The 57,671-nt window shown below is 38.8% G+C and carries 49 protein-coding genes, 2 tRNA genes and 1 riboswitch (2 of these 52 running past the window's edge); of the genes, 13 read left to right on the forward strand and 38 right to left on the reverse strand.

What is annotated here, in order from left to right; genetic code table 11:
- The 15 genes from LQ227_RS06285 to LQ227_RS06355 all read right to left on the reverse strand — a co-directional run.
- On the reverse strand, nt 1-1,259 hold the 5' portion of the coding sequence (locus LQ227_RS06285) for a DUF5977 domain-containing protein (protein ID WP_230145779.1). It extends 2,833 nt beyond the left edge of the window; the window shows 1,259 of its 4,092 coding nt (coding positions 1-1,259); the start codon lies at nt 1,257-1,259; its stop codon lies beyond the left edge, outside the window.
- A gap of 420 nt (nt 1,260-1,679) precedes the next feature.
- Nucleotides 1,680-1,753 (reverse strand) — tRNA-Asn (locus LQ227_RS06290).
- A gap of 313 nt (nt 1,754-2,066) precedes the next feature.
- Nucleotides 2,067-3,632, reverse strand: coding sequence for a SusD/RagB family nutrient-binding outer membrane lipoprotein (locus LQ227_RS06295; RefSeq protein WP_230145778.1), 1,566 nt, complete (start codon nt 3,630-3,632; stop codon nt 2,067-2,069).
- An 18-nt stretch (nt 3,633-3,650) separates the two neighbouring features.
- Nucleotides 3,651-6,878, reverse strand: coding sequence for a SusC/RagA family TonB-linked outer membrane protein (locus LQ227_RS06300; protein ID WP_230148736.1), 3,228 nt, complete (start codon nt 6,876-6,878; stop codon nt 3,651-3,653).
- A 106-nt stretch (nt 6,879-6,984) separates the two neighbouring features.
- Nucleotides 6,985-8,145 (reverse strand): TIGR03364 family FAD-dependent oxidoreductase, encoded by a 1,161-nt coding sequence (locus tag LQ227_RS06305; protein WP_230148739.1) that lies wholly within the window; start codon nt 8,143-8,145, stop codon nt 6,985-6,987.
- Between the two features lie 312 nt (nt 8,146-8,457).
- Entirely contained in the window at nt 8,458-9,777 is a 1,320-nt protein-coding gene (locus LQ227_RS06310; protein WP_230148742.1) for a DUF5690 family protein, read from the reverse strand.
- 154 nt (nt 9,778-9,931) lie between these two features.
- Complete coding sequence (locus LQ227_RS06315; RefSeq protein ID WP_230148744.1) at nt 9,932-10,822, reverse strand: alkaline phosphatase; 891 nt, start codon at nt 10,820-10,822, stop codon at nt 9,932-9,934.
- A gap of 91 nt (nt 10,823-10,913) precedes the next feature.
- Nucleotides 10,914-11,483: a helix-turn-helix domain-containing protein gene (locus tag LQ227_RS06320; RefSeq protein ID WP_230145770.1), complete on the reverse strand. Its 570-nt coding sequence runs from the start codon at nt 11,481-11,483 to the stop codon at nt 10,914-10,916.
- 140 nt (nt 11,484-11,623) lie between these two features.
- Nucleotides 11,624-11,782, reverse strand: coding sequence for a hypothetical protein (locus tag LQ227_RS06325; RefSeq protein ID WP_167346157.1), 159 nt, complete (start codon nt 11,780-11,782; stop codon nt 11,624-11,626).
- Between the two features lie 293 nt (nt 11,783-12,075).
- Nucleotides 12,076-15,327: a TonB-dependent receptor gene (locus tag LQ227_RS06330; RefSeq protein WP_230148746.1), complete on the reverse strand. Its 3,252-nt coding sequence runs from the start codon at nt 15,325-15,327 to the stop codon at nt 12,076-12,078.
- A gap of 337 nt (nt 15,328-15,664) precedes the next feature.
- The gene (locus LQ227_RS06335; RefSeq protein ID WP_230148748.1) at nt 15,665-16,240 is read right to left on the reverse strand and encodes a DUF4256 domain-containing protein; all 576 of its coding nucleotides are present in this window, start codon (nt 16,238-16,240) and stop codon (nt 15,665-15,667) included.
- Nucleotides 16,241-16,809: 569 nt separating this feature from the next.
- A complete protein-coding gene (locus LQ227_RS06340; protein ID WP_230148750.1) occupies nt 16,810-17,394 on the reverse strand; it encodes a YdeI family protein in 585 nt (194 codons plus the stop codon).
- Between the two features lie 55 nt (nt 17,395-17,449).
- Nucleotides 17,450-17,833 carry a DoxX family protein gene (locus LQ227_RS06345; RefSeq protein WP_230148752.1) on the reverse strand — a complete coding sequence of 128 codons (384 nt, stop codon included), beginning with the start codon at nt 17,831-17,833 and terminating at the stop codon, nt 17,450-17,452.
- 6 nt (nt 17,834-17,839) lie between these two features.
- On the reverse strand, nt 17,840-18,307 hold the full coding sequence (locus LQ227_RS06350; RefSeq protein ID WP_230145761.1) for an SRPBCC domain-containing protein: 468 nt from the start codon (nt 18,305-18,307) through the stop codon (nt 17,840-17,842).
- A gap of 6 nt (nt 18,308-18,313) precedes the next feature.
- Nucleotides 18,314-18,637, reverse strand: a complete 324-nt coding sequence (locus tag LQ227_RS06355; RefSeq protein WP_057931288.1) for a helix-turn-helix transcriptional regulator — start codon at nt 18,635-18,637, stop codon at nt 18,314-18,316.
- A 214-nt stretch (nt 18,638-18,851) separates the two neighbouring features.
- Here LQ227_RS06355 and LQ227_RS06360 point away from each other — a divergent pair, with 214 nt between their 5' ends.
- Nucleotides 18,852-19,754: a PhzF family isomerase gene (locus LQ227_RS06360; RefSeq protein ID WP_230145759.1), complete on the forward strand. Its 903-nt coding sequence runs from the start codon at nt 18,852-18,854 to the stop codon at nt 19,752-19,754.
- A gap of 80 nt (nt 19,755-19,834) precedes the next feature.
- Here the strand turns inward: LQ227_RS06360 and LQ227_RS06365 are convergent.
- Nucleotides 19,835-19,911, reverse strand: a tRNA-Asn gene (locus LQ227_RS06365).
- 144 nt (nt 19,912-20,055) lie between these two features.
- On the opposite strand from LQ227_RS06365, the gene LQ227_RS06370 reads away from it, so the two are divergent.
- Nucleotides 20,056-20,976 (forward strand): PfkB family carbohydrate kinase, encoded by a 921-nt coding sequence (locus LQ227_RS06370; protein WP_029280619.1) that lies wholly within the window; start codon nt 20,056-20,058, stop codon nt 20,974-20,976.
- 147 nt (nt 20,977-21,123) lie between these two features.
- Here LQ227_RS06370 and LQ227_RS06375 read toward each other — a convergent pair whose 3' ends face one another.
- From LQ227_RS06375 to LQ227_RS06385, 3 genes are all read right to left on the reverse strand, one after another.
- A complete protein-coding gene (locus LQ227_RS06375) occupies nt 21,124-21,366 on the reverse strand; it encodes a cytochrome b5 domain-containing protein (RefSeq protein WP_230145757.1) in 243 nt (80 codons plus the stop codon).
- A 463-nt stretch (nt 21,367-21,829) separates the two neighbouring features.
- A complete protein-coding gene (locus tag LQ227_RS06380; RefSeq protein ID WP_230145755.1) occupies nt 21,830-22,534 on the reverse strand; it encodes a lycopene cyclase domain-containing protein in 705 nt (234 codons plus the stop codon).
- A 1-nt stretch (nt 22,535) separates the two neighbouring features.
- The gene (locus LQ227_RS06385; RefSeq protein WP_230145753.1) at nt 22,536-23,066 is read right to left on the reverse strand and encodes a hypothetical protein; all 531 of its coding nucleotides are present in this window, start codon (nt 23,064-23,066) and stop codon (nt 22,536-22,538) included.
- A 211-nt stretch (nt 23,067-23,277) separates the two neighbouring features.
- Between LQ227_RS06385 and LQ227_RS06390 the strand changes: the two genes are divergently transcribed.
- Nucleotides 23,278-24,759: an NAD(P)/FAD-dependent oxidoreductase gene (locus tag LQ227_RS06390; protein ID WP_230148754.1), complete on the forward strand. Its 1,482-nt coding sequence runs from the start codon at nt 23,278-23,280 to the stop codon at nt 24,757-24,759.
- 370 nt (nt 24,760-25,129) lie between these two features.
- Here LQ227_RS06390 and LQ227_RS06395 read toward each other — a convergent pair whose 3' ends face one another.
- The 6 genes from LQ227_RS06395 to LQ227_RS06420 form a co-directional block, all read right to left on the reverse strand.
- Nucleotides 25,130-25,660, reverse strand: coding sequence for an RNA polymerase sigma factor (locus LQ227_RS06395; RefSeq protein WP_057931296.1), 531 nt, complete (start codon nt 25,658-25,660; stop codon nt 25,130-25,132).
- A 129-nt stretch (nt 25,661-25,789) separates the two neighbouring features.
- Nucleotides 25,790-26,806, reverse strand: a complete 1,017-nt coding sequence (gene murB, locus LQ227_RS06400; RefSeq protein ID WP_230142011.1) for a UDP-N-acetylmuramate dehydrogenase — start codon at nt 26,804-26,806, stop codon at nt 25,790-25,792.
- A 73-nt stretch (nt 26,807-26,879) separates the two neighbouring features.
- Nucleotides 26,880-28,019: a TlpA disulfide reductase family protein gene (locus tag LQ227_RS06405; protein WP_230148756.1), complete on the reverse strand. Its 1,140-nt coding sequence runs from the start codon at nt 28,017-28,019 to the stop codon at nt 26,880-26,882.
- Nucleotides 28,020-28,063: 44 nt separating this feature from the next.
- Complete coding sequence (locus LQ227_RS06410) at nt 28,064-28,510, reverse strand: hypothetical protein (RefSeq protein ID WP_230148758.1); 447 nt, start codon at nt 28,508-28,510, stop codon at nt 28,064-28,066.
- Nucleotides 28,511-28,582: 72 nt separating this feature from the next.
- On the reverse strand, nt 28,583-29,257 hold the full coding sequence (locus LQ227_RS06415) for a hypothetical protein (RefSeq protein WP_230148760.1): 675 nt from the start codon (nt 29,255-29,257) through the stop codon (nt 28,583-28,585).
- A gap of 55 nt (nt 29,258-29,312) precedes the next feature.
- Nucleotides 29,313-29,756, reverse strand: a complete 444-nt coding sequence (locus LQ227_RS06420; protein WP_371824739.1) for a sterol desaturase family protein — start codon at nt 29,754-29,756, stop codon at nt 29,313-29,315.
- A 167-nt stretch (nt 29,757-29,923) separates the two neighbouring features.
- On the opposite strand from LQ227_RS06420, the gene LQ227_RS06425 reads away from it, so the two are divergent.
- The 4 genes from LQ227_RS06425 (at nt 29,924) to LQ227_RS06440 (ending at nt 36,295) form a co-directional block, all read left to right on the forward strand.
- Entirely contained in the window at nt 29,924-30,535 is a 612-nt protein-coding gene (locus LQ227_RS06425; protein WP_230142018.1) for a TetR/AcrR family transcriptional regulator, read from the forward strand.
- A 90-nt stretch (nt 30,536-30,625) separates the two neighbouring features.
- Nucleotides 30,626-31,966, forward strand: a complete 1,341-nt coding sequence (locus LQ227_RS06430) for a TolC family protein (RefSeq protein ID WP_230148763.1) — start codon at nt 30,626-30,628, stop codon at nt 31,964-31,966.
- Nucleotides 31,967-31,968: 2 nt separating this feature from the next.
- The gene (locus LQ227_RS06435; protein WP_230142020.1) at nt 31,969-33,036 is read left to right on the forward strand and encodes an efflux RND transporter periplasmic adaptor subunit; all 1,068 of its coding nucleotides are present in this window, start codon (nt 31,969-31,971) and stop codon (nt 33,034-33,036) included.
- Between the two features lie 64 nt (nt 33,037-33,100).
- Entirely contained in the window at nt 33,101-36,295 is a 3,195-nt protein-coding gene (locus LQ227_RS06440; RefSeq protein WP_230142021.1) for an efflux RND transporter permease subunit, read from the forward strand.
- Here LQ227_RS06440 and LQ227_RS06445 read toward each other — a convergent pair.
- Nucleotides 36,292-36,579, reverse strand: coding sequence for a hypothetical protein (locus LQ227_RS06445; RefSeq protein WP_230142022.1), 288 nt, complete (start codon nt 36,577-36,579; stop codon nt 36,292-36,294). The genes LQ227_RS06440 and LQ227_RS06445 overlap by 4 nt on opposite strands.
- 78 nt (nt 36,580-36,657) lie before the next feature.
- On the opposite strand from LQ227_RS06445, the gene LQ227_RS06450 reads away from it, so the two are divergent.
- Complete coding sequence (locus LQ227_RS06450; protein ID WP_230148765.1) at nt 36,658-37,461, forward strand: hypothetical protein; 804 nt, start codon at nt 36,658-36,660, stop codon at nt 37,459-37,461.
- A 386-nt stretch (nt 37,462-37,847) separates the two neighbouring features.
- Here the strand turns inward: LQ227_RS06450 and LQ227_RS06455 are convergent, their stop codons facing one another.
- The 6 genes from LQ227_RS06455 to LQ227_RS06480 all read right to left on the reverse strand — a co-directional run bounded on the left by LQ227_RS06455 (nt 37,848) and on the right by LQ227_RS06480 (nt 45,054).
- Nucleotides 37,848-39,053, reverse strand: coding sequence for an MFS transporter (locus tag LQ227_RS06455; protein ID WP_230142025.1), 1,206 nt, complete (start codon nt 39,051-39,053; stop codon nt 37,848-37,850).
- A gap of 110 nt (nt 39,054-39,163) precedes the next feature.
- Nucleotides 39,164-39,817 carry a TenA family protein gene (locus tag LQ227_RS06460; protein ID WP_230142028.1) on the reverse strand — a complete coding sequence of 218 codons (654 nt, stop codon included), beginning with the start codon at nt 39,815-39,817 and terminating at the stop codon, nt 39,164-39,166.
- Nucleotides 39,814-40,632, reverse strand: coding sequence for a bifunctional hydroxymethylpyrimidine kinase/phosphomethylpyrimidine kinase (gene thiD, locus LQ227_RS06465; protein WP_230142031.1), 819 nt, complete (start codon nt 40,630-40,632; stop codon nt 39,814-39,816). Before thiD ends, LQ227_RS06460 begins: the two co-directional genes overlap by 4 nt.
- A gap of 67 nt (nt 40,633-40,699) precedes the next feature.
- Nucleotides 40,700-40,876: riboswitch (TPP riboswitch) on the reverse strand.
- A 169-nt stretch (nt 40,877-41,045) separates the two neighbouring features.
- Nucleotides 41,046-42,593 carry a choice-of-anchor I family protein gene (locus tag LQ227_RS06470; protein WP_230148768.1) on the reverse strand — a complete coding sequence of 516 codons (1,548 nt, stop codon included), beginning with the start codon at nt 42,591-42,593 and terminating at the stop codon, nt 41,046-41,048.
- A gap of 343 nt (nt 42,594-42,936) precedes the next feature.
- Nucleotides 42,937-44,343 (reverse strand): dihydrolipoyl dehydrogenase, encoded by a 1,407-nt coding sequence (gene lpdA / locus LQ227_RS06475; RefSeq protein ID WP_230142035.1) that lies wholly within the window; start codon nt 44,341-44,343, stop codon nt 42,937-42,939.
- Between the two features lie 312 nt (nt 44,344-44,655).
- Nucleotides 44,656-45,054: a hypothetical protein gene (locus LQ227_RS06480; protein WP_230142037.1), complete on the reverse strand. Its 399-nt coding sequence runs from the start codon at nt 45,052-45,054 to the stop codon at nt 44,656-44,658.
- A 146-nt stretch (nt 45,055-45,200) separates the two neighbouring features.
- Here LQ227_RS06480 and LQ227_RS06485 point away from each other — a divergent pair, with 146 nt between their 5' ends.
- Entirely contained in the window at nt 45,201-47,216 is a 2,016-nt protein-coding gene (locus tag LQ227_RS06485) for a sensor histidine kinase (protein WP_230142039.1), read from the forward strand.
- Nucleotides 47,209-47,841 carry a response regulator transcription factor gene (locus LQ227_RS06490; RefSeq protein ID WP_230142042.1) on the forward strand — a complete coding sequence of 211 codons (633 nt, stop codon included), beginning with the start codon at nt 47,209-47,211 and terminating at the stop codon, nt 47,839-47,841. Before LQ227_RS06485 ends, LQ227_RS06490 begins: the two co-directional genes overlap by 8 nt.
- A gap of 98 nt (nt 47,842-47,939) precedes the next feature.
- On the opposite strand, the gene LQ227_RS06495 is transcribed toward LQ227_RS06490, so the two are convergent.
- The 6 genes from LQ227_RS06495 to LQ227_RS06520 form a co-directional block, all read right to left on the reverse strand.
- Nucleotides 47,940-48,296: a VOC family protein gene (locus tag LQ227_RS06495; protein ID WP_230142044.1), complete on the reverse strand. Its 357-nt coding sequence runs from the start codon at nt 48,294-48,296 to the stop codon at nt 47,940-47,942.
- A 62-nt stretch (nt 48,297-48,358) separates the two neighbouring features.
- Nucleotides 48,359-48,910, reverse strand: a complete 552-nt coding sequence (locus LQ227_RS06500; RefSeq protein ID WP_230142047.1) for a Crp/Fnr family transcriptional regulator — start codon at nt 48,908-48,910, stop codon at nt 48,359-48,361.
- Nucleotides 48,911-48,948: 38 nt separating this feature from the next.
- Nucleotides 48,949-49,557 carry a DUF2306 domain-containing protein gene (locus LQ227_RS06505; protein ID WP_230146635.1) on the reverse strand — a complete coding sequence of 203 codons (609 nt, stop codon included), beginning with the start codon at nt 49,555-49,557 and terminating at the stop codon, nt 48,949-48,951.
- A 44-nt stretch (nt 49,558-49,601) separates the two neighbouring features.
- A complete protein-coding gene (locus tag LQ227_RS06510) occupies nt 49,602-50,267 on the reverse strand; it encodes an HAD family phosphatase (protein WP_230142052.1) in 666 nt (221 codons plus the stop codon).
- A 25-nt stretch (nt 50,268-50,292) separates the two neighbouring features.
- Nucleotides 50,293-51,453 (reverse strand): esterase-like activity of phytase family protein, encoded by a 1,161-nt coding sequence (locus tag LQ227_RS06515; protein ID WP_230148771.1) that lies wholly within the window; start codon nt 51,451-51,453, stop codon nt 50,293-50,295.
- A gap of 238 nt (nt 51,454-51,691) precedes the next feature.
- Entirely contained in the window at nt 51,692-52,528 is an 837-nt protein-coding gene (locus tag LQ227_RS06520) for a DUF6515 family protein (protein ID WP_230142057.1), read from the reverse strand.
- 240 nt (nt 52,529-52,768) lie between these two features.
- On the opposite strand from LQ227_RS06520, the gene LQ227_RS06525 reads away from it, so the two are divergent.
- The 3 genes from LQ227_RS06525 to LQ227_RS06535 form a co-directional block, all read left to right on the forward strand.
- A complete protein-coding gene (locus LQ227_RS06525; protein WP_230148773.1) occupies nt 52,769-54,640 on the forward strand; it encodes a CocE/NonD family hydrolase in 1,872 nt (623 codons plus the stop codon).
- Between the two features lie 178 nt (nt 54,641-54,818).
- On the forward strand, nt 54,819-56,684 hold the full coding sequence (locus LQ227_RS06530; RefSeq protein ID WP_230148775.1) for a CocE/NonD family hydrolase: 1,866 nt from the start codon (nt 54,819-54,821) through the stop codon (nt 56,682-56,684).
- 67 nt (nt 56,685-56,751) lie between these two features.
- A protein-coding gene (locus tag LQ227_RS06535) for a M1 family metallopeptidase (RefSeq protein WP_230148777.1) crosses the window boundary here: on the forward strand, nt 56,752-57,671 show its 5' portion. It continues 733 nt past the right edge of the window; only the first 920 of its 1,653 coding nucleotides appear in the window; the start codon lies at nt 56,752-56,754; its stop codon lies off the right edge, out of view.

A 57,671-nucleotide genomic window follows, 5' to 3' on the forward strand; every position in this document is an offset into this window, starting at 1 on the left:
CCTTCTATATTTGATGTCCCATAATTTTTGTTATAATAGCCCCAATAATCTGTCTTGATGGAATTTCTTGCAGGAAGTATGGTTGTTTCATTATAAACAAAATGAAACATTGTGTTCTCTCCACCCGATTTGCCGATTTCCCTGATCTTATCAAGTTTTAAACGCTTAGTCCCACTGCCATCTGTAGAAATGAAATAGCTATAATCAAGCGCTATTTTTTTCTTTAGCTGATCGTTGTATTTCAAAGTAACTTCCGTTAATGCTTTTCCATTTGTTAAATCTTCCCTATTGTGTCCATAATTAAGCGATACCACAGTTTTATTATCAAGGGTCTTTATCTCACTTAGGTATAAGGGGGTTGCGATATTGACATCCACATTTTCATTCCAGAAATTTTCAGCAGGACCATTGTAGGAACAAGGCCCACTAAGTTCGTTTGTCCGCTTGAAGTTAACGTAATAGGTACTGTTTGTTGCGGCGCCTGTAATATAATTAAAAAGTATTACCTGATTATTTACAGTAATAATCTTGCTTATGTACCAGCTTGAAATAAAAGTTTTAGTTGTTGTTTTCGCTTCTCCGTGTGAGGTACTTGAAGTTGTTTCCGTGTTGCTCCCGCCAAAGAAATAGCGGTTTCCATTCTGGTCACTTACGATCCATTCTTCTGCACCACCATTCATTCGCCCATTTGTACTGTTAAAAGGATTATATTCAATTTTAATGCCATTATCAGTAGTTTCAAGGATAGCTTTTCCATAAGGATCCAATCTCATACTTCCAGAAATACCCATGAAAGAAAAATAAAATTTATCTGGCTGTGAATCCCATTCGGCATTGGTGATCTTATTAAAATAATCATCATCCAGAGTACCTGAATTTTTAGTGCCTATATGGTTTGGCCCACAATATCCATTTCCTTCCTCATCTGGTAGGCCTTCCACATATCTCGTAATTACACCTCCAAAGTTTTGGCCCCAGCCAAGACCAACGGATCCGGATACATCCTGAACTTTGAAACCGGCAGTACTATATCTCAATCCAAGATTGAAATTAATTCCCTTCATACCTACTTCCAATAACGATGCGGAATAACTTAACCTACCATTATAGTATCCTAGTGCATATAAGCCATTTTTTGGTAAAAGACTTGCAGCTTCAGGAGATGGAGGCGAGTAATTGTTCATATTCTCAATGATACTCTGTGCTCGTGCCTTAACGAGCAAAAAAGAGAAAAGCAGCAGGAAAAGTAGTTTTTTCATAGAGCGTTTTAATGTTGAGCGTCAGGAGCAAGGTATTAAATACTAAAATTTAATTTCCAACGGAATTTAGATATTCCTAAAGAGACCTTTTTCTGATTAGTTCCGAATATAAAATATTTAAACAAAATTTTAAAATTTCTGGACGGATATACAATATTAGGTGATGAATAGTATTAAATACATGATGAACTAGGGAATATACTTAATAGTTTTTACACAAAGCATGAATTCTTTGGGCTCACCGAGTAAAATCGGAATGAACTTCCCACGCAGCCGTAAACGAAAAAAATCCACAACTTTCGTTGCGGGTTTTGGCTCCTCTGCTGGGCTCCCTTTGTCTGCGCTCAGAATAAACTTCTCGCCGAGCAAGAATATAAAACAAAAAAGCCTTACAACGATGTTGTAAGGCTTTCAAATCTGCTCCCTCTGCTGGGCTCGAACCAGCGACCCTCTGATTAACAGTCAGATGCTCTAACCAGCTGAGCTAAGAAGGAATATTTATTTATTCTGGTTGTGTTTTCATTAATACCGATCAAAATCCTCTGATCTTTTCTTACCCTCTGATTAATCCCGATGCATCGGGACGCTAACCAGCTGAACTAAGAAGGAGTACTGGTCATTTCCTAAAACGAGGCTTATTTACACTTTGCAGTTAAATACCCTTGTTCGTTTTGGGAGTGCAATATTAGCGCTTTTAAACTATTTATGCAAAAATTAATTCAATTATTATTCAAGAAAACGATCCTCCCTTTACGACGGAGGATCGTTTTGCAAATTTCAAACTGAATATCAACAGGTTATCTTCTTCTATTTAACAATCCAAGGTGCAAGGTTAATATCATCTACACCGTTATACTGACGTTGCAATGCTACTTTTAGGTTTTCGCCGTTGGTTGTTCTTTCGATATTGGGGTACTGAAAACGCTTAGGAATCCTGTTGCTGTTACCTACACCAGGACCTAAATCGAAAGTTGGCACAGCTGTTCGGCGGTACTGATAGTAAGCCTCGAAACCCGAATTACGGAAATAAGCTAAGTATTTCTGTGTCAGGATCTGCTTTAAACCATCGGCTGTATTACCGGCATATTTAACCGCAGCCTGCGAATAATAATCGCTTTCGAAAGAGAAATTAACATTAAAATTTTCAAATTCGCCCAGCTTCCCATCCTTTTTCAAAAAGGTGACCACATTAACGCCATCTTTAATACCATAGAAACCAATAGAAGCCTGAATCCCCTTTTTATACCAGCTTTCGGCATCACCAGTAGCCCAACCGCGGTTAATGCCCTCTGCTTTGATAAAACAAAGCTCAGGATAAGCAATAATAAAAGTATTTTCGGCTGTATAACCACTATAGTAGCGATAACGGCCAATTAGCGAATACAATCCCTTCTGTACCTTATCCAACATTACCCCCTGATCTTCCCCAGTAGGTGCACCAATAAAATTGCGGTAATCGGTAATGGCGTAACCATTGGCTTCTGCTATACCCCTTGCCGGCTCAGCTACCATATAAGCCCGGGGATCTTTAAGGGCCGAAAGCGTATTTAAATACGTACCCGCCATATTGTAACGCAGGGCATCATTACCAAAATTATCTTTATTGTTCGGATACTTGTTAAAACTCTCGTTGTACACAAACTGAAGGTTATCGGCCATATTCTCCATAACCGGATATTTGGTCGGGTTGCCCAACACTGTAGCAAATTGTTGTTTTACCTGTAAGTCGGCATCATCCGCTTTTGTGCTCAAATTGATCAAAGTCCGTAATTTAAAGGTATTCACCACCTTTTGCCAGGCTGCAAGGTCATTTTTAAGGTAGATATCGCCTTTTAATTCTTTATTGCTTGCAGTAATTAAAGCCGATAAATCATTGTTCGATTCTTCTAACCAGGTTAACGATAGTTTAAAAATATCTTTTTGGGTATCGTACTTCGGGGTTAAGTTGGCGAAACCTTTTAAGGCGTCAGTCATTGGTAAATCGCCCACTTTCAAACTCATTTTCACAAAATAATACGCTTTAAAGAATTTAGCCAGTGCCAGGTAAGGCTTAGCTACCGCACCGCCTAAACGGTTGGCTTCCTCTTCCATTTTTACCACATTTTTTAAAGTCGTGTAATCTAACGAAGCACCTGTCCAATCGTAGTTATTGGTTGCGTAATAGAAATAGTTGGCGGCAGTGTACTGGTTCCACCTTTCTGAGCCCGAAAAAGGCGCTTCGTACATATCGAACAAAATACTGTTCAATAATAAGTTTGGCGGAACGGTTTCGGCCTGGTTCGGATTTTTAAAATTGTCTTCAAATTCTTTCTTGCACCCGCCGCAAACAGCCACGATAATAAAGAGGAACAGGATTTTATATATTGATTTCATAATATTTATTGCTAAAGGTTAAAAAGTAACATTCAGGTTAAAGCCTATACTTCTTGTAGTTGGTGTTTGCAGTGTAGAGGTACCTTCTCTGCCCGAGTACTGATCTACATCCACATCGTTATAAGTAGAATTGATAAAGTACAGGAGATTACGTCCCACTACCGAAATATTGGCCGATTTGATAAACGTGCGCTCCAATAGTTTTTTAGGCAATTGGTAGCCAAAAGTTACTTCGCGCAATTTGGCATAGGTACGGCTCATCATGGTGTTTTCTTTGGCACCATAAAAAACGCCTAGATAATCCTGCAACAGCTGCGGAGTGGTATTTGGCGCAAAAGTTAGGTCGCCATAATTGGTAATCACCCCCGTAACCGGATCGAAGTTAAGTTTACCGTTATTAGCAATCACAACCCCATCGCCTACCCAGGTGCCTTTGTAAGTTGGATCGTTTACACGCAGGTAATCTTGATATCTGGCTTCGCCCATTTTACCCTGGATGGTTTCGATCTGACGACCGCCCTGGAACGATTTTAACCTCACATAATCTTGCATTACTCCACCCACTTTACCATCTAACTGGAAACTGAATGAGAAATTCTCATACCTGAATTTGTTACCAATGCTCCATACCCAGTTTGGATCGGCGTGCCCAAGCAGCTGGTTAACCGGTAACGAAACCGGTGTTCCACTTGAAGTATGGATCACCTGCCCACTTAGTGTTTTAGCTAAAACAGAACCATAGATATTGTCGATACGGTCGCCGGTTTTAAAGAATTGATCAACCGATGTTTCGCCTGGGGCAAGTTCTTTGTAAATCTGTTTGTAGGTAGACCAGTTGATCATAACATCCCAGCCAAATTTGTCGGTCATGATTGGTGCACCAGATAAACTTAACTCCACTCCACTGTTTTGCGTTTTACGGCCGTTGATGGTATTGGTTTGGTAACCTGTTGCTGCTGAGATATTTTGTCTGATAATTTTCGGTCCATCGATATACCGGAAATATGTAGCTTCAAAACCTAACCGGTTTTTAAGGAACTTCAGATCGATACCACCTTCGTAATTGGTTCTGCTCTGCGCTTTTACCGCGTTCAGATCGATAAGGTTGTTGGTATAATAGGCACCCGTTTGGTTATTGTAGGTAGGCCTGATGCTGTATGGCGAAGAAAGACCATAACCAGGACCACCGTATGACGAAGTATATTCTGCACCATAACCAATTGGATAAGTTTGCAGAGGCGTTGCACCAATAAATTCCTGTGTACCCAAACCTGGGTCCTTAACGTTTGCATACGATGCCCTTACTTTTGCAAATGAAATAAAAGCAGGCATTTTTACATAATCGGAAATTACCGAGCTTAACGAAACCGAAGGATAGAATGCCGAATTGTTGCCCGGAGGAAGTGCAGAGTTTTTATCTACACGGCCAGTGGTATTAATATTCAGGTATTTTTTAAAGCTTAAATCGACCGAGTAAAAAGCACTTAACACCAACATCTGTGAATTGAAATCGAATGCTTTTACCGGGTTTTTAGAATTCGAGAAGTTATATACATTCGGAACATTTAAATAATCGGTTGTGGTAAAGCTCGAGTTGTAACTAAAGTTACGTGCATTACCACCGCCAAAAGCACTGATTTCAAATAAATCGCCAATGTTTTTATTGTACTTTAAAATCAATTGCGTATTATTTTCGAACATGCTACGGCGGTCTTCCCTGTAATCGCCTAAGCCTTCTTCGCGTCCGTATGGGTGAGCAGAAAAAGGCATTTTCTCGGTTCTTAACTGATCGTAGGTAGAGATCTGCGTTTTCAGCAATACATCCAATCCTTTGGTTACATTGTAATTTAAGGAGGCATAACCGTTAATATCGTTCTTTTTATGTCCGCGTAACCACTCGTAAGATAAAAAATAAGGATTGTGGTAACGCTGGTATTCGGCGTAAATAGACTGGATACCTTCTTTGCCTGGCTGCCAGTAGTTTTTCATGTCATCGATATTCCAGTCGGCACCACCCCAAAGGGTCATGTTATAAATCACACTGTTCGGGCCATAGTTTACATCTGGAATATTATCAGAAAACTGGCGGCTATAATTGATGTAGGCTTCGGCCCTTAATTTCGGGCTGATGTTATAAGAACCGCTTACGTTAAAATTATTGATGTTTAACTGTGTGTTCGGTATAATTCCTTTTTGATAATTATTGGAAATAGAAACCCTTAAATTGTACTTATCTGTTGCAGACGATAAGGCAACGTTGTTTGCAGAAAGCAATCCGGTTTGGATAAAACGCTTTAAGTTATCCTTTCCACGGGCTATCCATGGTGTACCCTGGCGCACGCCGTTCACAATCGGGCTATCATATTGAGGAATCAACTGACCGTCGAATTTTGGGCCCCAGATATCATAATCACCATCATTTAAGCCACCACCTTTTCCATCACCAAAAGCATAGGCACTGTGTTCACCTGGCCCGTACTCGTCCTGGCTTTTCGGCAAAGCGATAAACCCTTTGTTAAACTGTGTGCTCGAATTTAGTTCTACAGTAAAACCTTTGTCGCTCAGTTTACCTCTTTTAGTGGTGATTAATAATGCACCATTATAAGCCTGATAACCATAAAGTGCCGCTGCTGCCGGGCCTTTAAGCACGGTATAAGTATCGATATCATCGGGATTGATGTTCCAGGTATCCGAATTGATCGGTACGCCATCTACCACAACTAAATTAACATCGTTACCACGAAGGTAAAGCGACGAACGGCCCAAAAGCTCTGAAGATACACCAACAGTTAAACCAGCAACCTTACCCACCAATCCGTTTACCGGATTAGCTTCTCTGGCTTTTACCAGATCGGCTCCTTTTACTTCCTGAATGGCATAGCCTAGGTTTCTTTTCTCTTTACGGATACCGAGGGCGGTAACCACTACTTCGTTTAAATTTTTCGAGTCTGTTTTTAAAGTTACGGTAAGGTTTGCGCCCGTAACCTGAACTTCCTGCGGAAGAAATCCGATCGAACTAAAAACAAGTGTTTCGCCTATTTTGGCCTCGAGGGTAAAGCGGCCCGATAAATCAGTAGAAGTAGCTTTTTTAGTCCCTTTTACCATTACGCTAACGCCCGGGATCGGCTGTTGCGCATCGTCTTTCACCAGACCAGCTATTTTTGTTTGTGCCCAGGAAAAATAAGGCGTGAGGCACAGTAACAGCAAAGCCACCATGCACATCTTCATCTTGTAGAGATGTTTCATTTATCTATAATTTTTTTTAGGTTTTATAGATGCAATGATAAGATGTGTATGTTAGCCTAATACCAATTTTTAGTTAACAAAACCCCTTATTTTTGTTTAGTATTTGTTAACTAAATATTTTCTTAATGCTTTCTTCGGCATAACCTGCGCTGGCAGTCATTCCTTTACCGCCAATAGCTGTACGGATATGGATGCGATCGTCGAGATCGTAAGCTACAATATGTTTTGTTGCATGCTGCGGATAAAATCCTGCCCAGGTACTTTGCAGTTTGCGCACATCGAAATCCACGATCCGGGCTGCTTCTTCGAGCATGAGCTCATTAATGTGGTGGCTTAAATCGAAACCAAGATCATCGAAATGGTTTACATCGGCATACACATGCGAATCGCCGATAATGATCGTATTATCTGCAGCTTTTTTAAACAGGATATGGATACCCCATTTTTTTAGTTCTTCATAATGCTCAGGCGTTTTAATGCTTTTGAAAGAAGGGCAATAGTGCTCAAAACTCTCGTAACGCCTGGTGGTTAACCCGGTTAAAATATTACCTGTTAAAGCTACTTCTGGCATAGGTATACTGCGCATCATCTGCAGTTTACTTACCACAATGCCGCTCACGCTAAACAGCTCGGGATAAAGCAATTTAAATTCGTAACCGTTACAGATAATGGCTTTCTCTGCCGTAAAAATTTCGGTATTGTTTCCTAAACCTACTTCAACACCAGTGCCTTTGCTTTTGCAGGCGGTAACCGGACTGTTGTATTTAAGTGTGTATTGTGTAAACTTAGTCTGCATATATTCGTGCAGGCGGTGGATCATTTGATCTGGTGCTACACTAATTTCCTGGGGAAAAAAGATGGCTTCTTTGGCATAAGAAGATTTAATAGCAGGATATTTCTTTAAAACCGCTTCCCTACTAAGCAATTCGGTTTCGTAACCGATGGTATTATAATGTGCTTTCAGCTCGTGGATCAAGGTCCGCTCATCGTTATCTGATGCGATGTAAACGCTACCATTTTGCTGCACGGAAATATCAAATTCTTGCTGAATGGATTTGTAAATATCTAAACCAGCCACACCATACTGGAACCATTCGGCTTCCATACCCGACGGTACCACCTGACCAAAATTGCGTACTGTAGCGCCAACCGGAAAATTATCTTTTTCGAGCTGCAGTACCGATTTGCCCGAAAGTAAAGCATGGTAAGCATGGAATGTTCCTAAAATCCCTCCACCAATTACAATAAGATCGAAATGTTTATTCATTGTTTATTTTTTGCTGACATCAGGATGTTTTTAATTCATCCAGCCATCAATGTCAATATTGTTTTTTAATTATTTTTCTTCAACCAACGAAAGATTTCAACAGAAATCGTCATTGGGAGATACGAAGCAATCTTACAACTATCGCCGTTAGCGAGCGCATTAAGATTGCTTCGTCGGCCGAAAAAGCCTTCTCGCAATGACGACTTTTGCGTACACCAACTTCCCCCACTTCGACCATTTAAGAAACATATAAGCTTAAATGACCTTATATTCCTTACATGGTAAAAAATGATATCGCAAAAAAACGCCTTTTCACTTTCCTGCTAAAATTACACGCCCAGCAGCCTGCATCTTTTTATTTGTAAGCAAAGTTTTTCTTCTAAAATAGATCAAAGAAAGCACACTACATACCCCTCCAATTAATGGTATGGCAAACAAACACTGTTTAAAAAAGTGCATCCAGCTGGTACTCGTTTCGCCAAACTCATGAAATAGCAGTATCGAAAAGCTACCTAAGTAGCCTATTGAATCGGCCACATACATAATAAAACCGATGTTGCTCTTGTAATGAAAATTGGCAATCATCCGTTCAAAGAAAATGGCGTTATAAGGAATGTAGGCCATATACAGTCCCATTCCCAGCAAAGCCATCCAGCTAACAGGCCCAATGTAGCCCCTATCGAAAAAGAATGTACTTACGCCAATTAGCAAACAGCCCGAAATAATCATGATGTGGATCACGGTAAAAGCTTTGAGGTTATCTTTGATCAGGATCAAAAGTCCCATCATCACCAATACCACAACCGAAATCAAGGTATCAATCTGCGTGTAGATATGGTTGTTATGAATACCTAAGCCATTCCAGATTTCTACTTCGAAATTATCGCGCATATCGCGGATACAGGTAAGCAACACGTAAATGATAATGGTTAAGATGATACCCGGCAAAAATGTGGTGATAAACTTTCTGCGCTGTTTCGCATCCATTGGCACCCGCTTGGTACGTAACTCCTGATCTTCTTTTGAAGGCGGCGGAATAACCTCCAGGCAAAAAACAAACAGGAACAGCGGAAGCAGAAAAACCAGTCCGGTAAGAAAAGGCATCCAATAATCGCTTACCGAAGCAAACGACATCAGCGTTCGGGCTACCGTTTTAACAAAACCTGAGGCAAATATTAAACTGATCGACATTAACGCACCCATAAATTCGGTTGTTTTTCTTCCTTCCAAATAACTGAATACCAAACCCCAGATCATGCCCAGAGGGAAACCGTTGAGGAAAAGAAATACAATATTGTAGGGAGCAGGCACCAAAGCAAATCCGAGCAGGGCTAGCCAAGAAAAAAGAATCAGAAAAATGATGCTCCTTGCCCGGTTACTTTTCCCCGATTCGGAAATAAAACGGATACCATAAAACTTACTCAAGGTATAACCTACCATTTGTGCAATAACCAACCAAACTTTATAATCGATATGCAGAAATTCCTGGTGCTCAAAAGTAGCAGAGGCAAAAGCTTTACGAAAGGCATACATACTGGTGTAACAACCAAATGCTGCTATACCACCAAGCATTGTAATTAACCAATAAGGCCAATTAAGTGCTTTTTTGCGGGCAAGATGAAGCAAACTCATCCTAATATCTGCTTATGTTGTTTATCATACCGAACACCACTAATTTGATTTTCATATTTACTTAATCCAAAAACAATAGTAAACATTGTTTACTATTAGTAAACAATATAAAGATTATCAAATTGTTAAGTTTTAACCGTGTAGGGTGTGTATCTTATTTCGTAAAAGCTTCTAATACCGGCTTTCCTCTCCAACTTTGCGGTTGTTGCAACCTCATTAACCAGGCCAGTGTTGCAGCCGTATCGTAGGTAATAATCGCGTCTTTTAATTCGTGGTTTTTACGAACCCCAGGACCTGAGATAATCCACGGGATCTGCACTTCATCGAGCGATTTACCCCCATGGCCTTTACCTTTACCACCGTGATCGGCAGTAACCAGAATAACGGTTTCATCAGCTATACCTGCATCGTTAACCGCTTTTACAATTTTACCTATCCGCTGATCTACCAACTCCAGTTGTTTATAATAAGCTGGTGTACGATGACCGATTGAATGCCCCGTACCATCAGGTTCGTCTAAATGCAGGAAGGTAAAATAAGGTTTTTCTTTTTTGATGATAGCAACAGTGGTATCGGTGCAAAAATCATCTTTATCGTTTCCGCTAACGATGATGTTTACTGCTTCTTTTTCAAATAAATAACCAATCCCGCTCCAGCTATACACAATAGCCGTTTTAGCCTGTTTTTTTTGATCTCTGATTACACTAAATATCCCAGGGAACAAACCATAAGATGTTTTGGTGATAGATGGAATTTCGGGCACTTTACTGTCCCATTCGGTATAACCATGTTCGGTTGGCCCAGCGCCCATTAATAAGGAAGCCCAGTTTACAGCGCTGGAAGATGGCAATACACAACGTGCCTGTGTAGTCCATGAGCCATTGGCCATTAATGCTTTAAGATTAGGCATATTCGCTTCGGGCAAAGCGTAGCCGCCAAAACCATCGCAACCAATTAAGATTACGTGTTTAATTTTTTTAGATTGTGCCTGGGCAAATACACATAAACAAAGTAATAGTAAAGTACTTTTCAAAAATCTTTTCATATTCATAGTTTCTATTACCAAACCTAAGATTGGTTTATAAAGATGAAGATAAGTATTTGTTAAGTATTAATAAACTTTGTTTATCAAAATGTTATTCAAAAAAATAAACCACCAGCATTAGCGCCTTGCTATCGCCAATATTGACCGGGGTGTGAGAAAGCCTTCCATCGAAAAGCATAGAATCTCCTTTTTCGAGTATAATTTTCTTTTTCGAAAACTGATATTCTACCTTACCTTCTATCATATATTTAAATTCGAAGGCTTCGGTTTTCACCATTGGGCGATGCGCATTCACCTCGAGCTCGAGCAGTACAAAATCGGCAGTCGAAAACTTAATATTCTTGGTTAAAATACGCGAGTAGTTAAAACCTACTGCCTGTTCTTTTTCGAACTTCTGGTACTGATCTTTTCGCTTCACCAGAACGGGGGCATCTTTTTTATGAAAATTGATATCCTTAAAAAAACTGTTCAGATCTATCTGCAGACTTTTAATAATATCCATTAATACCATTAAAGAAGGGATGGTACGGCTATTTTCGATTTGAGAGATCAGCCCCTTACTTACCTCTGCTTTATTTGCAAGCTCTTGAACGGTAATCCCCAGCTCTTTACGTCTTTCTTTAATTTTAAGGCTAATCTGTAAAAGAATTTCTTCTTGCATATGCTAAAATCGTGTTAATAACGCTAATGTATTATTTTATTCCTACAATCTAAATCAACAATCGCATTAGTTACGGAATTACATTTTTAACATGCTTATAAAAACAATCGCCGCCTTTTTATGGCGGCGATAGCAAAATTTTAACGGTAATGTCCGGGCACCCAATACCGACCGCCATGAGGGCCAATATTATAATGCCCGCGTACCCAGTGTGCTCTTGGTGCACGTGCGCTCACCACGCAAGCACTAAAATTAACCGCCATAACCAATAAGAGCAATGCATTTACAATCCTTTTCATAACCTAACTTTTTAAATTGAAAAATAAATCAAGCTTTATGCTGTGTGTTTTATTTTGACGGAGGAAGGATAGGAAAGGTTTAATTGGATACATCAGAAAGATTTCCAGCGTTTTCGAATGGTTGCCATCTCGACCGAACTATGCGAAGTGTTTCAATGGAACTCCCTCGGAGGAGAGATCTATCTAGACAGATTTCTCTACTGCGGTCGAAATGACGATTTATGGTAAGCCTGCACAAAAAAACGGTCCAACCTTATTTAGGTCAGACCGTTGTATATTAATATTAAAAAAGATTAGAAACTATATCTCAATCCCAATTGCATCTGATAACGTGAGGCAAAGAAATCTTTTGAATAAGAGGTTACATCTTTCTGAGCAAAGGTATATACCGGATATGCGGTTGGTGTACCTGCTGTTGCCACCTTAATACCCACACTCGCCATTGAGTTATAAGTATTAGGAGAAAAATATTGAATTCCCCAATCTTTATTTACCAAATTGGTGAGGTTAATAATATCGTAAGTTAAAGTAAGTACATGTGGATGCTTTCCTTTTGCAACCTGAATATCCTGAGAGAAGCGGAAATCGGCCTGAACATTCCAAGGGGTGCGTGCACCATTACGCTCCGTAAAATCGCCACGACGCGTACTTAAGTATTTATCGTTATTGATATAATCATCAAATGCGGCAGCTTGCGCAATTCCTGCTGCGTTGTTGGCAAAGAACTTTTGTGTTTCGCCTACAGCCGGAATATACATCAAACTTACGGTTTGGCCAGTTCCATTGATCCTGGTATTCACCAAACCTAATGAATAAGGCGAACCTGACTGGCCGCTGAAGAATAGCGAGAAGTTAGATACATATTTACCGTTTTTAGCCCAATCTAACCTGTAATTGATAGTCGAAATAATCCTGTTACGGATATCGAAATTAGAATAAGCCAAGCCTGGATTATTTGGACTAAGAGCCTGGTTTAACTGCCAGTTAGATTCCATTGAATTACGGATACCATTGGCAATATCTTTCGATATTCCGTAGGTATAAGCCACCATCATATCTAAACCGATAGGAAGTGATTTACTCACCTGAGCGGTTAAGCTATATTTATATCCTTTATCAGTATTTGATAATAGGTAGGCATTGGTATATAAAGGATTAATTTTGGCACCTGAATAAATAGGCTGCTGCTTCTGGGTATCATAAGCCATGTAAGTAGGGTTATCTACATAGTTGATCTGCTGAAACTGCACATCTTTAATCACCTGGCTAAAGATTCCCTCCACCGTAAATTTCCACTGGTCGTCTGTTTTATAATCGAAGGCTAAATTACTTCTCCATGCTTTTGGCATTTTAAAGTTGTTATCCACCAAATCTACCTGTGTTGCACCTTTAGCATCTTTAACATTAACACCTTGATTAGCAACATAACCAGCTTCACCATTACCTGTTAAAGCATCTCTGATCGGATCAGTACCCGCTACAGGTGTTACAATTTTGGCAGGATCAGCATTGGCATAAACATACGATTTATCGAAAGCGCCATAGTTTACACCATTGTTGTAATATGCATAACCGATCCATGCAAAAGGAACACGGCTGGTAAATAAGCCGGTACCACCACGCATAACCAAACTTTGGTTACCCAGCACGTCGAAATTAAAGCCAACACGTGGAGAAACCTGGATTTTGTTCAGGAATTTCCCGGTAATTGATGATGGTTGTGTGTAAGTATAGGTTGTACCGTAATTTGCATCAACCGGAGAATTGGTTGTTTTTGGACTTAATGATGGCATATTTGGTAAATCAGTCATATCGAAACGTAAACCCGGCGTCAATTTGAAACGATCGCCAATACGGATCTCGTCCTGACCATAAACGCTGTACATGTTCACATTAAATTCTGCAGTTGGATTCTCAATAATATGATCGCGCGTATTGTCATCGTAGTTATAACTTGTACGTACCCTATTTGGTTTGTTGGCCAGGAAATCGGCGATGCTGCTATAAGCCACACGGCCATTCCATGAGTTTACGAAACCATAGTTGATGTTGTAAAACTCATTGTGCGTACCAAAGGTAAAAGTATGGTTCCCTTTGCTGAAAGTATAGTTATCGGTAAATTCGAAAGTATTCTGCTTCATGTTGAAGATACTTGCCTCACGGTCGGTACCCAAAAACAATGTTCCCCCGTTAGAAGCAATCTCGATCTGCGGCAAAGCCGGATTAGACAGTGGATCGCGGTAATCGTGAACGGTTGAGTAACCAACAATCACGTTATTGGTAGCTGAATTTCCGAAACGGGTTTTCAGATCGGCAACAGTTGAAGTCTGATTATTATTCTGTCCGAAATCGATACCGCCAAACCTGAAGTTAGACTGATCTCTTTCTAAGTTTGTTGCTTTCGAAATGATGGTATTATTTCTGATGGTTAGCTGGGTGCTTTCACTGATGTTCCAATCTAAGCGGTTAAAGAATTTGTTAGACTGAGAATAGATGTTGTAATCGCCAAACGAACCGGCATCTACACCATAAGCTGTTTTCATGCGGTCAGAAATCTGCTGTGCCTCAGTTAAGGTAAGCAATTTCATATCAGACGATCCTGCGCCTAAAATTACCGGATCCTGACGGCGGGTAATCTCTTCATTGGTGAAGAAAAACAATTTATCTTTTATAATCGGGAAACCTACACGGAAACCCGTTTGGTAATCGTGAAAAGCGGAGGGTTCTTTGCTGTTATCGCCGATTTTATTTCTACCGATTAAAGAGGCGTTACGGCCATAACCGTAAACCGATCCAACTACCTCATTAGTACCACCACGCGTAACAGCATTAATACTGCCACCTAAAAAGTTACCCACTTTAACATCGTAAGGAGAAAGTAAAACGGTAACATCCTGAATGGCATCTAACGAAACCGGATTGGTACGTGTACTGCTTCCAGGCATACCCGAGCTTCCACTTTGCCCACCTAATGAAGGACTAAAACCAATGGCATCGTTATTAATTGCACCATCAATAGTCACGTTGTTGTATCTAAAGTTTGTTCCTCCAAAGGTATTATCTTTACTGCCTTGAGGAGTAACCCTTGTTACATCCTGCAGGCTGCGGTTCATGGTTGGCAGTGTTTTGATCTGACCTTCGCCGATACTGGTGCCCGCACCAGATTTTGTTCCGCCTTTTTGGCCTTTAACACTTACTTCGGCCAGTTGATTACCTTGCTCCTGAAGATCAAGATCGAGCCTTACGTCCGAACCCAAGGTTAAATAGATATTCTCTTTTACCACTGGGCTATAACCCACAAAGGTTACGGTAATTTTGTATGGCCCACCTGGGTTCAAGTTGCCAATGCGGTAAAGTCCGTTCTCATTTGACGAACCTTTAGATACAGTACCTGTTGGAACATGCATCATCACAATGGTTGCCCCTGGGATGATACCCTTATTATCCTTAATCTTTCCATTAATACTAGATGTTGTAACCTGTGCCTGAGCAAATGTGACCAAGAGCAGCAGAATACTTACTAGGGATAGTATGCGTGATTTCATTTTCTGTTGTTTTATTTTCATGCAAAACAACAGTCCTAATGTTAATTCAATATTAACAATAAATTAAGTTTAACATTACGTTAACAATATGAAAATCAGAATAATACAATAAGAAAACAATTCCTTAACAACCAAGATTTAAGGCCGGAATATAATGAAGAATAGAAAGCCCAAAGGTGAAAACAAAAGATGAAGATTTAATGAAGTTTTGATTAGTCCGAAGTCCTTAGTGCGGAGTCCAAGGTCGATTAACCGATTCAAACAATTAACCACAGAACAAATTTCTTCTCCCTGCTAACTAATGAACCAGTGACAAATGAACCAATGAACCTATAGTTTACACTTTTAACAAACCACGAAATGCTCTTGCAGCATAATACGATTGTGCACCATTGTGGTAAACAAATACATGATCGTAGCGGCGATCGCCAAAAAGCGCACCACCCAATTCTCTAATCTCTGGAGGAGTTACTATCCAGCTTGATGTTTTGGTATCGAATTTTCCGAGTTGCTGCAAAAAACGGTACTGTTCTTCTGTTAAGAGTTCTACGCCCATCGTTGCAGCCATATCAACAGCATTATTTTCCGGTTGGTGCTCTTTTCTCGATTCCAGCCCTTCCAAATCATAACAAGTACTTCTACGGCCTTTGGGGCTTTCTGCCGAACAATCGTAAAAAATATATTCGCCTGTTTCTTTATCATAATCAACTACATCGGGTTCGCCGCCTGTTATTTCCATTTCGTCAAGCACCCATAGTTTTTCAGGCCTGGCAACTAACCTTTCTTCTACTTTAGCCCATTCAATACTTTTATGGCGGTCCATGTTTTTCTCGAAACGGACTTTTAAAGTATGGAGGAGTTCTTCGGCTTGCACTGCCGACAACTCTTTTTTATTGTTATTTATTTTACTCATATGTTTTATTTTTGCTTAAAATCCCGTATATCTTAAAGTTAAAGCTTTAGGTATAGCCTGATAAATCAATTTATAGTCTATATAATTAAAAAAGATTATCCTTCGACTACGCTCAGGATGACATCTTTTTTTTGAAAACCATATCCTTTAAATTCCAATACATTAGCAACTTCTGTTTGGAGCGCAGTGCCTGTACAAAACACTAAGTTTCTTCCCGTTTTACGCTTTTACGCTTCGCTTCCTCATACCTCGTTGCTGCAGGGTAACGCTTCAACCGGGGCTAGGTAACAACAGCAGTATTTCATTTGTTGGGTTGCTGGGTGCACGAACCTTTCCCCCTAAACCCGATTGCAATGAAAAGCCCACAGCGTAGCGAGGTCTTGTAATGGAAAGCGGGACTAGAAGCCGCCAAGAACCACAAAACGCTCATTTCCTAATTTTAAAGAACTGGCTGTTAGACACAATACCTCTACACTAAAAACCCTTCGACTCCGTTCTCCACAGGAGTCCTTTGGACAGGATGACAAACCAATGGTGATAACATCCAACACCATGAAATGAGGAAACGATTAATCGTCCAATCCTTTGCCACTTAATATCTGCGGTATAAATTTCTCTACTCTTGCCTCACGGGTTTTAGCTTGCTTGGCTGCCGCAAAATGAAGCAAATACCCCCTTTGACGACCAGGCGTTAAGGCTTCAAATGCCGTTTTTAAATCTGGAATGTGATCTAATTTCTGCTGAAACTCATCTGGAATGTTATATTCGGTAGTTTTCTTAAGCTCTACTTTCAAACCAGCTTTTTCCACCTCAATGGCTTCATAAATATAGGTCTTCAATATAGCTTTAAGCTCCACTATTTCGAGGGCATTGGTAAAGCGCACCTGCCTGCCAACTTGTACATTCTTCGTTTGCTGGATCAGGATCCCGGCGGTATCATTCAATAAAACGCCTTTAAAAAATAAAAATGCGCAGTATTCTTTAAAATCATGTATTAAAACGATGTTGCTGTTGTTTAAGGTATAACAAGGCACTCCCCATTTTAATTCTTCGGTAAGCCCACAATCTAGGGCAATTGTCCGTAGCAGTAACAGTTCTTCCTGCCACTTTTTCGCTTTGTTAAAATAAAAATCAACTTTTGGATTCGTTTTCATATCAGTCGAATTTGTTTGTTCCTTTGCCCTTTTCCTTCCTTATGTTTAAATTATTTTAGTTAACTGAGCTAATTTTTCTATCCGCAGGCCTAAAATACCACGACACTACAGTTAACACAAGCAGCAATATCGGTCCGAAGTATGCTGAAGTGCTGGTATCGCCAATTGCAATATGTGAGAAAACAGCACCAGACATGACAAAGAAAAAACCTGCATAAGCCCATTCTTTCAGTAAAGTAAATTTAGGAATTAACACCGCAACCACGCCCAAAATTTTCCAAATTCCCAATATAGTCAGAAAATAAAGCGGATAACCCAATTGCGTAAACAATGCCACTTCTTCTTTCATTTTTATCAACTGTACTATTCCTGTTGATAACATGCCTAGCGACAGCCAAACGGTAGCAATCCAATAGATAATTTTATTTCTCTTTGTCATAGTGTACTATTTTAATTGATTTACAATGTTTTGTAAACGGTTATGTGCCATATTAATACCCTGCGCAAAAGGCAAGGCAAGTATTTGATCCCTTAACGCTACTGATCTGTAAATCACATGCATAGTAAGTTTACTACGATCATCGGTTAGTTTATCAAACTTTAAAAACTCAAGCTGAACGCCAAAAGGTGTATTTTCCATTTCGAATGTCCGCGTTATTTTTTCATCAGGCACAAACTCGTGTATAACTCCGGTGGCTACAAACGCTAGGTTCCCTTTAGCATCAGCCGTTTCAAACTGGTAACTGCCATACTTTTTGTTTTCAAGTTTCAATACTTTTGTCCCCATCCATTGCGCTATTATTTCAGGTTCAACATAAGCCTTAAAAAGTAATGCTACAGGCAGCTCAAATTCTCTGGTAATGATCATTTCCTGTTTGCCATTTTCGGCATCAATTTTTGTTTTCTGCTCCATGTTATGCTATTTGCTTGGTTTATAATTTTTCATAATATCTTCCAGTTTATTAAATCTGTCGTCCCACATCTTGCGGAACGGCTCAATAAAATCGGCAATTTCTTTCATTTTTTTTGCGTTAGTGTGGTAATGAATTTCTCTGCCGTTTTGTTTTTGCTCCAACAACTCGCATTCCGTGAGGATCTGCAGGTGTTTTGAAACAGTTGGCCTTGCGGTGTCGAAATTGGTAGCTATCGCACCAGCCGTCATCGATTGTGAAGCAACTAAAAGCAATATCGCCCTTCTCGTAGGGTCGGCAATGGCCTGAAATACATCTCTTCTTAAATTCATTATGTAGCTATTTGACTACAAATATACATGTAGTCATTTAACTACGCAAATTTTTATGAAAGTTTTTTAATAGGGCTTTCTTCAACAGATCGTCATAAGTTTGGTTTCATCTGTTATATGTATTAAAGCATCAGGGTCCCATTTATAAAATTGAATATATTTGATCAGTGTATGCAAAAAGAGGAGAAACCCCTTTAACAAACCTGAAACGACCATGAAAACGTATAAAATATACCAGATAGACGCTTTTACAAAGGAAAGATTTAGCGGAAATCCGGCGGGTGTAGTTGTGAATGCAGATGGGCTGACTGATGCTCAAATGCAACAGATTGCCAAAGAATTAAATAATTCTGAAACAGCCTTTCTTTTTTCTCCCGACGACAATGATTCTGATGGTTTAATCAGGTATTTCACACCAACATCAGAAGTTCCCATTTGTGGCCACGCCACAATTGCCGCAATGTATGCAAAAGCTATTGAATACAATTTAGACGCTTGTGTTTTGAGGTATAAAACCAAGGTTGGCACACTGCCTTTTGAGATCATTAAGAAAAACGGGGACTATCAGATAATAATGACCCAGGGTAAATTTGAACTCAGCCCGATATTCGATAACACTACCACTCAACAGATATTATCATCACTAGGACTTCATTATAATGACACTGATGAAAGGTGCCCGGTCCAGATTGCTTCTACAGGACATTCGAAAGTGATGATTGGAATAAAAAGCAGAGAAAAGCTGAACAATCTGAACCCTGATTACAATAGCTTGATTGATCTAAGCAAACAGATTAATTGCAATGGCTATTTTGTATTCACATTTGACTCGGACGATGATGATGTATTAACATACGGAAGAATGTTTGCCCCTGGAATCGGAATAAATGAAGATCCGGTTACAGGTAATGCAAATGGACCTTTAGGCGGATACCTCATACAAAATAAAATTGTTGATTTTAAGGATAGCCTTTTCGAATTCAACGGCAAACAAGGAGAAAAGATAAACAGACTCGGAATAATAAGCGTTAGTGTCGGAATTGAAAATGACCTACCGTCGCTAATTAAGATAAAAGGTGATGCTACGGTAGTATTTAAAACTGAAATTAAAATATAACAATTTAAGGCTTTACTACATTCAGCATAACTTCACCTATCCCCTAAACTCAAAAAACCCACAACTTTCGTTGTGGGTTTTGGCTCCCTCTGCTGGGCTCGAACCAGCGACCCTCTGATTAACAGTCAGATGCTCTAACCAGCTGAGCTAAGAAGGAGTACTGGTCGTTTCCTAAAACGAGGTTCTTTGCACTTTACAGCACACATACCCTTGTTCGTTTTGGGAATGCAATATTAGGGCTTTTAAATTATTTATGCAATATTTGCAGTGAAAAATTTTAAAAAAAAATTAACACATAGATATGAGCCTGATAATCATAGGTACTGTAGCTTTTGATGCTATTGAAACTCCTTTCGGAAAAACAGATAAAATTGTAGGTGGAGCAGCAACCTACGCAAGTTTAGCGGCTTCCTACTTTTACAATAAAGCAAAAATTGTAGCAGTAGTAGGTGATGATTTTCATCAATCAGATATTGATACCTTCACCACACACGGTATTGATACCGAAGGACTACAGATTAAAGCAGGTGAAAAATCATTTTTTTGGTCAGGAAAATACCATAACGACATGAATAGCCGTGATACTTTAATTACGGAATTGAATGTACTGGAAAATTTCGATCCGATTATCCCAGAGAGCTATCAAGACTGCGAATACCTGATGTTAGGCAACCTAACCCCACAGGTGCAGCAAACGGTAATCAAACGCCTTAAAAACCGCCCGAAATTAATCGTAATGGACACCATGAACTTCTGGATGGATATTATGATGGATGATTTATTGGAAACCATTAAAATGGTAGATGTATTAACGATAAATGACGCCGAAGCGCGTCAGTTATCGGGCGAATACTCATTGGTTAAAGCTGCTAAAAAAATCCTTGCCATGGGACCAAAATATTTGATCATTAAAAAAGGCGAACATGGTGCATTGTTATTCCATGAAGATCAGATTTTCTCAGCCCCGGCTTTGCCTTTGGCAGAAGTATTTGATCCAACAGGTGCTGGCGATACTTTCGCAGGAGGCTTTATCGGCTATTTGGCTAAAGTGGGTACAATTAACTTCAATAACATGAAAAATGCGATCATTTATGGCTCTGCTTTGGCTTCTTTCTGTGTAGAGAAATTTGGAACGGAAAGGTTATTAAATTTAACCGATGAAGAAGTTGCAGCAAGAATCCAGGAATTTGTAAGCTTAAGTGCTTTTACTATAGAAGTTTAATAAGTTTTCAGTTAACAGCAGGCAATTTTCAGTTGCCAGTTGTAATTAAATAAACTTTAGCCGTAGATTTAAAGATTAATTTCTTTTAAATCTGCGGCTTTTTTATGGAGTAAAATCTTTACACCAAACCATCTGTACATACCAAAATCAATTTGGTGTAGCCAATACGGCTATCGGTACAAATTTTTCAAAAACAGCTTCGGTGTGGGGTGCATCGGTCAGTTCGTCTGTTAAATCCTGCCCGGCCCAGTGTTCATAATGTTTACCGTTCCGCCACAGCCTGCTATCGGTCATATCATAGATCAAACCTTTATAAGCCACCCATATTTGAGGTTTGTCCTGTCCGTTGCGTAAAGCGAGTTGCTGCTTGGTATAGCTGGGTAAATCCATTTAAATTAATTTCGGGTTGAAGATAATTAAAAAGATTGTCCTTCGACTACGCTCAGGATGACATCTTTTTTAAAGGAGCCATTGTCTTCTGAGCGGAGTCGAAGACCTTTATACTGGGTATTTCAATTTATTACTCTCATTTGAAGCGCAAGGCTTGTACAAAATACTAAGTTTCTTCCCGTTTTACGCTTATACGCTTTCCCGAAAGTTCGGGATACCTCGTTGCTGCAGGGTATCGCTTCAACCGGGGCTGGTTGGCCACGACAGCATTTCATTTTTTGGGGTTGCAGGGTGTACACCCCCCTGTCCTTAAACCCGACAGCAGCGGCAGCTCCCGATTTTTCATCGGGACTATAGCGAATGGCGGGGCTGCAAACCGCCACAAACTGCTGCACGTTCATTTTCTAATAAAAGACTACTCTTCGTCCATGCCCAGGATGAAATTTTTTAAGAAATAAACTTTTTAATTTTCCAATCTTAACTCTTCTTTCTTCGCGGTACTGCTTTTAAAAACTTCGTACAGGTAGATATTCATCAACAACAGCCCCATTAAATAAAAATGATCTTCGAAAGGGATAGTACCTACCCTAAAACCAAGGTTTTGCTTATCGTTATACATCACCACAGGTATAGCAGTTAAAAACCCATTTACAATATAGAAAGGAATAAGCGAAATTAGGTAGGCCCTATAGAACTTGTACATAAACCTGAACCGGACGTTTACATACTCTACATAAGCCAGCACCATAAATAAAAAGCCAAAATTGATCAGCGTGTACCACCTGCTGTAACCAAAAAACAAAATGGCCACACAAAGCCCGAGGAACAAATTACTTACTGCGAGGCTATACTTTTGCAAGTCGTTTTTTGGAAAATAGGCATTCAAACATTCGTAAATAAACACACAGGCATAAGGAACTGTTAAAAAGAATAGAATCTCTTCTAAAGGTAATCCCAAAAGATTTACCCCGATAAGGTAATCGGGATTAAAAGACCACACATTGAGCTTGGTAAACAGGATATCCCAAATTAAAAACACCAAGCCCGTGATCAATATCGACGGGAATACAAACTTCCATTTGCTAAAAAAATGCACCTTTTTATCGAACGATAAAACCAGGGGAAAGAAAATTACAGCAAGATTGATAAGTAGATAGGTATAATTCATTCTAAAGGTGTTTTGTCAAAATTTTAACTTCAGCTGGCGTACATTTTTTACTGTCGATCATAAATTTAGCTACGTTTTTAACCAGTTCGCGATCGGCTAGACCAAAATTTTCATTTTGATAATGTTTAAGTATCTCTTTTTTATCCTGAGCTAAATCTTTACTGAAACCGAGAAAAGAAGGCGTATAAAACTCAATAGAAAACCGCATAAAGCGAATCTCCATATTTTCCTTATCCATATCAATTGCTTTTTGCATGGTTTTGAGCGATCGGCCTACATACTTAATCTTGTTATATGGATTCCATGAGTGCTTGGCCTTAAGTGCCTCCAACGTTCCGGTGTAACCCGTAATTAAGGCGGTTTTATTGGCCAGCTTGTTCAGTTTGGTAAATAATGAGTCGGTTAGCTTCGAATTTTCTACCGCTTTAACCATATTAGTTTTTAATATCGCAATTTCTTGGGTAGATAACTGGGCGTAAGTAATATTGCTTGCTGCAAACAGCAGAAAAAATATAATGCGTAGTTTAATCATGAGATGCCGCAAAGGTAAGAAAAGCTAATTGTAGATGCTTTGTATATTATTCAAAAGTGAAATATCGTCATTGCGAGGCACGAAGCAATCTTAATGCGCACGCTAGTAGCGATCGTTGTAAGATTGCTTCGTCGTTCCTCCTCGCAATGACGAAAAAACAATATTTGATGTTAACAAAAACAAAACGCAATAAAATTCCTTTATTTACACCATGGAGAAAAAACCCAGGGTTACCATTATCGGTGCTGGCTTTGCAGGTTTGGCTGCTGCGGCTTTACTGGCTAAAGATGGTTGTGATGTTATCGTGATCGAAAAAAACGAAATGGCCGGTGGCAGGGCCAGAACCTGGCAAAAAGACGGATTCCTTTTCGATATGGGCCCCAGCTGGTACTGGATGCCAGATGTTTTCGAAAACTACTATAACCTGTTCGGCAAAACTACCGCAGATTTTTATGCGCTAAAAAGATTAAATCCTTCTTACCGTATTTATTTTGGCAAACAGGATACTATTGATGTTCCGGAAACATTAGCTGATTTATACGCTTTATTTGAAAAGCTTGAGCCAGGAAGCAGCAAAAACTTAAAACATTTTCTTGATCAGGCGAAATACAAGTACGATGTAGGCATGAATGAGTATGTTTTTAAGCCTTCGCACAGTGTGATGGAATATTTCGATCCTAGATTGGCGGTTAGCGGAATCAAATTGCAGCTTTTGGGCAATATGCGAAAGCATGTTTACCGGTTATTCAATAATGAGCGTTTGAGGAAACTTTTAGAATTCCCCGTTTTGTTTTTAGGAGCCACACCACAAAACACACCTGCCTTATACAGTTTAATGAACTATGCCGATCTCGTTTTAGGCACCTGGTACCCAATGGGGGGTATGCACAAAATTGTAATGGCCATGCAAAAAATTGCAGAAGAGCAGGGTGTAAAATTTATTTTCGATACTGAGGTAACCAAAATTGAAGTGAAAGACAACCTGGCAGAGGCTGTAATTACCAATAAAGGCAGTTTTAAAAGCGATTTTGTGGTAGGCAATGCCGATTATCAACATATTGATCAGCATCTTTTTGATAAACCTTACCGTAATTACAGCGAAAAATATTGGAATGAAAGAACCATGGCCCCTTCCTGCCTTTTGTTTTATATCGGATTAAATAAAAAACTAGACAATATATTACACCACAACTTATTCTTTGATGAGAATTTCGATCAACATGCCAAAGAAATCTACACCAATCCGCAATGGCCATCAAAGCCCCTGTTTTATGCATGCTGTCCTTCCGTAACCGATAAAAGTGTTGCGCCAGAGGGCTGTGAGAACCTTTTTTTCTTAATTCCGGTAGCACCTGATTTAGCAGATAGCGAAAGTAAAAGGGAAGAATACTTTAATTTATTGATCGAACGCTTTAAAGATTTAACCGGAAATGATATTAGTGGTAACATTTTATTTAAGCGCAGTTATGCCATGAATGATTTTGTGGAAGATTACCATGCCTTTAAAGGAAATGCGTATGGATTAGCAAACACTTTGAAACAAACGGCTTTTTTAAAACCTAAGATGAAAAGTAAGGTAACAAATTTTTTATACACCGGACAATTAACCGTTCCAGGGCCTGGTGTACCACCTGCAATCATCTCTGGGCAAGTGGTAGCAAAAGAAATAAAAAAAAAGTTAAAAAAAGCTTGACAAATTTAAAATTTCCCTTATCTTTATAACCACAAAACAAAAATACTGCAATAAAGCTTCAAAACACATAATCGTTCGGGGTTTGCATTTGTTTCGAAATAAGAGAGAAGGCGAATTGTTGAAAGAAAAAATAAGAATCAACTAACCAAATATATGATAAGCAAAAAGGCCTGAATTTTCAGGCCTTTTGCTTTTACAATACTTCTGGTTTCCAATTGTCTCAAAAGTAAAAAATGCAATCTCATTCGTTATTCCCGGTACTTCAACTGTTATTAATTTCAGCGAGTATAAATAAAAAAGCCCAGGCAAATATGCCAGGGCTTTGGTTAAAATGTTCTTCAACGGGAATTGAGAATAATCTGATTAACGCTTACATCACTTCTGATGTTGCAATTTCTTTAGAATACGTTTTTAAATATTTTTTAAGAATACCTCTCGCTACGTGGATACGCGTTTTTACTGTTCCAATCGGAATAGCTAACATATCTGCAATTTCGTGGTACTTATATCCTTCAAAATAACGGATAAAAGGCACATAATACTCTTCAGGTAATTGCGAAAGGGCTTTATCTATATCGCCTAACACAAATTTGCTCTCTGCCTGATTTTTAGTTGCACTATATGAAAGATTTGCAGAAGATATATCTTCGCTTTGCGTAATTAAAGTATTTGTTTTCACCAGTCGGCGATAGTTGTTAATGAAAGTATTCTTCATGATGGTAAACAACCAACCTTTTAAATTCGTACCTTCTTTAAACTTATTGTAATAAGTGATCGCTTTCAGCATGGTATCCTGAACCAAATCATTTGCGTCTTCTGCGTCTTTAGTAAAATTTAAAGCATAAGATCTAAGCGATACCGAGTGATGATTAACCAGATGATTGAATTCAAATTTTGTCATGATATTTAGCTTTAGGTAGATAAAAAAACAAATGAATTATTGTTCATTCACTTAAACCTAAACAAACTTAGTACCAAAATTTTCTGGCATGGTGTTAAAAGCGTGCAACTACATAATGGCAAGCTTTCGTCACAGAATATTTACTTCTCTTTCTAAAGTGACTCCAAAAGTAGACTTTACACTGTCTATAATCTGTTCAGAAAAATGATACACTTCTGTGCCAGTCGCATGCCCGTGGTTAACTAAAACCAATGCCTGGTTTTTCCAGGTACCTGTCTGGCCTACCACTTTACCCTTCCAGCCACATTGCTCAATTAACCAGCCGGCCGCCAGTTTAATTTTATCATCGGCTGTAGGATAATGTACCACATCGGGGTGTTTCGCCACAATATCAGCAAATTCATATTTTTCAATCACCGGATTTTTAAAGAAACTACCTGCGTTGCCAATAGTAGATGGATCAGGCAGTTTGCTTACGCGGATATGCGATACAGCGGCTGAAACATCGGCAATATCAGGCTTTTCGATGCCTCGATTCAGCAGCTCGGTTTCAATTGCACCATAGGAGGTATTAATTTTCGCTTCTACCGATAAACGGAAAGTAACGGACGTAATAATATATTGGCCCTTCAACTCACCTTTGAAAATACTTTCGCGGTAACCGAAATGGCAATCATCATAAGTAAAGGTTTTGATTTTCCCTGTTTTGATCTCAAAAGCACTGCAGCTTTCGAAAACGTCTTTAAGCTCTACGCCATATGCACCAATATTCTGTATTGGCGATGCACCCACTGTCCCAGGGATCAGGCTTAAATTTTCTACGCCTGCAAAATGATGTCCAACACAGTAGTTCACAAAATCATTCCATACTTCCCCAGCACCGGCTGTTATCAACACTTTATCATCAATCATTCTGGATTGAATACCTTTGATGCTGATTTTAACAACTAATCCCTTATAATCCTGAGTAAATAACACATTACTTCCTCCACCAATAACCAGGAGTTTTTGAGATTTTACGATTTCGTTTTTAAACAGTCTGGCTAAATCTGCTTCAGAAAATATCTCGGCAAAGTAACTTGCCTTAACATCGATACCAAACGAATTATACGGTTTTAACGAAATATTTTCCTGGATTTGAAGCATATTGATTCTGGGTTATGCTGCAAAAGTAAAATAAAAAGACTTTATATTAATAATTGATTGGCCGTACACCAGACTATTCAAAGATTTCTGCTAGTTTATTTTTTAAGTTAACATGAAAATCGTTACCCTCACCACCATAACGGCCAGCTACTTTACCTTCTTTATCTATTAAGATGAATGTTGGGTAAGCTGGAACATTGTATTGCACCGCCAAATTATCACCTTTGGCACTTTTGCTTGCATCCATTAATAGAATATGTTTCCATAAACCAGTCCGGTCATCCACAATTGCCTTTTGCCAAAGTTTACGATCATAGTCAGTGGCAATACTTACAATTTCCAGCCCTTTACTTTCATATTTTTTGTACATTTTAATCATATCGGGACTCAGTGCTCTGCAATGCACACACCAGGTTCCCCAAAAATCTAACAGCACATATTTTTTAGACTTAAATTCGGCAAGGCTGATCGTTTTTCCATTGGCCAGCTTCGCAGAAAAACCGGGGGCTGGTTGCCCTATTTTACTTGTTTCTTCATGATCTAGTTCTTTATAAATGAACCTTCCCCATGCGCTATTTAACACTGGCCCTGAAAAACTCCGATAATAAAACTGAACAGAATCTTTAGGTAAAGATCTGCTTAAAGAACTTAACAAATATGGGCTTAAGTAAGAATTTGGATTGTTTCTGATAAAAGCTAAACTATTTTTTTCTGCTACCTTAAATAGCCTTGATCTTTCTGCATATTTTAGACTAAGACTAGCTTTCAGCGAATCGGAGCTCCCTTTTTCCTTAATCTCTTTATTTAAAAAATCTATTTTGTCCCATATTTCATCTGCCTCGTCTTTAAGCCTAACCCTATCCCAATCCGACTGGGTTTGTGACCCAACAAGTTTTGCTTTAAAAAACTGCTCACTAAGGACGGTTATATGCAAATCATTAGGTTCTAAAAATACCCGGACGGATTCGGGCCCATCAAAAATATTAGTCCGCCGATATTTCAAACTAGCCAGACTAGGCTCGTTTAAATAGCCACTGAACTTAAAAGAACCATCCTTTACAAAGGTAGAATCTTTGCTTCCATAATATTGGAGGATAATTTTTTCACCATCTTTCAAATTGGTTTTGCCTGATAAATTAAATCTTGAAGCATCATTTTGAGCAAAGCATTTTAGACTTAGCAGTATAAAAATTACAGCATAAAATATTTTCATAAGGGACAATTGAAATTAGGTCGATATATCATTAAGGTTAATATTTATTCTACAACCTTCGTAATCCCCTTATCGAAATTAAAGCTTAAAGTGTCCGCTTTTTCTCCTTCAACTACTATTTTCGAAAGTTTCCAACCGATGAAAGCTGGTTTGGTTTTGGCAACATCCAATAGATGGTACCTTTCTTTGGTTAATTTAGCACTAATCAACCCTACACTATCTGACTCTGCCTGGCTTAAATGCTCAATCTGGCTCTCCAACTCTGCTAAGGTGACATCCAATTCGTTTCCTTTTTTAACACTATCAGCATAAGCCCGAGGAGAAATATTATAAAGACTATCTAATTTTGACCCATCAAAATTCAAATCCTGATTACTGTTTGCGTATTTTGATTTTACAAGTGCAATAGCACGCTCTTGATCAGTCTTTTTGCCGCAGGAAATAATAACAACAAGTGATAAAATTGCAAAGGCATGGTAAATTTTTCTCATGGCATAGGTTTAATAAAAAAGAACAAGCATCCTGCCAAGAATGAGTGAAGCATAAAACAGAATCAGCAGACCCTATTTTTTTAATGGCTCATCAATTTTCTTTTTAATTGCCTTCCCTTCATTGGTCTGTTGTAACCGGTTCGAAAGGGCGCCATATAATTCTGTAGGCGAGCCAAAATCAAACTCTTTAAAAAAACCTGGTATACTGATATACCGCACAAAGTTACCTAACTCCATTAATGCCACCGGTGAATCGGCATTTTGCTTAATAAAATTTAAAAACTTTCGTTCTTTTAATGCATTTGTGGCGTCACTGGTTTGCTGAAGATAAATTCCGCCACTAATTATTTTTGCAGGCGCCAAATTATATGGGTTTTCAATATCCAATTGAACATCTTCCAGAAAAATCTTTTTAAGATTAGCACTACCACCCACAAACCATACTTTCTGTTTTATCTTCGATTTTATTTCAGCTAAAGTAACATCCCCACGTTCATCAATAAAAATAAAACCTTCTCTTAATAGCTGGCCCTCCAGATTGGATGTAGCCGATAGTTGAAAATGATTGCCATCTATTGGCCTCACCAAAAACAAATCTGCTTTTCCTACTACTGGCGCATCACTTACCATGTAAGCAAATTTTGCATTTTTAGGGTTTTGAACTACGCCTTCTACGGTGAATTTAATTGTTTGTGCATGTAAAGAGCCTACGAAAAGTAGCGCCACGCAAAAAATTAGTTTTTTCATCGGCTTTATATTCATAACCTTAAATATAAAACTAATTAGTTAGTTAAAAAATATTTTAGTCATTTTTTATCAAACTTCTTCTCACAAATAATAAACCAAAAGCCTTACCTTTTTCTTTGCCCCTATTCTTATGATGAACCTTATGTGCTTTCCGTACGGCCTGCAAATAAGTGTTGTTGCTTTTAAAAGTTTTAAATCTCCGGTGCACAAACCAATCATGTACCACAAAATAAATCAGACCATATAAAGTAATCCCTAAACCAATAAAAAACCGGTAACTTAAATTATCTCGATCGGCATACATTAAAAACAAGGATACTGCAGCAAATAATGCGGCAAACAGATCGTTCCATTCGAAGAATGATTTTGCTTTTTGGTGATGGCTTTTATGCATAAACCATAGTGGTCCATGGAATAAATACTTGTGTATAAACCAAGACAAGCACTCCATTGCTATGATGGTAAACAATACAATAAAGATGTTGATTAGTGCTGACAAATTTTCTAAACGATTGGTTTGTAAAGATATATAAACAGCGCAAGAAACAAAATTATGTCATAAAATTGTAAGCTTAATGCGCTTTTCAACAAACCTTTCATGACTAATCGTTTTTTAGCACTATTTTTGACTAAAATATTAAAAAAGTCAGAAAGTAGAAAAGTAAAATGATTGTAGCCGATAAAAAGAGAGAGCAAATTATTGATGGCGCTATAAAACGCTTTATCCATTTTGGTATTGGTAAAACCACAATGAACGATATCGCAGAAGATCTTTCCGTTTCCAAACCATCGCTTTATTATTATTTCCCGGATAAGAAGCATTTAATTATTGGAGTAATAGAAAGGGTGTTTAACGACTTCTTTGAGTTGATTAAAAAGAAATACAATCCAGATCAACCTTTGGAAGACATTCTTTTCAGCACCATAGAAGTGAGGAACACTTTCTTCCAAAAATATTACATGTTAAGGATTACGGAAGGCATCCCTGATTTATTGAACGACGATGTGATCAAAGGAAAGTTACAAATGCTTAAAAGCTCGGAAAAAGATTTCTTCGCAGAAATTTTTAGCCAGGCAAAAGGAAAGGGAGAAATTGAGCACGATGATACTGCACATGTTGCAGAACTTTATCTGGAAAGTTTGATGGGCCTTTGCACCATGTGTATTATGGAAACCGGAAAAGATCTTTTCCCTGATAAAAAAGCATTAAACAAAATGACACTGAAGCAAAAAAACCTCACTACCATATTTGTGAGAGGTTTACGATGTTCAGACTGAAATACGGCGGCCGCAACAATGATAAAGCGATTGTAAACAGGCCACAAATTTTAAATAGATAAGAACCCAAAAACAAAAAAACAATACATTATGCTTAGAGTAAAAATGGTAAGGTTAATGCTCATACTGCTAATCGGCACGGTTTTACCGCAGCTGGTGCTTGCACAGCAGCAAGTTACCTTAAAAGATGCGCTAACCTATGCGCTCCAAAACAACACCAAGATTCGAAACTCGAAATTGGATATTGAAGGCGGAAGATACAAGGTAGAGGAAGTTAGGGCACAGGCCTTGCCTCAAATTACAGGAAATGTCGGTTTAACTTATAACCCTATTATCGGCCAGCTGGTTGCTAATTTCGGCGGACAGACACAGGCGATCAAATTAGGCCAGAACTGGAATTCGACTGCAGGTGTTCAGCTTTCGCAACAATTATTCAATCAACAGGTTTTTACTGGCTTACAGGCTGCGCGATCGAGTGAGGAATATTACAACCTTACTTCAAAATTAACAGAAGAGCAGATTATCGAGCTGGTGGCCAACAATTACTACCAGGTTTTGGTAAACAGGCAACAGTTAAACGTAATTGATACCAATATTAAAAACGTTAAAATTGTAGAAAAAATTGTTTCCAACCAGTTTAAAAATGGTTTAGCCAGAAAAATCGATGTTGACAGGATCAATGTAAACTTAACTAATCTGAATACACAACGTGAGCAGGTGATTAATGCCATTACCCAATTGGAGAATCAGTTAAAATTCTCGATGGGTATGCCGGTTTCTACGCCGATCAGCTTACCATTTACTGAATTAACAGAGGTAACTACTTTACCTGTATTTACAGACTCTATCGATCTGGCAAACAGAACAGAGGTTAAACTTTTGGATAATCAGGATAAACTTTTATCACTGCAAAGAAAGGCATACGTTGCCGAATATTATCCATCATTGGCTTTAACGGGTAATTATACCTACTCGAGCCAAAGTGATGGTTTCGATTTCCTAAAGTCTAATGCTGCTGCAATCGGATATGGCGCATCGGCCGTTGGTCTGACTTTAAAAGTGCCAATTTTCAATGGTTTTTTAACACGTTCAAAAATCCGCCAGGCAGATGTGGATATTAAGAAAGCACGAGAGAGCAGAAAAGAATCTGTAAACTCGTTAAATCTGGCTTATGAGAATGCAAAAATCCAATTGCGAAACAACATCAATACCATTAAATCGCAACGTAAAAATGCGGATTTGGCGCAGGAAATCTACAAAAGCACACAAAACAATTATAACAATGGCTTAGCTTCTTTAACCGATCTTCTGGATACAGAAAATGCACTTACTGAGGCACAGAACAGCTATACACAGGCTTTATTGAATTACAAAATAGCCGAAATACAATTAATCAAATCAAACGGGAATATTAAATCGCTAGTACAATAGAAATGAAAAGAGTAATTACCATAATTATCGTAGTTGTTGTTGCCCTTGGTGCAATAGCTTATGTTTTAAGCAACAATAAAAAGAAGAACGAAGAAAAAACTGCTTTCATTGCTAAAGGTGGTGGCGCTGTTGCCGTTCGGGTTGCTCAGGTGGAGAGAAAAGCTGTGAATTTAGATTTTAGTGCAAACGGAAACTTTATCCCTAAACAAGAACTTAACTTCTTATCAGAAAATGCAGGTCGTGTTACGGCTATCTATGTTGATGAAGGTGACCGCGTAAGCAAGGGCCAGGTTTTGGCACGCGTTGATGCAGAAATTATCAATACAGACAGAGAAACTGCTGAGGCCACTTACCAGAATGCAGTAAGAGATGAGGCCAGATACCAAAGCTCATTCTCAACTGGTGGTGTTACGCAACAACAGTTAGATCAAGCTAAATTGGCTACAAAAAATGCAAAACTGCGTTTACAGGCTTCACAAAGAAGATTAAGTGATGCCAACATCAAATCGCCTATCAATGGTATCGTAAACAAAAGATACATCGAAGTTGGTGCTTTTGTAAATACCCAGGGCACTCAATTGTTCGAACTGGTTGATGTTTCTAAATTGAAATTAAAAGTAAACGTTAACGAATCGCAGGTTGCCAATCTTAAAATCGGCGATCAGATCGAGATCAAATCTTCGGTTTTCCCAACTGATAATTTCTCCGGAAAAGTAACTTTCATCGCTGCTAAAGCCGATGCAACATTAAATTTCCCTATTGAAATTGAAGTAGAGAACAGTCACAAAAACACTTTAAAAGCCGGTATGTACGGAACTGCAATATTCAAGTTCCCTAAACAGGCGCCAAGCATTCTTATTCCACGTACTTCATTTGTAGGTAGTGTAAGCAGCAATCAGGTTTTTGTATTGGATAAATCTAACAACACCTCTAAAATCCGTAATGTAGTAGCTGGCCGTATTTTAGGAGACAATGTTGAAATTCTTGATGGCTTAAAAGAAGGTGAAACTGTAATCACCAGCGGGCAGATTAACTTAACTGAGGGTACAGCAGTTAGTATCGTAAAATAAGTTAGAGGGGATTTTTCGGCTTTAAAACGCGATACGCCAGTCGCAAAACGCAATACTAATTAAAATGAAGATAACAGACATATCTATAAAAAGGCCTTCGCTGGTTATTGTGGTATTTACCGCACTTACTTTGCTTGGGCTACTAAGTTACTTTTCGTTGGGTTATGAATTACTTCCAAAATTCTCTAACAACGTAGTATCTATTTCAACCATCTACCCTGGTGCTTCACCAAATGAGGTTGAAAATACCGTAACCAAAAAGATTGAGGATGCGGTATCATCAATGGAAAACATCAAGAAAATCAACTCTGTATCGTTTGAGAGTTTATCTACAGTTACCATCACCTTAACTGATGCGGCAAACATCGATATTTCCTTAAATGATGCACAAAGAAAGGTAAATGCTATTCTTTCTGATCTGCCTGAGGATGTAAAAACGCCGTCATTAAGTAAATTCTCTTTGGATGATTTACCGGTAATTACCATGTCGGCATCAGCCAATATGGATGATATTACCTTTTACGATTTAATTGATAAACGTATTGCTCCGGTAATTTCGAGGGTGAGCGGTATCGCACAGGTTAACTTAGTTGGTGGTTCGGAACGCGAAATTCAGGTATCGTTAGATGCGGATAAATTACAAGGTTACAACCTTTCAGTTCCGCAGGTACAGCAATTAATTTTAAGTTCCAACTTAGATTTCCCTACAGGAAGTGTTAAAACCCAAAACCAGGATGTATTGATCCGTTTATCGGGTAAATACAGAAGTATGGAAGAGTTGAGAAACCTGGTTTTAACAACGACTAAAGATGGTGCACAGATCCGTTTAGGTGATGTTGCCGACGTTCAGGATTCGCAAAAAGAAACTGAAAAACTGGCACGTATCGATCGTAAAGCATCTATCGCCATCCAGATCATTAAACAAAGTGATGCAAATGCGGTAGAAGTGAGTAAAGGTGTACATGCCATTATTGCAAAACTTAAAACTGAATACGCAGCAAATAAATTAGACATCAGAATTGTTAACGATAGTTCGATCTTTACCTTAGAATCAGCTGATGCAGTAATCCACGATTTAATCCTGGCGGTTATTTTGGTGGCTTTCGTAATGCTTTTCTTCTTGCACAGTTTGCGTAACGCGTTAATTGTAATGGTATCGATTCCGGTTTCATTAATCGCTACGTTTATCGGGATCAGCTTGTTCGGTTTTACCTTAAACTTAATGTCGTTACTAGGTCTGTCACTCGTGGTAGGTATCCTGGTGGATGATGCGATTGTGGTACTGGAAAATATCCAGCGACACATGGAGATGGGTAAGAACAAAGTAAGAGCAGCATCTGATGCAACAAGAGAGATTGGTTTTACCGTAGTATCGATCACTTTCGTAATTGTGGTAGTGTTCTTCCCGATTGCAGTAAGTACGGGTTTGGTATCGAACATCTTACGTCAGTTCTGTATTGTGGTAATTATCGCAACGTTACTTTCGTTAGTAGCTTCATTTACCATTGTACCACTTATCTTCTCTCGTTTTGGTAAGTTAGAACGTATTGAAGGTAAAAACCTATTTGGCCGTTTCATTCTTTGGTTCGAGAAACAGTTAAAGAAATTTACCCTTTGGATTACCAGCATTTTAACATGGTCGTTAAACCATAAAGCTTTAACATTAGTTATGGTTGTGGTGATGTTCTTAAGTTCATGCGGTTTACTGGTAGGTGGTTTTATCGGATCGGAATTCTTCCCTAAATCAGATAAGGGTGAGTTCCTGGTGCAGTTAGAGTTACCAAAAGATGCTTCTTTAGAGCAAACCAACTTTTTAACACAAAAAGCTGAGGCTTTCTTGGATAAACAACCAGAAATTACACAGTTAATTACTACAGTTGGACAATCGACCGGTGATTTCGGTGGTACACAGGCTACAGCCTATAAATCGGAGATTAATGTTAAGCTGGTTGAACGCGATGAGCGTAAAGGTGTTTCTTCAGATATTTTTGCCACTAAAATGAGCCGTGCACTGGCTAAAGAATTAATTGGAGCAAAAGTTAAAACCGTTCCGATCAGTATTTTGGGTATTGCAGAAAACGCACCGATCCAATTGGTGGTAATGGGTTCTGATTTAGATAGTGCTTTGAAGTATGCTGAAGGTGCTCAAAAAGTGCTTGCGGCTATCCCTGGAGCTACAGAGATTAAATTATCAGTAGAAAAAGGAACGCCTGAGATTAACGTTCAGGTAGACCGCGATAAGATGTCGGCCGTTGGCTTAACTTTACAAACTGTAGGCTCAACCATGCAGACTGCTTTTGCGGGTAATACCGACGGTAAATACCGTAAAGGTGAATACGAGTACGATATCAATATTCAGTATCAAAACTTCAATCGCCAGAATATTGATGACGTGCGTAACCTGATTTTTGTAAACAGCGATGGTAAACAGATCAAGTTATCACAGTTTGCAACCATTACAGAAGGTTCAGGTCCGAGTCAGTTGGAGCGTTTAAACAAATCTACTTCAGTATCAGTTAAGGCACAGTCAATCGGTAGACCAACAGGAACCGTAGTTGCTGAGTTCCAGGCGAAACTGGAAGAGCTGCAAAAAAACGGCAAACTGAAAGCCCCAATTGGCGTAAGTTATAGCTGGGCGGGTGATCAGGAAAATCAGAGCGAAGGTTTTGGTACTTTGGGTATCGCTTTATTGGCTTCGATTATTTTGGTTTACCTGATTATGGTTGCGCTTTACGATAGTTTTATCTATCCGTTAGTGGTAATGTTTTCGCTGCCTTTAGCGGTAATCGGAGCATTGTTAGCTTTAGCTTTAACCAATAACTCAATCGGTATCTTCACCATTTTAGGTTTGATTATGTTAATGGGTCTGGTAGCGAAAAACGCGATTATCCTGGTCGATTTTACCAACCACTTAAAAGCTGAAGGTAAAGAGACTAAAGAAGCGCTTGTATTGGCCAACCACGCACGTTTACGTCCAATTTTAATGACCACCATCGCCATGGTATTTGGTATGCTTCCAATTGCATTGGCAAGCGGTGCAGGTGCCGAATGGAAAAATGGTTTGGCCTGGGTTATTGTTGGTGGATTAACCAGTTCGTTATTCTTAACCTTAATTGTGGTGCCAGTAGTATACTTAATATTCGACAGAATGTTAGAACGTTTAGGCTTTAACAAAAAAGGAAAAACAATCGATGAGTTAATGGTAGAACCATACAAACACAAAGATGTAAACGAATACGATTTAGATCACGGACATTAATAAACATCCAGATTAACAATCAATTTAGCCCCGATCCCAAAATCGGGGCTTTTTTGTGGATTTTGTTTTAGCAACGGAAGCACAGAAAACACGGAAAATTTGTCCGCAAACGGGTACCCCAATCCGCAGCCATGGTTCGTGTCCGCGCGAACCATTTCTTTTTTGTCACGGAACGCGGAGGCATGGAAAATTATGCCTAATGAGTCGCCCATCAATTTTGCCAACCCAATACCTTCGCCATAATTGTGTGCGCTACGAACCATTTTATTTTTCACTTGCTGCATTTAGAAATTTTGATGCCCAGATAATTATACAATGTTGTCTTCAAACAAATTATGTAGCAACATTGTATATTAGGGATTATGTTTAAACTCATTCTAAGTCTGTTCCTGATCTGTTCTACCCTTCTGGTTAATGCCCAACACCCGCCTGTTTTCCCGGCGATGACTACTGATTCGAGCTTCGTTAAGGTTTCAAACTTAGATATCACGCTGGTAAAATACAGTTATAAACCTAATGGCATTAAATTTTTAGTTGTACATGATAATGAAGATACTGGCGTAAAAGCAGGTTTTGATTATATCCGCTGGAGCGGTGGCGAGCTCATCGACAGTCAATATGGCGGTGTAAGAGATTATTATTTCACCTATATGGATGATCAATATCGTATAGACCCCAATGCCATTTATACCGAGGTAGGTGTAAAAACAAGGTTAAAAAAAGACTTTTTCAGCTCTAACGAAGTTGAAAAAGCAATACTTAATGCAGGCAAACAAATTGTCGATTTTTACGATCCAAAAGCCACAGGTTATTTTTTAACCTTGCATAACAATGCCGATGGTGGTTTTGGCATTTCTTCTTATTTACCAGGTTACGATTTAGCCAGCACTGCCGATTCGGTTTACATCAACTTTCAGATGGATGGCGATGATCTTGTTTACGTAACCGAAGCAAGGTTGTTCAGCAGCTTAAAAAAGGCCAATGTGAACGTAATTCTTCAATCTAAATTTGTTTCTAATGATGGCTCGCTTTCGGTTTATGCCATGCAAAATAATATTCCTTATATTAATGTTGAGGTACAACACGGGCATCTGGACGAAAATTTAAGATTAATTGAGCTCGCTATTGCCGCCTTAAAAGAACATGGATTGGTGAAGAAAGAGTAGATTATTAAGCATTTTCATAGCTGCCCTTACTAAATTTGATATTTATGTACAGGTAGCGTGCTCCAAATGAAATAATGGTTTTAAAATTAGGAAATGATTGGCCTGTGGTTCTTGGAGGACAACAGTCCCGCTTTCCACTACAAGTCCTCGCTACGCTATGGGCTTTTCATTGCAATCGGGTTTAGGAACAAAGGCTGGTGCACCTTGCAACCCGACAAATGAAATGCTGTCGTGGCCAACTAGCCCCGGTTGAAGCGTTACCCTGCAGCAACGAGGTACGAGGAAGCAAAGCGTATAAGCGTAAAACGGGAAGACATTTACTGTTTTGCAGGGCCTTGCGCTCCAAATGATAAAAATATTTCTAACAGTTAAGTTAATCCCTAATATTAGTTTATTGCTTTTATTTTTGTGATCAGAAAAGTAATCAGCAAACCGAACACAGAAATGATTGCAAAAGAATAACGCAGGCTGGACAGTTGCGAAATATAACCAATTAATGGTGGGCCAAACAAAAAGGCAAAATAACCGATACTCGAAACCATGGTTATGGCTTTACCAGCGGGTACTTTTTTATTGTTACCAGCTATGCTATATACCATTGGTACAATACTCGAAACGCCCAAGCCGATAAGCATAAAACCAAAAATAGCAACAATTAGGTTTGGAAATATTACGGCAAGCGCCATCCCTATCGATATAATGGCACCACTGATCTGAAGAAGGTTTTTCCGCCCGAATTTACCGATTAAAAACACCCCTAAAAACCTTCCGCTGGCCATCATAAACATGAACGATGCATAACCAATAATCGCTTTATTATGAGGCAATTTCACCACATCTTCAAAATAAATGGCACTCCAATCGAACATGGTACCTTCGGTGGCCATACTGCAAAAGGCGATAACGCCTAGCAACACTAAAATACCTTGAGGCATGGTGAAAAACTTTGCCTTTTCCATCACGGCATCAGGTTTATTATAGTTAAGCAACTTTTTCCCGTTAAGCGCAACATTGCTTAAGGATATCAGTGCAATGATCCAAAAATGGGTGTACATGCCTAATTTTAGGTTAACCAGCCCCAGGGCAATTAAAGCTCCCGTTAAATTACCAATACTCCAAGCCCCATGGAAAGAACTCATAATGGGTTTGCCGTAATAATTTTCACCTGCGACCCCTTGAGTATTTAAAGCGATATTACAAAGGTTTCCGGTTATACCAAACAGCACCAAAAAAGCAGCCAACTGCCAACCAGTTGTGGCTAGTGCTAAAAAAGTTAATGCAATTGCATAAAGTGGCGCAGTTGCCCTTAGCATTTTCTTACTGCCAAAATGAGTGGTCAATTTCGCCGAAAAAAACATTGTTATAATCTGCCCCGCAGGTAATGCAAAGAGAATAGAGCCTAATTCTGCATCGTTTAGGCCCATAGAAGCTTTAAAAGTTGGAATCCTACTGGCCCAACTCGCAAAGCACACCCCTTGCATAAAATAAAAGGCAGATATTGCAAATCGTACTTGTTTCGGAGAGCTTTGCGCTAATACAGGTTTATCTTCTTGTTTACTTAAAATTCCCTGTTCTTGCGTACTTTCTTCCAAAATGATGTTTTAAATTATAGATTGAATTGCAAAGTTCTTTAAATCTATTGGAAATACCGACAAGTTTTTAACATTTTATCAAAGAATTTAGAGCACACAGGGTTAAAATATTAAACTTTCCATTTTTCCAGTTCATAAGCACTATCCCAGAACATCCATTCTAAACGGGTTGCCATTTCGAAAGCATCCAGCATTTTTTGTTGGGTTGCTATATTTGACTGGGCTGCCAGTTGATCGGTAATATCGATCGCTTTTTCTACTGCAGCAGCAAACTCAACGCCTGCATACATATCGATCCACCTTTTGTAAGGATTTTCATCGCCATCTTGTTGTGCAAAAATATGATTGCCAACGGCTTTATAAATCCAAAAACATGGTAAAACAGCTGCTACTGCAATTTCTACATTGGCATAGGCAGCCTGACTAAGAATATAATTGGTATACAAAAGTGTAGATGGTGTGGGTCGCACCTCGCTAGCTAAACCAAATTCTACAAAATAACTTTCATGTAAACTACGCTCAGCGAAAATTGCACCTGTAGAAAACCCGGCAAAGGCCATCACCAAATCTGCATCCTGCATGCGGCTACTAATGTTACTTAAGGTTCTGCCAAACTCCAAAAGGTAGTAGGCATCTTGTGCCAAATAAAAGATAAATTTTTCTATTGGCAAAGTGCCGTTGCCCAATTCAGTGTTAAAAGGCATTGCTAAAATTTTGCCATAAATGGGTTTAACCCTTTCCCAGGCCTGTGCACTCCACTTCATTGTACAATTAGTTTTAAAGGTTCGAAAAAGTGGTTTAATGGCCCATTGCCCTTGCCAGTTTTTGCCTCGCTACCAGCTTGTAACGCTTGACTAATATAGTTTTTTGCACTTTTAATTGCGATAAGCAAAGCGTTACCCTTAGCCATTTCGGCAGCGATGGCCGAAGAAAGTGTACAACCTGTTCCATGTAGATTTTTAGAAGAAATAAAAGCACTTTCCAATATAACAGGTGCATCGTTTCCTGAGATAAAAACATCGTAAATGATTGGGCCGATTAAATGTCCGCCTTTTATTAAAACGGCTTTTGCACCCTTTTTAATGATTTTTCTACCCGCCGCAATCATGCCATCGAGATTATGGATCTCCTGCCCTGAAAGGATAATGGCCTCGTCTATATTTGGGGTAACCAATGTCACCAAGGGGAATAATTTTTCAACTAACTGGGTAACGGTATCAGCTTCGATTAACCGATCGCCACTGGTGGCCACCATAACAGGATCTAAAATAACGGGAACATCTTGATTATAGTTTTTTAATTCCTTTTCGATTACCTGCACTACTTCAGCACGGTTGATCATGCCGATTTTAATGGCTACTGGCGCTATATCTCCCAATACTGCCTGTAACTGATCTTTAATCATTTCTGCCGGGATGCCATGCACCGACCGCACACCCATTGTATTTTGTGCCGTTACAGCTGTGATTACCGAGGTGCCAAAACAGCCCAAAGCAGAAAAGGTTTTTAAATCGGCCTGGATGCCCGCACCACCTCCACTATCTGAGCCGGCTATTGTTAATACATTAATATAATTCATTGCTTAAAGACTTCATTTTGTTGTACAACTTCAGGAGTCTTCAAATGCAGTATGCATTTTGCGCAATTTTTGCAGACAAACTAATTTCCTACGCCGGCATTATCCGGATCAGGTTCATTTGAGGTTGATGGTTGGAGGGTTTTAAGGCTGAAGGAATCACCCTCTACCTTTTTACCTTCTACCTTTAACCTCAAAATGGGTATGTTCTCAGCCAACTTATTTGAAGGCACCCCTAAAGTTTTATTTTGTAGCGCAATATAGGGCTTTTTTTATTCTTCGTTTATATAAAGGAATTATATAAGAAGAGTTGTCAACTTAATAGCGAGAAGCCCATTAAAGTTGGCAACTCAAAAAACAAAAACCCCGATTTTACACCGGGGCTAAACATAATAATTAATAAAGGGATAGAGAGACTATATTTTATCGGGCTGATAGAACCGAACGGTACCATCTCCCTCGTTTGAAACAATCAACAAACTTCTTCCGTTAGGGCTATCTTTTGGCTTAACAAACAGTAAACCTTCAGGGGCATCGCCCGTAGAGAATAGTTGAACAAATTTTGGTGAGGCTGGTATAGTTACATCATAAACAGCAATCATATCTGCACGTTCCATACCAATAAAAGCTAAGGTTTGCCCATTTACCTGTGCAACGGTTACACTTTCAACCTCTACACCTTTATTGTCAGACCGATCATCATCGTATTTACCTGCATCAATTACATGCTGTTCTAAATCTTTACCAATGTTGGCTACCAAAGCTCCAGTATTTGCATTAAGGATGCTCACACTTCTTCCACCTGTTGAGTATAATTCCTGATATACTTTATTAGTACCAACTAAGGTATAACCAACAGTATTTGTTACCGTAAGCCTTCCTAAATTAGCGTCTAACTGTAAGGTTGCAGCGTTCGGGAATTTAGCTGCATCTAATACAAGATCTTTTACGCGCACCTCTTCTTTTGCATCTTTTGGTGTATAATCCTGCCTGGTATCGCCTTCATTGGCCAAGGCCAGATAGGCAGTACCGCCAGCAGTAAAATATGAGATTGCATCTGGCAGGTAAAAAGCCTTGATTGGCCATGTACCTAAAACTTTTTTACTGTCTTTATCGCTTACATCAAAGGCATTATCGGTCAGGCTGATGTCTCTAGTGCCTAAGGGATTGATTTTGGTAATGCTTCCACCAACGATATCTATTTCGGCAACGCCATTGTTCTCCTGTAGAGTAACGTATGCTTTTTTAGAATCAGCGCTTACTGCAATATATTCTGGTTCGATATCTTGTGTAAAACTTGCATTTAAACCATAAATCCTGAAACCACCTGCAAGCAAAGTTGCTTTTTGCGATTCAAAAGCGGCGAAATCTAATGTTTTTACAGCATAGTTGTCTTTGATGTTGATGATCGAAATGGTTCCTTTAGGATCAACGGTATAGGCAAGATTTGGTTCACCTTCGTTAGCCGATAAAATGTAATTTCCATCGGGGCTGAAAGTTACCATATCGGGCATGGCACCAACCGTTATTTTTTTAACCTCTTCTAAAGTTGATGTTTTTAATACCACTACATCACCATTTCCCTGCTTATCTGCACCATCTAAAGCGATTGCTAATAAACCATTACTTACGGCCACGCTATTAATACCAGCGTTATTTGGGTATAATAAGGTTTTTAATTTTGTAACGGTTGGGTATTTACTCATATCAACTACATCAACCTTGGTTCCGCCATCGTTACTCACCACAAATAATTGCTTGGTTAAGGGATCGTAAGCCGAAATTTCTGAAGCAAATTCTCCACCTAAATCAATAGAAGCGGTTTCTTTAAAACTGTCGATTTTTTCAGGAACGATCGCTTCAACAGGGGGATCTACAATCGGATCGTCAGTTGGATCTTTTTTGCAGGCAGTAAATGCCAATGAAGCAATAAGGATTGCACCAAATAGTTTTTTACAGTTCATGGTTTTTTAATATCTGAACCGCAAAAATAGCCGCACATAACGCTAATTTTAGGTGTTGTTTGTTATCATTTCATTAAGAAAATATAAAGACTGAAGGGGAAGAAGTATTTTTCGAAGAGTTGTCAACTTTAATAATCAACTTGTTAGAAAGTTGACAACTCTAAAATTAAAAAAGCCGACAATTTCTTATCGGCTTTAGGTTTTTGCATGAGGGATAGCAGTGTAAATCCTTTTGTTGTTAGCTGAAAGCACAACAAAAGATTGAAACGTATAGCCCGACCCTTGCGCAGCTTGGGACATGCCCAAAATATTAAATTAATTAATCGACAGTAACATCGATCGATTAAATATGTATGGCTCTATTATCAGTTGCGGCAAGTGCTGCTTCTTTTAAGGCTTCTGTATAGGTTGGGTGGGCATGGCAGGTACGTGCAATATCTTCTGCAGATGCACGGAATTCCATTGCAATAACTGCTTCTGCAATCATATCTGCTGCACGTGGGCCAATCATGTGTACACCTAAAACTTCATCAGTAGTGGCATCGGCCAAAACTTTAATGAAACCATCGGTATCCATACTCGCTTTTGCACGTCCGCTGGCTTTGAAAGGGAATGAACCTGCTTTATATTTAACACCTTTTTCCTTTAACTGCTCCTCGGTTAAACCTACAGAAGCAACCTCTGGCCAGGTATAAACTACACCAGGAATTAAGTTATAATTGATATGTGGTTTCTGACCGGCAATTGTTTCGGCAACATAAGTACCTTCATCTTCTGCTTTGTGAGCCAACATGGCGCCGGTAATTACATCGCCAATAGCATAAACACCTTTAACCGAAGTTTCTAAATGTTCGTTAACCGGAATTTTTTTACCTCTTTCTTCAACAGTGATACCGATTTTATCTAAACCTAAACCTTCGCTATAAGCCGTACGACCAACAGCAACGATACAATAATCGGCTTCTAAAGAAATGGATTCGCCCTTAGGGGTATCAGCCGTAACAGTTACCGTTTTACCTTTTGTGGCAGCGCCGGTTACTTTGTGGCCCATGTAAAACTCCATGCCTAAAGTTTTCTTTAACACACGCTGAAGTTCTTTACCCAAACCAGCATCCATAGTACCGATGATAGATGGTAAAAACTCAACAACAGATACTTTTGTACCTAAACGGGCGTATACCGAACCTAACTCTAAACCGATTACACCACCGCCGATTACCACCATCGTTTTTGGCACTTCTTTAATATTTAAAGCTTCGGTTGAAGTTATAATGCGTTTTTTATCGATTGGTAAGAACGGTAAAGCTGTTGGTTTAGAACCCGTAGCAATAATTACGTTTTTAGCAGATAGGGTTTCTGTAGAACCATCGGCTTTAGTTACCAGAATGGTATTTTTATCAACAAAAGAACCTACACCTTCGAAAGAATCGATTTTATTTTTCTTGAACAAATAAGTGATGCCTGCTGTATTTTGGGCAACAACATCGTCTTTACGGGCGATCATTTGTTTCATATCAACCTTTAAATCTTTTAAGTTGATACCGTGGGTAGTGAATGTGTGAGCAGCGTTGTGAAAATGCTCTGAAGAATCTAACAAAGCCTTAGATGGAATACAACCTACATTTAAGCAAGTGCCTCCAAAAGTTTTATATTTTTCAACAACTGCAGTTTTTAAACCTAACTGAGCACAACGGATTGCGCCTACATAACCGCCCGGCCCTGAACCGATAACAACGACATCGTATTGCATAATTTTTTGAGAATTTTGATTAGCCAAATGTAGGGAAAAAAGGCGGAAAGCTGAAAGTCCATCGTGCAATAGAAATCGGTTTCTTAGTCATTGGTTTATAAGTTATTGGCCTATAGCAATAGCTTATGGTTCAATATTGAGGCTCAATAGGATAATTCATAAAAGTTCAAAAGTCCATAGGTTGATGAGCGTATGAAAACATTTTACTTTAAGACTATAAAATGTTTTGATCTAACCCAAACAAACCTAATGGACTAATGAACCCCAAATGCCATTATAAATAAACTAATGACGAGTGAATTAATGAACCAACTACAATCCTAACGATGCTGATGCGCTTAAGATTGCACCGCTAGATGTGCCTTCTCTTTTTAATTCTCCATCAACATAAATCTGCGCTTTTAGCGTAGAATTTGCATTGGCACCTGTCGCACTTGCGGCAATGTTTATAGAAATGGTTCCTGCTGGCACTGTAATTTCCTGACTTGTCCAGGTAGTTCCGCTAAGGCTTGTTGCCGTGGTAATCTGCGAATCGTAGCCGTAAACCACAGTGCTAATGTTGCTACCTGCTGATGCTTCGAGTTTAAAAACCACCTTGTGTGAAGATTTTGACGGCGACTCGCCTTCATCTTTTTTACACGACATTAAACCTGTAAACAACACTAAGGCAAAAAAAGAAAGTACAAATGTTTTAATTTTGATGTTTTTCATAATTAGATTTAAAAAATAGAACTACAAATTAACAAATGAGCACTTTGCCCTGCAATAACCAGATTATACCATTTTTTTCTACCTGATTTCAGGTATATTACTGGTTTAATTTCTGGTTGATAAATAAAGCGTGCATTTTTAGTTTAATGAGAAATTATATCATCTTTCTGGCGTTACTGATTTTCTATTCGCTGAATAGCCTGGCGCAGCTGCAAACGGCCGACCAAAAATATACGGATAGCTTAAATCGCATCTTAAGCAGTGGCTCGCGCGATAGTATTAAAGCGGAGGCGGGTTTTAAACTAACTGATTTCTGGGTAGATCATGATAGTACCAAAGCAGTAATATATTTGAACAGGGCAAGAACCTGGAGCAAAAAGTATCCTTTGCTTGTGGCCAGATCATATTGGTATGAAGCTTTGATCTACCTGGACCGGAATTATACAAAGGCTGAAAAACTACTCATCCACACAGATTCGTTATTGAGCAAGTTTAACACAAAGGGCGTTTATCGGTTAAGGTCGACGGTGTGGCATAACTATGCCTTAATTCAACAGCATAAAGACGATCTTAAAACAACGCTCGATATACTGATTAACCGCGTTTTACCACTTTCTAAAAAAGCTGGAGACAAAGATTTTTTAGGCACCGAATACATCTCAATCGGAACGGTATTTACAAACCTTGGCCAATACGAAAAAGCAACACCATACCTGCAACAAGGCCTAAATGCATTAAAAGACACATCTCCTGATAAATATTATCTGCTGGTTAATGCGTACCTCACAACTGCAGGAAACCATTATCACCTAAAAAATTATAGCCTCACCAAAAAACACCTCGATCTTGCCAAAACCATACTTGATAAATCAAACCATGTGGCTACAGGCTATCCGATGGCAGTATTTTGGCTCGACTATTACAAAAGTACAACGCGTTATTTTATTGACACCAAACAACTTTCGCTTGCACTGGTTGATGCGGATAGGGCCATTAAACTGGCCGAAAAGCTAAATGACAATTATTCTTTGCAGGAAGTAATATTTGAAAAATACAGGATCCTTTTTAAACAGAAAAATATTGTCATGGCTAAAAAAACATTGCTTCAAATTATCAATCAGCCAGAAATAAATACATTAGCAACAAATAAGCTCAAAATGACCGAAGCGCTTGCAGAAGTAAACTATGCCAATGGTGATATAAAAGAGGCTTATAATTGGATAAATAAGAGCAAAGTACTGAGTGACAGCCTAAATGAGAGTAAACTAAAAGCAGATATTAATGCACTGGAAATTAAATATAAAAATGCAGAGAACCAGAAAAAAATAGCCAGTTTAAATACAGAAAAGAAACAAAATGCATTAATTATTAAGAACAATAAAACAACAAATATTCTATTAATCGCGGCATCATTCTTTCTTTTAATCAGTGTTATCCTGTTATACTTTTATTTTAGAGGTTATAAAAAACTTGCAGAGCAAAGAACAATAAATTATAAGCAGAAAGTGGCCGAATTACAACAAAAACAGCAATTGGAAATTAGCAAAGCCATGCTCAATGCCGAAGAAAAAGAAAGAAACAGGGTAGCGCAGGACTTACACGATGGTTTAGGGGGAATGTTATCAGGTTTAAAAATTAATTTATCCAACTGGGCAAAACACAGGGATATGCAATTGCATGATGTAGAACTACAAAGAATCGTTAATCAGCTGGATAATTCAGTTACCGAATTAAGGCACATTGCCCGGAATATGATGCCACAAACGTTATTAAAATTCGGATTGGAAACGGCATTAAAAGACCTGGCAGAATCGGCGATGAGCAAGCATATGCATATCGATTTTCAAGCACTCAATATCTCTAAACATATTGCACTTGAAGAACAGATAATCATTTATAGGGTTGTACAGGAAATACTCACCAATACACTAAAACATGCTCAAGCTTCTGAAGTAGTTTTACAGTGCAGTGAAAATAAAAAACGGTTTTATATCACGGTTGAGGATGATGGAATTGGTTTTGATACCTCAACCTATAAAAAAGGATTAGGAATAGAAAACATTAAAAATAGGATAGCCTATCTTAAAGGCACTTTCGAAATCGATTCGCACCCTGGCAATGGTACAACTATAAATATCGAAATTCCAATCAGTTATGAGTAACGTCATTAAATTAGCTGTTGTTGATGACCATCCGATCGTCATACAAGGAATCGTTTCCTTAATCAACAACCTCGAAAATATGCATGTAGTGGGCAGTTTCCAGTCAGGCAGCGCATTAATTTCCTTTTTAAATAACCACGAAATAGATATTGTACTGCTTGATATTATGTTACCTGATGGTAATGGAATTGAACTATGCGCACAGGTTAAAAAATTATCGCCCAAAACGGTCGTGATTGCCATTAGCAACCATACCGAAAGAAGCATAATTATGCAGATTTTGCAAAATGGGGCGAGTGGTTACATTTTAAAAAATGCCTCAGTAGAGGAATTAAAAAACGGCATTGAAACTGCACTTAGAGGAGAATTGGCCTTTAGCAGAGAAGTTATAGAAATTATTGCCAAGCCTTCAGTAAATGATTTAAAACGGCGGCCAAAATTTACCAAGCGCGAAAAACAGATCCTTCAGTTAATTGCACAGGGAAAAACGACCGCAGGCATAGCCGATGAACTTTTTCTAAGTCCGCTAACAGTAGAAACGCACCGCCGTAATATGATGCAGAAACTAGATGTTAAAAATTCTATCGAATTGATCAATATCGCTACCGAACAGTTGCTAATTTAATTTGGAACTGGAGTTTGGGGCTTGGAGTAGATTACGCTGTTAACAATCAACGCTTAACAATGAGCCATAAAAATTGACCAATGAATTAATGCCCCTTCTTAAACCCCCTGTCCGAAGGTAAGTAAATTATTATCCGGATCAAGCATCGCGAATTCTTTCTGCCCCCATGGTTTTGTTTGTAAGCTTCCATTGGGATGAATGCCTTGTTTAGTTTCGAGCATAGATTTGTACAGCCCATCAATATCGTTTGTACGGATATAAACCTGGCCGTAGTTTTCTTTCGGATCTAGTGTTTCGAACAGAAAAAAGTGAATCTGAACCTGGTCTTTTTGTACCATCAGGTAATCTTTAAAATCGGCACTTCCAATGTCTTTAAAGCCTAATTTATTTACATAAAAATCTCTGGTGATTGCTTTATCACGCATGGGAAGTTTTGGATTAATATCTGTTAGCATATTTTTTTATTTCAAAAATCGGTATTTTTCCGAAAAGCTGCGCTTGATCCAGATCAGGAAATTCATTGATTTGCCCTTACCCTACTCAATGTTTCAGGGGCAATTTTAAGGTATGAAGCAATCATTTTGACCGGAAAAACCTGTACAATGAGCGGTTTGGCATTTTTAATATAATTATATTTTTCAACTGGGTTTAACGAACGATCAAATAAATATGTCCTGTTATTGGGCTGGTCAAAAATTCTACCTAGGCTTAAAAAGGACTGTGATTTGGCAATTAACTGATGTAAATTAGTTAAACTAAGCTCCAGCACTTCAGATTTCTCAAAGGCCTTGATCGTTGTATCGGAAGGTTTTTGCGCTATCAGACTTGAATGATTGTACATCCACTCTTTTGGTAAATGCAGATCAATAATTGTTTCCGCGGTATCGTTAGAATGAAATTGAAAAAAAGATCCCGATAAAATGAAATAAACAGATTGACAAATTTCGCCAAGATGCAAGAGCACGTCGTTTTTACGGAACGACTTTCTGACACTATATTCTTCAAAAAGAAGCAGGTCGTGAGATGAAAAAGATCCGACACTAGCTAAAATTTCCTGGGCTGACATCATAAACTAAATTATTGCAGAGGATGGAGCGTCAAAATAACTTATTGATTAGCGGTTCTTCTGGTGATTAAATAGGCAACAATCAGATTAGGAATCCAGCATAACCAGGCAACAACCAGGTAGGCTTTTGAAAAATCGCCATAAACCATTGTCAAAAGTGGTAGCCAAATCCTCAATGTCACAGCAGCAAAACAAGCTGCATAACTATAAACCATCATTTTTTGATGTTTTTCAATTTCTGCGCTTTTGATGTGTAAATAAGCCTTTAAAGTAGTGTAAAGCCAAACGATGCCTAAACAAATAAATCCAGCTGAAGAAACCCATCCTCCTGTTGCAAAAAAGCCAATATAAATACCCGCTAGTGCGCTAAGCAGTACAGCGACCACATAAACTTTACCCAGTTTTCGGTGAAGTGCCATACGCCTATTTCTCATTTTCGGACTAAATTGTGTCCAACCGATAAATAAAGCGATTCCTCCGAAAATGATATGCATATAAAAACCAATGTTCCAGAAAGTATTGGTCAACAAGTCAACCGACTTTGAATTTAACAACCCAAATTTCCTATCCATCAAAAAGTAAATCGCTGGGTAGAGTCCAATCAGCAATGCGAAGGTTGCAAATAAAATCCATAATCCTTTTTTTACCATACAACGTTCTATTGCTTTATACTAAGCTAGTTAATTTTCAAGAACTAAATCAATTCCTTTTGCAGCATAAACTCTTTGGCATTCGCAAAGCTGAGGAACAATTCGTCAGCTATTTTTAGTTTTTGATGTGCCCGTACATTGCTCTGAATGGCGTAACAGGTTATGCCCGCAGCCAGAGCAGATTTAACCCCATTTAAAGTATCTTCAAAAACAAGGCACTCATCTTTTTCAAAACCCAATCGCGCTACACAAAGATTATAACTTTCGGGATCAGGCTTAGATTTACTTACATCTGTTCTGGTAATAAATAAACTGAAATACTTAGCCAGACCATTACGCTCAAAAACGGCTTCAACATCAATTTTCGGACTAGCCGTAACCACAGCCAGGGTAAGTCCTTTTTCGTAGGCAAACTTGATAAATTCTAATGCAAAGGGCATTAACTGAATATCTGTTGTTCTAAAACCATCAAAAGTTATCTTTTCTCTTCTGTTAATGAAGCCTTCTAACTCTTCTTCAATTTTATACCTGTCTATTATAGTCTTTGCATTTTTGGGCAAGGGTATTCCAGCGTAATTTGTTAACCAATCCTTAAAATCCAGCGCAACTTCGTATTCACACAAAAACTTATTCCAACAATCGAAATGAAACTTCTCAGAATCAATTAATGTACCATCTAAATCGAATAGTATTGCTTTTATTTTACTCATTATAAATTTTTAACAGGAATGATGATTATGGAATGATCTCAAATAAGAAAAATTGCTGTGCCTGAGATTTACCGAAATTATTATCAACACAAAAAATTAATGATTGGTGTCCATTTGGTAATTTTGGTCCAAATGTTACACCTTCAAAATTATCGATGTGTCGCTTTAAGGAATCAAAATCAAAAAGCAATTTTTTGGTTAATGGCCGAGGAGGATTTTGCACAAAAGAGTTATTTTCGATTTCATTTTCAGCACTCCGTAAATCAACCAGGTAAAGTTTTAAAAAGGTATGATCATCGTGGCCTTTTGCCCAGGCTCTTTCCATTACCAAAAGCGTATGATTATTAATGGCTAGTATTTCAGAAATTCCATTTACATTCCAATCGTTTTCAACGGTAGGTTTAACCGGCATTGCACCCAGATTATAAGCATATTGGGTAATATTCTTTTTAGTAGCTACATCAAATTTTAAAATCCGCGTTAAGGCTTTATCATATTCAAAAGCAGCCTGAGGTCCATCCTGATAAAGTGGTTCTTCTAAACTGGCATACAATGTTTTGTACTGATCGGCATAAGTTAAACCTTCAAATAAAGCATTTTTGCGAGGCCCACTTTCGGTCTTTGTAAAATGAAAGCCTTTAGGCATTGGAATGGTGTCCAGAAACTTTCCATCTGTAGAAATAAAGGTTAAGCTCGGCTGAACTATCGTCGTATCCCCATCTTTAAACAACCTTTCTCCCTCACTGCTCCAAATCCATTGTTGGGTTAAGGGGTTATAACGAACCGATTCGCCATCAGGTTTTACCCTTTTATCAGTTCCGTATTTAGGGTATGGTTTTCCGTTTGCCTGTAAGATATAAGTAACACCAGTTACCCGAACGGTATCGATCTTATTTTCTTTGATATCAATCTTTGCGGTATAAATCCTCGCCGGACTATGTTGTGATGGATCATCACTGATCATGTAATACTGGTTTTGCTTTACATCGTAATCAATCCCCGACAAACCACCAACAACTGTATTTTGGAAAATTGGATTTAAGGGCATAATGTATTCATCCAAAAACTTTACAGACGAAATACTGGTTTCATTTTGCTTAACCGCAGCATACTTAGTTGTAGAACAAGATGAGAGCACAATGGTAAGAACCGAATAAACAAAGAAGAACTGCGATACAGGTTTCAAATCGAAATGTTTAGGCCGTAAAAATATGGATTTTTTGCTGCAAAAAGTCTATCTTAAGAGATTGAGAATATTAAGAAAGCTACTTTTTCCGGTGGTGTCAGATGTTATCATCTGACACTATCCATTTAATTTCTTTCGGATATAAAACAAAAACAGTCGGATGGTAACATCCAACTGCACATTTACTGGAATTATAAGTGGTGTCAGATGTTACCATCTGACACTGATAAAACTCAGATTAAAATAACTTACCAATTACACGGTAAGTAATATTTGTTCCATCTACTATTTCTTCATAATAAACATCATCAGGCGAAACAAAATACTTTTCGTTTTTAATGGTTACTTCTCTGCATCCTTCTGGTAGTTGATTAATTATATCGCCTATATTATGCGTATCAACCGGACCATCCGTTGTGTTTAAAATACCGTCTTTTCCAGCAACCACATATACAGTTTTACCATCAGCATTTTCTTTTTGGGTATAATAAACGCCTTTGTATTCGTAATAATCAACACCATTAATGGTAACCAGATTAGCATCCGATGGTAAATTCGGCACCTCAGCACCAACTGGTGGGGTTACCACTTCGTATTGACTGTTGTTTTGTTGATAGAACAATCCGCCAGAATAATAGAACTGGTTGGCGCCATAATAAAACGGATAATAGCCATAAGGCAATACGCCAATCCTAAAACCTAAAAATGGCCTGTAAAAATTGTAATAGCTATAATACGGTCTGTAATAAGGCCTTCCATAACCCGGGCGATAACCATAACCTGGCCTACCATATGCTGAACCTGGGCGATAACCTGGTCTGTTATAACTGTAATTAGGTCTTGGTGGACGACCGCCATTACTCGGTGCATAACTACCTCTACTTGGCGCATGCATAGATGGTTGTCTGGAAATAGAACCACCGCCTCTTGATGGGCTTATCGAAGCAGATCTACCACCTCCGGAAGAACCTCCACTCCTACTTGGCCGCTGTGCAGAAACGCTCTCAATACTTAAGGTTGCAATCATCGCTGCTGCAGCGAAAACAACCAATCCTTTATTTAATAACCTGTTCATTATTTTGTGTTTATGTAGATTATGTATATGACGGTGAAAACTCCTAAAAGATTATCCCTTAACACTATTTAACTAAATTTTGATAAAGTGATGACGAAGGGAAGATTTTAATGGCAAAATACATCACAAATATTCCATTTTACATGATTCCATCTTTGCTAACAAACCTTTTACGGGCTATTTTTTCTAATCAACCACTAATCACCTATATTTAAATTTTATTCCTAAAAACTAGCTTAAATGAACCTTACCAGAATTTTCAGTCTTTTATTTTGTCTGTTTATTTCTAATGAATTAATAGCCCAGCAAACCGATTCGGCATATGTTAGAGAAAACTATACTAAAATAGAACGCCAGATCCCCATGCGCGATGGGGTTAAACTCTTCACTTCCATTTATATACCCAAAAATCAAACCAAAAAATATCCATTTTTAATTAACCGAACACCCTATACCGTTGCGCCTTATGGTGAAGATAAATATAAGCTGAGTTTGGGTAATTTTCCGGCGATGATGCGTGAGGGATTTATTTTTGTATATCAAGATGTGAGGGGCCGATGGATGAGTGAGGGCACTTTTGCCGATATCCGTCCTCAACTGGTTGGAAAAAAATCTAAAACAGCTATTGATGAAAGTACAGATACTTACGACACCATCGACTGGTTGGTTAAAAACGTGAAAGGCAACAATGGCAATGCGGGTATTTATGGCATTTCGTATCCTGGGTTTTATTCTACCACTTCATTGCCAAATGCACACCCTGCGCTAAAGGCCGTTTCGCCTCAGGCACCAGTTACCGATTGGTTTATGGGTGATGATTTCCACCACCGTGGTACATTATTCCTAATGGATGCTTTCAGTTTTATGGGCAATTTTGGTGTGCCGAGACCTAAACCGATTACACCAGATAAAGGACCTAAAGGTTTTCAGTTTCCCATTCAAGACAATTATCGCTTTTATTTAGAAGCTGGATCGGTTAAGAACCTAAAAGACAAATATTTTGCAGATAGTATTAAATTCTGGAATGATTTGTTTAAACACCCGAACCTGGACACCTTCTGGAAAACACGTTTAATTACCCCGCATTTAACCAACGTAAAACCTGCAGTGATGGTGGTTGGTGGCTTTTTCGATGCCGAAGATGCCTATGGAACTTTTGATACTTACAAAGCAATTGAGAAACAGAATCCTGGCGCCAATAATATCCTGGTTGCAGGACCTTGGTTCCATGGCGGCTGGGTACGTAGTGATGGTTCTTATTTCGGCGATATCCCTTTCGGTAAAACCACCAGTATCGATTACCAGGAGCAATACGAACTGCCTTTCTTTAAACATTATTTAAAAGGTGAAGGCGATTTTAATGCAGCAGAAGCCAATATTTTTGTAACCGGAAGTAACGAATGGAAAAAGTTCAAAACATGGCCACCACAAGAAGTAGAAAACAAAAACCTGTATTTACAACCTAATGGAAAGCTCAGTTTCGAAAAAGTGGGCAGAACCGATAGCTGGGATGAATATGTGAGCGATCCCAATAATCCTGTACCTTACCAGGATGGCATTCAGGCCAAACGTACCCGCGAGTACATGATCGATGATCAGCGTTTTGCTGCCCGCCGTCCGGATGTGAAAACTTACCAAAGCGACGCTTTAACAGAAGACATTACCTTAACCGGTCCTGTTTTGGCCAATCTCGTGGTTTCTACTACTGGAACAGATGCCGATTATGTAGTTAAACTGATTGATGTTTATCCTGAAGATGCACCAAATCCAGAACCTAACCCTAAAAACCTGATTATGGGTGGTTACGAAATGCTGGTGCGGGGAGAAATTATGCGCGGAAAATACCGTAACAGTTTCGAAAAACCTGAGCCATTTGTTCCTGGTGCCATCACAAAAGTAAATTACCCTTTACCCGATGTGGCGCATACCTTTAAAAAAGGCCATAAAATTATGATCCAGATCCAAAACTCATGGTTCCCTTTAGCTGATCGTAATCCACAGAAATTTATGGATATCTATCAGGCAGAACCACAGGATTTTCAAAAAGCTACACACAAAATTTATCACGACGTGCACAACAGTTCGTTTATTACCGTTTCGGTGTTGAAGTAAAATATTGGATTCTTAATCCCGCGGTTCGTCATTCCCAACTTAATTGGGAATCATAATGCTTTAAGATTCCCGCCTGCGCGGGAATGACGCCTGAGTTTAAAATAGATAGCAAATAACTATGGCCTTGGTTCGTGTCACCACAAACCAAACACATAAATAACTAACTTATTATAATAAAATGAAATACTTAAAACTAATGATTATCCTGCTTTCGGCATCTTCTGCTTTTGCGCAAAGTGATACAGGATATCCAAAAGCTAATTACACCAAAAAAGAAGTTTATATCCCAATGCGCGATGGAACTAAACTTTTTACCGCCATCTACACACCTAAAGATGCCGCCAAGAATAAAAAATATCCGATGATAATGCAACGTACCTGTTATAGCGTTGCCCCATATGGCGAAGATAAATTTCCTGCAAAATTAGGCCCATCAGAATTGATGATGAAAGAGGGTTATATCATGGTGTATCAGGATGTACGCGGTCGCTGGAAAAGTGAAGGTGCCTGGACAAATATGACCCCTGTTATCGATAACAAAAAAAGCAAAAAAGAGGTTGATGAAGGTTCTGATACTTACGATACCATCGATTGGCTGGTTAAAAACGTAGCCAATAACAACGGCAAAGTTGGCCAATGGGGAATTTCTTATCCAGGCTTTTATACTGCTGCAGGAATTTTGAGCAATCACCCTGCTTTAAAAGCCTCATCGCCACAAGCGCCGATTTCAGATTTCTTTTTTGATGATTTCCACCACAACGGATCATTTTTGCAGAGCTATTTCATGACTTTTCCAGTATTTGGTGTGCAAAAAACCGATACTACCTCTAAAGCCTGGTACAATAACCAGTTAATTCTTCCAAAAACAAAAGATGGTTATCAGTTTGCTTTAGATTTAGGCCCTTTAAGCAATGCAGACAAATATTACAAGGATAATTTTTTCTGGCAAGAAACCGTTAGCCACCCAAACTATGATGAGTTTTGGCAAAAACGTGGATTATTAAAACATTACAACACCATTAAACCTGCGGTAATGGTAGTTGGTGGCTGGTACGATGCCGAAGATCTGTCTGGCCCGTTAAACATTTATAAAACCATCGAAAAGAAAAACCCTAATGCCTACAATACGATTGTAATGGGACCATTTGGACACGGAAGATGGAGCCGCGAAACCGGTCATACCATGCATAGCAATGTGTATTTCGGAGATAGCATTGCAACCTTCTATCAGAAAGAAATTGAAGCTAAATTCTTTAATCACTTCTTAAAAGGAAATGGCGATAAAAACACTGGCCTGCCTGAAGCCTATATGTTCGATACCGGCAAAAAACAATGGGAAACTTTTACCAAATGGCCAACTGAAAAGGCGACTAAACAAAAATTATATCTAGGTGCAGATGGTAAGCTTAGCATGACTGCACCCGGTGCGGCTGGTTCAGTAAACTACATTAGCGATCCATTAAAGCCAGTTCCATATACCGAAGATTTAACTACAACATTGGGCTTTACGCCACACAATTACATGAGTGAAGACCAACGTTTTGCGGGCAGAAGACCAGATGTGTTGGTTTATCAAACCGATGTATTGGATAACGATATTACCTTGGGAGGCGAAATTATGTCGCACCTTAAAATTGCAACCACAGGTACCGATGCAGATTTTATTGTAAAGCTGATCGATGTTTATCCTGCCGATGAGCCGAACAACCCTTACATGCCAAACAAGAATATCGTTTTGAGCAATTACTGGCAAATGGTACGTTCGGAAGTTATGCCTGCCCGCTTCCGCAATAGTTTCGAAAAACCCGAGGCCTTGGTAGCCAACCAGAAAACCGATGTGAACTTTCAGCTACAGGATGTATTACACACCTTTAAAAAAGGACACCGGATTATGATCCAGGTGCAGAGTACAGCATTCCCTTTATTTGCACGTAATCCACAAAAATTTGTAGAAAACCCATATAAAGCAACAGAAGCCGATTATATTAAAGCTACGCAAACTGTATTTAATGATAGTTTTATCGAAGTTGATGTGATAAAATAAGCCTACGCTCGTTTCTTAACGAGCGTGCAATTACAATCGTTTATAACGATCAACAAAAACATAACAAATGAGAAAGTTACTATTCATCCTTGTCATCAGCATCAGCGTTTCGGCTGTACAGGCACAGATGCTTGGCAAAAACCAGGTAAACTCAAGGGCCGATAGCCTCCGCGGAACACTTACCCCTTTACGTACCTGCTACGACATTAATTATTACCACCTAGATGTGAAGATCGATATCGACCAAAAATCAGTTAGCGGAAGCAATGAATTTGCTTTTACTGCCACCCAGGATTTTACCAAATTGCAGTTCGACCTTTTTGATAACCTAAAAGTTGATAAAGTAGTGTACAAAGGCGCCGATTTACCTTTTACCCGGGAATACAATGCGGTTTTTGTAACTTTCCCTAAAGCAGTTAAAAAAGGAAGTAAAGATAGATTTATCGTTTTCTATTCTGGTAATCCTACTGTTGCCAAAACACCCCCCTGGGATGGTGGTTTTATCTTCAAAAAAGATGAAGCAGGCAATCCTTTTGTTTCTGTAGCCTGCCAGGGTTTAGGCGCAAGTGTATGGTGGCCAAATAAAGATCACCAGAGCGATGAAGTAGATAGTATGTTAATCAGCATTAGTGTTCCCAAAACTTTGCAGGAAATATCTAATGGAAGGCTGAGAAATACTTTAGATAAACCGGATGGTTACAAACAACACAATTGGTTTGTCGCTAATCCCATCAACAACTATGATGTAACCTTTTACATTGGCAAATATGCTCACTGGCAAGATAGTTACGATGGTGAAAATGGAAAACTCAGCATCGATTACTGGGCGCTGCAAACCGATAGCGCCAAAGCCCGCCCACATTGGGATGCCGATGTTAAACCGATGCTAAAATGTTTCGAATATTGGTTTGGTCCTTACCCATGGTACAAAGACGGTTACAAACTGGTTCAGGCACCACATTTAGGGATGGAACACCAAAGCGCAGT

The sequence above is a fragment of the Pedobacter sp. Bi27 genome (assembly GCF_918698255.1).
In the GTDB taxonomy this organism is placed as follows: domain Bacteria; phylum Bacteroidota; class Bacteroidia; order Sphingobacteriales; family Sphingobacteriaceae; genus Pedobacter.

Excerpts from the sequence above, each read along its gene's own strand:
- LQ227_RS06370 (WP_029280619.1), top strand. The coding sequence starts at position 20,056 with ATGAGCCTGATAATCATAGGTACTGTAGCTTTTGATGCTATTGAAACT.
- LQ227_RS06315 (WP_230148744.1), bottom strand. The coding sequence starts at position 10,822 with ATGAAAAGATTTTTGAAAAGTACTTTACTATTACTTTGTTTATGTGTA.
- LQ227_RS06490 (WP_230142042.1), top strand. The coding sequence starts at position 47,209 with ATGAGTAACGTCATTAAATTAGCTGTTGTTGATGACCATCCGATCGTC.
- LQ227_RS06320 (WP_230145770.1), bottom strand. The coding sequence starts at position 11,483 with ATGCAAGAAGAAATTCTTTTACAGATTAGCCTTAAAATTAAAGAAAGA.
- LQ227_RS06335 (WP_230148748.1), bottom strand. The coding sequence starts at position 16,240 with ATGAGTAAAATAAATAACAATAAAAAAGAGTTGTCGGCAGTGCAAGCC.
- LQ227_RS06470 (WP_230148768.1), bottom strand. The coding sequence starts at position 42,593 with ATGAACTGTAAAAAACTATTTGGTGCAATCCTTATTGCTTCATTGGCA.
- LQ227_RS06425 (WP_230142018.1), top strand. The coding sequence starts at position 29,924 with ATGATTGTAGCCGATAAAAAGAGAGAGCAAATTATTGATGGCGCTATA.
- LQ227_RS06350 (WP_230145761.1), bottom strand. The coding sequence starts at position 18,307 with ATGGAGCAGAAAACAAAAATTGATGCCGAAAATGGCAAACAGGAAATG.
- LQ227_RS06450 (WP_230148765.1), top strand. The coding sequence starts at position 36,658 with ATGTTTAAACTCATTCTAAGTCTGTTCCTGATCTGTTCTACCCTTCTG.
- LQ227_RS06445 (WP_230142022.1), bottom strand. The coding sequence starts at position 36,579 with ATGCAGCAAGTGAAAAATAAAATGGTTCGTAGCGCACACAATTATGGC.
- LQ227_RS06355 (WP_057931288.1), bottom strand. The coding sequence starts at position 18,637 with ATGAATTTAAGAAGAGATGTATTTCAGGCCATTGCCGACCCTACGAGA.
- LQ227_RS06375 (WP_230145757.1), bottom strand. The coding sequence starts at position 21,366 with ATGGATTTACCCAGCTATACCAAGCAGCAACTCGCTTTACGCAACGGA.
- LQ227_RS06440 (WP_230142021.1), top strand. The coding sequence starts at position 33,101 with ATGAAGATAACAGACATATCTATAAAAAGGCCTTCGCTGGTTATTGTG.
- LQ227_RS06300 (WP_230148736.1), bottom strand. The coding sequence starts at position 6,878 with ATGAAACATCTCTACAAGATGAAGATGTGCATGGTGGCTTTGCTGTTA.
- LQ227_RS06310 (WP_230148742.1), bottom strand. The coding sequence starts at position 9,777 with ATGAGTTTGCTTCATCTTGCCCGCAAAAAAGCACTTAATTGGCCTTAT.
- LQ227_RS06325 (WP_167346157.1), bottom strand. The coding sequence starts at position 11,782 with ATGAAAAGGATTGTAAATGCATTGCTCTTATTGGTTATGGCGGTTAAT.
- LQ227_RS06460 (WP_230142028.1), bottom strand. The coding sequence starts at position 39,817 with ATGAAGTGGAGTGCACAGGCCTGGGAAAGGGTTAAACCCATTTATGGC.
- LQ227_RS06435 (WP_230142020.1), top strand. The coding sequence starts at position 31,969 with ATGAAAAGAGTAATTACCATAATTATCGTAGTTGTTGTTGCCCTTGGT.
- LQ227_RS06305 (WP_230148739.1), bottom strand. The coding sequence starts at position 8,145 with ATGAATAAACATTTCGATCTTATTGTAATTGGTGGAGGGATTTTAGGA.
- LQ227_RS06390 (WP_230148754.1), top strand. The coding sequence starts at position 23,278 with ATGGAGAAAAAACCCAGGGTTACCATTATCGGTGCTGGCTTTGCAGGT.
- LQ227_RS06520 (WP_230142057.1), bottom strand. The coding sequence starts at position 52,528 with ATGAACAGGTTATTAAATAAAGGATTGGTTGTTTTCGCTGCAGCAGCG.
- LQ227_RS06340 (WP_230148750.1), bottom strand. The coding sequence starts at position 17,394 with ATGAAAACGAATCCAAAAGTTGATTTTTATTTTAACAAAGCGAAAAAG.
- LQ227_RS06430 (WP_230148763.1), top strand. The coding sequence starts at position 30,626 with ATGCTTAGAGTAAAAATGGTAAGGTTAATGCTCATACTGCTAATCGGC.
- lpdA (WP_230142035.1), bottom strand. The coding sequence starts at position 44,343 with ATGCAATACGATGTCGTTGTTATCGGTTCAGGGCCGGGCGGTTATGTA.
- LQ227_RS06530 (WP_230148775.1), top strand. The coding sequence starts at position 54,819 with ATGAAATACTTAAAACTAATGATTATCCTGCTTTCGGCATCTTCTGCT.
- LQ227_RS06505 (WP_230146635.1), bottom strand. The coding sequence starts at position 49,557 with ATGGTAAAAAAAGGATTATGGATTTTATTTGCAACCTTCGCATTGCTG.
- murB (WP_230142011.1), bottom strand. The coding sequence starts at position 26,806 with ATGCTTCAAATCCAGGAAAATATTTCGTTAAAACCGTATAATTCGTTT.
- LQ227_RS06525 (WP_230148773.1), top strand. The coding sequence starts at position 52,769 with ATGAACCTTACCAGAATTTTCAGTCTTTTATTTTGTCTGTTTATTTCT.
- LQ227_RS06295 (WP_230145778.1), bottom strand. The coding sequence starts at position 3,632 with ATGAAATCAATATATAAAATCCTGTTCCTCTTTATTATCGTGGCTGTT.
- thiD (WP_230142031.1), bottom strand. The coding sequence starts at position 40,632 with ATGAATTATATTAATGTATTAACAATAGCCGGCTCAGATAGTGGAGGT.
- LQ227_RS06405 (WP_230148756.1), bottom strand. The coding sequence starts at position 28,019 with ATGAAAATATTTTATGCTGTAATTTTTATACTGCTAAGTCTAAAATGC.
- LQ227_RS06415 (WP_230148760.1), bottom strand. The coding sequence starts at position 29,257 with ATGAAAAAACTAATTTTTTGCGTGGCGCTACTTTTCGTAGGCTCTTTA.
- LQ227_RS06385 (WP_230145753.1), bottom strand. The coding sequence starts at position 23,066 with ATGATTAAACTACGCATTATATTTTTTCTGCTGTTTGCAGCAAGCAAT.
- LQ227_RS06495 (WP_230142044.1), bottom strand. The coding sequence starts at position 48,296 with ATGCTAACAGATATTAATCCAAAACTTCCCATGCGTGATAAAGCAATC.
- LQ227_RS06360 (WP_230145759.1), top strand. The coding sequence starts at position 18,852 with ATGAAAACGTATAAAATATACCAGATAGACGCTTTTACAAAGGAAAGA.
- LQ227_RS06395 (WP_057931296.1), bottom strand. The coding sequence starts at position 25,660 with ATGACAAAATTTGAATTCAATCATCTGGTTAATCATCACTCGGTATCG.
- LQ227_RS06485 (WP_230142039.1), top strand. The coding sequence starts at position 45,201 with ATGAGAAATTATATCATCTTTCTGGCGTTACTGATTTTCTATTCGCTG.
- LQ227_RS06480 (WP_230142037.1), bottom strand. The coding sequence starts at position 45,054 with ATGAAAAACATCAAAATTAAAACATTTGTACTTTCTTTTTTTGCCTTA.
- LQ227_RS06500 (WP_230142047.1), bottom strand. The coding sequence starts at position 48,910 with ATGATGTCAGCCCAGGAAATTTTAGCTAGTGTCGGATCTTTTTCATCT.
- LQ227_RS06330 (WP_230148746.1), bottom strand. The coding sequence starts at position 15,327 with ATGAAATCACGCATACTATCCCTAGTAAGTATTCTGCTGCTCTTGGTC.
- LQ227_RS06510 (WP_230142052.1), bottom strand. The coding sequence starts at position 50,267 with ATGAGTAAAATAAAAGCAATACTATTCGATTTAGATGGTACATTAATT.
- LQ227_RS06345 (WP_230148752.1), bottom strand. The coding sequence starts at position 17,833 with ATGACAAAGAGAAATAAAATTATCTATTGGATTGCTACCGTTTGGCTG.
- LQ227_RS06380 (WP_230145755.1), bottom strand. The coding sequence starts at position 22,534 with ATGAATTATACCTATCTACTTATCAATCTTGCTGTAATTTTCTTTCCC.
- LQ227_RS06410 (WP_230148758.1), bottom strand. The coding sequence starts at position 28,510 with ATGAGAAAAATTTACCATGCCTTTGCAATTTTATCACTTGTTGTTATT.